At 34.6% G+C, this 57,671-nt stretch carries 45 protein-coding genes, 2 tRNA genes and 2 rRNA genes (2 of these 49 cut by a window edge); 25 read left to right on the top strand and 24 right to left on the bottom strand.

Annotated features, from left to right (window positions below; translation table 11 throughout):
* Positions 1-1,433, top strand: a 23S ribosomal RNA gene (locus SCB73_RS11975) (it extends 1,449 nt beyond the left edge of the window).
* A 179-nt stretch (positions 1,434-1,612) separates the two neighbouring features.
* Positions 1,613-1,722 (top strand): 5S ribosomal RNA (gene rrf, locus SCB73_RS11980).
* 291 nt (positions 1,723-2,013) lie between these two features.
* On the opposite strand, the gene SCB73_RS11985 is transcribed toward rrf, so the two are convergent.
* Positions 2,014-3,033 (bottom strand): proline iminopeptidase-family hydrolase, encoded by a 1,020-nt coding sequence (locus SCB73_RS11985; RefSeq protein ID WP_320566466.1) that lies wholly within the window; start codon positions 3,031-3,033, stop codon positions 2,014-2,016.
* A 271-nt stretch (positions 3,034-3,304) separates the two neighbouring features.
* On the opposite strand from SCB73_RS11985, the gene dcm reads away from it, so the two are divergent.
* On the top strand, positions 3,305-4,267 hold the full coding sequence (gene dcm, locus SCB73_RS11990) for a DNA (cytosine-5-)-methyltransferase (RefSeq protein ID WP_320566467.1): 963 nt from the start codon (positions 3,305-3,307) through the stop codon (positions 4,265-4,267).
* A gap of 13 nt (positions 4,268-4,280) precedes the next feature.
* Here the strand turns inward: dcm and SCB73_RS11995 are convergent, their stop codons facing one another.
* Entirely contained in the window at positions 4,281-5,042 is a 762-nt protein-coding gene (locus tag SCB73_RS11995; RefSeq protein WP_320566468.1) for a hypothetical protein, read from the bottom strand.
* Complete coding sequence (locus tag SCB73_RS12000; protein WP_320566469.1) at positions 5,039-5,953, bottom strand: hypothetical protein; 915 nt, start codon at positions 5,951-5,953, stop codon at positions 5,039-5,041. The genes SCB73_RS11995 and SCB73_RS12000 overlap by 4 nt, the downstream gene beginning before the upstream one ends.
* Before the next feature lie 230 nt (positions 5,954-6,183).
* Between SCB73_RS12000 and SCB73_RS12005 the strand changes: the two genes are divergently transcribed.
* Positions 6,184-6,849 carry an IS6 family transposase gene (locus tag SCB73_RS12005; protein WP_320566470.1) on the top strand — a complete coding sequence of 222 codons (666 nt, stop codon included), beginning with the start codon at positions 6,184-6,186 and terminating at the stop codon, positions 6,847-6,849.
* A gap of 204 nt (positions 6,850-7,053) precedes the next feature.
* Here SCB73_RS12005 and SCB73_RS12010 read toward each other — a convergent pair.
* Positions 7,054-7,138 (bottom strand) — tRNA-Ser (locus SCB73_RS12010).
* Between the two features lie 844 nt (positions 7,139-7,982).
* On the opposite strand from SCB73_RS12010, the gene SCB73_RS12015 reads away from it, so the two are divergent.
* The 12 genes from SCB73_RS12015 (at position 7,983) to SCB73_RS12070 (ending at position 25,060) form a co-directional block, all read left to right on the top strand.
* Positions 7,983-8,960, top strand: a complete 978-nt coding sequence (locus SCB73_RS12015) for a fasciclin domain-containing protein (RefSeq protein ID WP_320566471.1) — start codon at positions 7,983-7,985, stop codon at positions 8,958-8,960.
* Positions 8,961-9,209: 249 nt separating this feature from the next.
* The gene (locus SCB73_RS12020; RefSeq protein ID WP_320566473.1) at positions 9,210-9,893 is read left to right on the top strand and encodes an SDR family NAD(P)-dependent oxidoreductase; all 684 of its coding nucleotides are present in this window, start codon (positions 9,210-9,212) and stop codon (positions 9,891-9,893) included.
* An 11-nt stretch (positions 9,894-9,904) separates the two neighbouring features.
* Positions 9,905-11,320 carry an SDR family oxidoreductase gene (locus SCB73_RS12025; RefSeq protein ID WP_320566474.1) on the top strand — a complete coding sequence of 472 codons (1,416 nt, stop codon included), beginning with the start codon at positions 9,905-9,907 and terminating at the stop codon, positions 11,318-11,320.
* 663 nt (positions 11,321-11,983) lie between these two features.
* Positions 11,984-13,765: a GEVED domain-containing protein gene (locus SCB73_RS12030; protein ID WP_320566475.1), complete on the top strand. Its 1,782-nt coding sequence runs from the start codon at positions 11,984-11,986 to the stop codon at positions 13,763-13,765.
* Positions 13,766-14,408: 643 nt separating this feature from the next.
* The gene (locus tag SCB73_RS12035; RefSeq protein ID WP_320566476.1) at positions 14,409-17,408 is read left to right on the top strand and encodes a SusC/RagA family TonB-linked outer membrane protein; all 3,000 of its coding nucleotides are present in this window, start codon (positions 14,409-14,411) and stop codon (positions 17,406-17,408) included.
* A gap of 11 nt (positions 17,409-17,419) precedes the next feature.
* Positions 17,420-18,769: a RagB/SusD family nutrient uptake outer membrane protein gene (locus SCB73_RS12040; RefSeq protein WP_320566477.1), complete on the top strand. Its 1,350-nt coding sequence runs from the start codon at positions 17,420-17,422 to the stop codon at positions 18,767-18,769.
* A gap of 100 nt (positions 18,770-18,869) precedes the next feature.
* Complete coding sequence (locus tag SCB73_RS12045) at positions 18,870-19,820, top strand: isoaspartyl peptidase/L-asparaginase family protein (protein WP_320566478.1); 951 nt, start codon at positions 18,870-18,872, stop codon at positions 19,818-19,820.
* A gap of 59 nt (positions 19,821-19,879) precedes the next feature.
* Positions 19,880-21,268, top strand: a complete 1,389-nt coding sequence (locus tag SCB73_RS12050) for a YfcC family protein (RefSeq protein ID WP_320566479.1) — start codon at positions 19,880-19,882, stop codon at positions 21,266-21,268.
* A gap of 11 nt (positions 21,269-21,279) precedes the next feature.
* A complete protein-coding gene (locus tag SCB73_RS12055) occupies positions 21,280-22,332 on the top strand; it encodes a cyanophycinase (protein ID WP_320566480.1) in 1,053 nt (350 codons plus the stop codon).
* Positions 22,333-22,408: 76 nt separating this feature from the next.
* Positions 22,409-23,323, top strand: coding sequence for a dimethylarginine dimethylaminohydrolase family protein (locus SCB73_RS12060; RefSeq protein WP_320570089.1), 915 nt, complete (start codon positions 22,409-22,411; stop codon positions 23,321-23,323).
* 79 nt (positions 23,324-23,402) lie between these two features.
* Complete coding sequence (ctlX, locus tag SCB73_RS12065) at positions 23,403-24,347, top strand: citrulline utilization hydrolase CtlX (RefSeq protein ID WP_320566481.1); 945 nt, start codon at positions 23,403-23,405, stop codon at positions 24,345-24,347.
* Positions 24,348-24,394: 47 nt separating this feature from the next.
* Entirely contained in the window at positions 24,395-25,060 is a 666-nt protein-coding gene (locus SCB73_RS12070; protein ID WP_320566482.1) for an IS6 family transposase, read from the top strand.
* A 575-nt stretch (positions 25,061-25,635) separates the two neighbouring features.
* Here SCB73_RS12070 and SCB73_RS12075 read toward each other — a convergent pair.
* The 18 genes from SCB73_RS12075 to SCB73_RS12160 all read right to left on the bottom strand — a co-directional run bounded on the left by SCB73_RS12075 (position 25,636) and on the right by SCB73_RS12160 (position 42,541).
* Positions 25,636-25,720: transfer RNA gene (locus SCB73_RS12075), tRNA-Ser, on the bottom strand.
* A 151-nt stretch (positions 25,721-25,871) separates the two neighbouring features.
* Positions 25,872-26,270 carry an acyl-CoA thioesterase gene (locus SCB73_RS12080; RefSeq protein WP_320566483.1) on the bottom strand — a complete coding sequence of 133 codons (399 nt, stop codon included), beginning with the start codon at positions 26,268-26,270 and terminating at the stop codon, positions 25,872-25,874.
* 3 nt (positions 26,271-26,273) lie between these two features.
* Positions 26,274-27,404, bottom strand: a complete 1,131-nt coding sequence (gene ribB / locus SCB73_RS12085) for a 3,4-dihydroxy-2-butanone-4-phosphate synthase (protein WP_413927817.1) — start codon at positions 27,402-27,404, stop codon at positions 26,274-26,276.
* A gap of 2 nt (positions 27,405-27,406) precedes the next feature.
* Positions 27,407-28,861, bottom strand: coding sequence for an LptF/LptG family permease (locus SCB73_RS12090; RefSeq protein ID WP_320566484.1), 1,455 nt, complete (start codon positions 28,859-28,861; stop codon positions 27,407-27,409).
* A gap of 7 nt (positions 28,862-28,868) precedes the next feature.
* Complete coding sequence (gene lolA1, locus SCB73_RS12095; protein ID WP_465221498.1) at positions 28,869-29,516, bottom strand: outer membrane lipoprotein periplasmic chaperone LolA1; 648 nt, start codon at positions 29,514-29,516, stop codon at positions 28,869-28,871.
* Positions 29,517-29,568: 52 nt separating this feature from the next.
* Positions 29,569-32,025 carry a DNA translocase FtsK gene (locus SCB73_RS12100; RefSeq protein ID WP_320566486.1) on the bottom strand — a complete coding sequence of 819 codons (2,457 nt, stop codon included), beginning with the start codon at positions 32,023-32,025 and terminating at the stop codon, positions 29,569-29,571.
* Between the two features lie 15 nt (positions 32,026-32,040).
* Positions 32,041-32,415, bottom strand: coding sequence for a diacylglycerol kinase family protein (locus SCB73_RS12105; protein ID WP_111423903.1), 375 nt, complete (start codon positions 32,413-32,415; stop codon positions 32,041-32,043).
* Between the two features lie 13 nt (positions 32,416-32,428).
* Positions 32,429-32,926: a thiol peroxidase gene (tpx, locus tag SCB73_RS12110; RefSeq protein ID WP_320566487.1), complete on the bottom strand. Its 498-nt coding sequence runs from the start codon at positions 32,924-32,926 to the stop codon at positions 32,429-32,431.
* 379 nt (positions 32,927-33,305) lie between these two features.
* Positions 33,306-33,563, bottom strand: a complete 258-nt coding sequence (locus tag SCB73_RS12115; protein ID WP_008462029.1) for a DUF6952 family protein — start codon at positions 33,561-33,563, stop codon at positions 33,306-33,308.
* Between the two features lie 66 nt (positions 33,564-33,629).
* Positions 33,630-33,938: a thioredoxin family protein gene (locus SCB73_RS12120; protein ID WP_008462030.1), complete on the bottom strand. Its 309-nt coding sequence runs from the start codon at positions 33,936-33,938 to the stop codon at positions 33,630-33,632.
* Positions 33,939-34,162: 224 nt separating this feature from the next.
* Positions 34,163-34,801 carry a peroxiredoxin gene (locus tag SCB73_RS12125; protein WP_012024184.1) on the bottom strand — a complete coding sequence of 213 codons (639 nt, stop codon included), beginning with the start codon at positions 34,799-34,801 and terminating at the stop codon, positions 34,163-34,165.
* Positions 34,802-34,924: 123 nt separating this feature from the next.
* Positions 34,925-36,538, bottom strand: a complete 1,614-nt coding sequence (locus tag SCB73_RS12130) for a glycoside hydrolase family 3 protein (RefSeq protein WP_320566488.1) — start codon at positions 36,536-36,538, stop codon at positions 34,925-34,927.
* A gap of 2 nt (positions 36,539-36,540) precedes the next feature.
* The gene (locus SCB73_RS12135; protein WP_320566489.1) at positions 36,541-36,990 is read right to left on the bottom strand and encodes a GNAT family N-acetyltransferase; all 450 of its coding nucleotides are present in this window, start codon (positions 36,988-36,990) and stop codon (positions 36,541-36,543) included.
* Between the two features lie 17 nt (positions 36,991-37,007).
* Entirely contained in the window at positions 37,008-37,886 is an 879-nt protein-coding gene (locus SCB73_RS12140; protein WP_320566490.1) for an XAC2610-related protein, read from the bottom strand.
* A gap of 30 nt (positions 37,887-37,916) precedes the next feature.
* Positions 37,917-38,258, bottom strand: a complete 342-nt coding sequence (locus tag SCB73_RS12145; protein WP_320566491.1) for a hypothetical protein — start codon at positions 38,256-38,258, stop codon at positions 37,917-37,919.
* 21 nt (positions 38,259-38,279) lie between these two features.
* A complete protein-coding gene (locus SCB73_RS12150) occupies positions 38,280-39,551 on the bottom strand; it encodes an MFS transporter (RefSeq protein WP_320566492.1) in 1,272 nt (423 codons plus the stop codon).
* Positions 39,538-41,112, bottom strand: a complete 1,575-nt coding sequence (locus SCB73_RS12155; RefSeq protein ID WP_320566493.1) for a glycoside hydrolase family 10-like protein — start codon at positions 41,110-41,112, stop codon at positions 39,538-39,540. The genes SCB73_RS12150 and SCB73_RS12155 overlap by 14 nt, the downstream gene beginning before the upstream one ends.
* Positions 41,113-41,332: 220 nt before the next feature.
* Positions 41,333-42,541 carry an anhydro-N-acetylmuramic acid kinase gene (locus SCB73_RS12160; protein WP_320566494.1) on the bottom strand — a complete coding sequence of 403 codons (1,209 nt, stop codon included), beginning with the start codon at positions 42,539-42,541 and terminating at the stop codon, positions 41,333-41,335.
* 154 nt (positions 42,542-42,695) lie between these two features.
* On the opposite strand from SCB73_RS12160, the gene SCB73_RS12165 reads away from it, so the two are divergent.
* From SCB73_RS12165 to SCB73_RS12180, 4 genes are all read left to right on the top strand, one after another.
* Positions 42,696-43,883: a hypothetical protein gene (locus SCB73_RS12165; RefSeq protein ID WP_320566495.1), complete on the top strand. Its 1,188-nt coding sequence runs from the start codon at positions 42,696-42,698 to the stop codon at positions 43,881-43,883.
* A gap of 9 nt (positions 43,884-43,892) precedes the next feature.
* Positions 43,893-45,320: a hypothetical protein gene (locus tag SCB73_RS12170; protein ID WP_320566496.1), complete on the top strand. Its 1,428-nt coding sequence runs from the start codon at positions 43,893-43,895 to the stop codon at positions 45,318-45,320.
* Positions 45,321-45,994: 674 nt separating this feature from the next.
* A complete protein-coding gene (locus SCB73_RS12175) occupies positions 45,995-46,285 on the top strand; it encodes a hypothetical protein (protein ID WP_320566497.1) in 291 nt (96 codons plus the stop codon).
* Positions 46,286-46,410: 125 nt separating this feature from the next.
* A complete protein-coding gene (locus SCB73_RS12180) occupies positions 46,411-49,317 on the top strand; it encodes an FAD-binding and (Fe-S)-binding domain-containing protein (protein ID WP_320566498.1) in 2,907 nt (968 codons plus the stop codon).
* Positions 49,318-49,542: 225 nt separating this feature from the next.
* Here the strand turns inward: SCB73_RS12180 and SCB73_RS12185 are convergent, their stop codons facing one another.
* Positions 49,543-50,700, bottom strand: coding sequence for a Gfo/Idh/MocA family protein (locus tag SCB73_RS12185; RefSeq protein WP_320566499.1), 1,158 nt, complete (start codon positions 50,698-50,700; stop codon positions 49,543-49,545).
* Between the two features lie 397 nt (positions 50,701-51,097).
* Between SCB73_RS12185 and SCB73_RS12190 the strand changes: the two genes are divergently transcribed.
* On the top strand, positions 51,098-53,032 hold the full coding sequence (locus SCB73_RS12190) for an amino acid permease (protein WP_320566500.1): 1,935 nt from the start codon (positions 51,098-51,100) through the stop codon (positions 53,030-53,032).
* A 146-nt stretch (positions 53,033-53,178) separates the two neighbouring features.
* Entirely contained in the window at positions 53,179-54,270 is a 1,092-nt protein-coding gene (locus tag SCB73_RS12195) for a DUF695 domain-containing protein (RefSeq protein ID WP_320566501.1), read from the top strand.
* A gap of 149 nt (positions 54,271-54,419) precedes the next feature.
* Here the strand turns inward: SCB73_RS12195 and SCB73_RS12200 are convergent, their stop codons facing one another.
* Positions 54,420-55,664 (bottom strand): aminotransferase class I/II-fold pyridoxal phosphate-dependent enzyme, encoded by a 1,245-nt coding sequence (locus tag SCB73_RS12200; protein ID WP_320566502.1) that lies wholly within the window; start codon positions 55,662-55,664, stop codon positions 54,420-54,422.
* A gap of 358 nt (positions 55,665-56,022) precedes the next feature.
* Between SCB73_RS12200 and SCB73_RS12205 the strand changes: the two genes are divergently transcribed.
* From SCB73_RS12205 to lpdA, 3 genes are all read left to right on the top strand, one after another.
* On the top strand, positions 56,023-56,481 hold the full coding sequence (locus SCB73_RS12205; protein ID WP_053471104.1) for an Lrp/AsnC family transcriptional regulator: 459 nt from the start codon (positions 56,023-56,025) through the stop codon (positions 56,479-56,481).
* Positions 56,482-56,628: 147 nt separating this feature from the next.
* On the top strand, positions 56,629-56,874 hold the full coding sequence (locus SCB73_RS12210; RefSeq protein ID WP_320566503.1) for a hypothetical protein: 246 nt from the start codon (positions 56,629-56,631) through the stop codon (positions 56,872-56,874).
* Between the two features lie 635 nt (positions 56,875-57,509).
* Positions 57,510-57,671 carry the 5' portion of a dihydrolipoyl dehydrogenase gene (gene lpdA, locus SCB73_RS12215; RefSeq protein WP_320566504.1) on the top strand. 1,242 nt of this gene lie beyond the right edge of the window, so the window shows 162 of its 1,404 coding nt (coding positions 1-162); its start codon is at positions 57,510-57,512; its stop codon lies beyond the right edge, outside the window.

Consider the following 57,671-nt stretch of genomic DNA (forward strand, 5'->3'; position numbering starts at 1 on the left):
GGTGACGGAGTGATGAAAGCGCCGCGGACTGACGGAATAGTTCGTTGAAGTACCTAGCTATAGGCTCTCTAGGCAAATCCGGAGAGCTTGGTGAAATACGATAGTACTCGGAGTCTTCGGACAAAGAGATAGCGCGCCTAAGGGCTTCCAAGAAAAACCTCTAAACTTCAGGCAATAAGTACCAGTACCGCAAACCGACACAGGTAGTTGAGGAGAGAATCCTAAGGTGCTCGAGAGATTCATGGCTAAGGAATTAGGCAAAATAGACCTGTAACTTCGGGAGAAAGGTCGCCCCGAGCAATCGGGGCCGCAGTGAAGAGGTCCAGGCGACTGTTTATCAAAAACACAGGGCTCTGCAAAATCGCAAGATGACGTATAGGGCCTGACACCTGCCCGGTGCTGGAAGGTTAAGAGGAGATGTTATCTTCGGAGAAGCATTGAATTGAAGCCCCAGTAAACGGCGGCCGTAACTATAACGGTCCTAAGGTAGCGAAATTCCTTGTCGGGTAAGTTCCGACCTGCACGAATGGTGTAACGATCTGGACACTGTCTCAGCCATGAGCTCGGTGAAATTGTAGTAACGGTGAAGATGCCGTTTACCCGCAGTGGGACGAAAAGACCCTGTGCACCTTTACTATAGCTTAGTATTGACCTTGGATAAATGATGTGTAGGATAGGTTGGAGACTATGAAGCGGCGTCGCCAGGCGTTGTGGAGTCATTGTTGAAATACAACCCTTTGTTTATCTGAGGCCTAACCCCGCGTTGCGGGGGACATTGCTTGGTGGGTAGTTTGACTGGGGTGGTCGCCTCCAAAAGAGTAACGGAGGCTTCTAAAGGTTCCCTCAGCACGCTTGGTAACCGTGCGCAGAGTGCAATGGCATAAGGGAGCTTGACTGAGAGACATACAGGTCGATCAGGTACGAAAGTAGAGCATAGTGATCCGGTGGTTCCGCATGGAAGGGCCATCGCTCAAAGGATAAAAGGTACGCCGGGGATAACAGGCTGATCTCCCCCAAGAGCTCATATCGACGGGGGGGTTTGGCACCTCGATGTCGGCTCGTCACATCCTGGGGCTGGAGAAGGTCCCAAGGGTTGGGCTGTTCGCCCATTAAAGTGGCACGCGAGCTGGGTTCAGAACGTCGTGAGACAGTTCGGTCTCTATCTACTGCGGGCGTTAGAAATTTGAGTGGATCTGATTCTAGTACGAGAGGACCGAATTGGACCAACCTCTAGTGTATCTGTTGTCCCGCCAGGGGCACCGCAGAGTAGCTACGTTGGGAAGGGATAAGCGCTGAAAGCATATAAGCGCGAAACCCACCACAAGATGAGATTTCTTTTAAGGATCGTGGAAGATGACCACGTTGATAGGCTACAGATGTAAAGGCAGCAATGTCACAGTCGAGTAGTACTAATAATCCGTAAGCTTATGTACACACTTTTCCCGATCCGCCCAGGCGGATCGGGAGGAAACTTTCTATAACAGAGCTTGTCTGTTTCTTTATCTCAGTATGTTAAAATATTTGCCCGTCGCGGGCAGTGAATAGTAAAGAGCAAGTAGTGATTAGCTTAAAAACTAATTACTAATCGCTAAGGACTAGTCACTAAAAACCTTAAGGTGGTTATTGCGGCGGGGCTCACCTCTTCCCATCCCGAACAGAGAAGTTAAGCCCGCCTGCGCAGATGGTACTGCATCATTGTGGGAGAGTATGTCGTCGCCTTTCTTTTGAGAATCCTTCCCGATTTGTCGGGAAGGATTTTTTGTTTTTAGCCAGTTTTTGAAAACCTAAACGCTGGTTCTGTTGCATCTCATCGTCTGAAATCGTTGGTCATTTTCTGGATTTAAGCGCTTTTTGGTTCTTCTGAAAACCGGAATCCTCTTGTTTGTCTCAAAACGCGTTAGGGATCGAAGCGGCATCCTTTTGTTTTTTTCTTCAAAAAACAAAAGATACAGCGAATCCCGAAGCTTCGGGACGGCCCGGAGGGAAACGCTATGATACTTGTTCTTTAGATGATTAGATTTTTTTCAAATCTACATTATGAATAAATTCAATAACGCCATTCATATAGACTTGTTGATCATCCCACATTGCAAGATGGCTTCCATTTGGACAGTACAAATAATGTCCATTTTTTACTAATTTACTCTGTTCTTCCATTGCTTTTGGATCCATTGTGTCATATTTAGCGCCAATCATGAGGGTTGGAATTTCTATTTCGTGCAAACGATTTTTAACATCCCATTTTGCTAATCGACCGCTTATTCCAAATTCACTCGGACCTTGCATAATAGTGTAAATTTCATTATTTATGTGTTTTCCGGATCTGTTTAAGCCGTCAGGCCATTCTTTTAATCGACATAAATGCTCGTGGTAGAAATTTGGAATTAAAAGTTCCATATATCTCGGATTACTGAAATCTTTTTTAGCTTCTAATGCACGTATTTCGGCTAATATTTCGGGTTTCATTTGCTTCGCTAAAACCTCTTCAGCATATTTTTTGTATTCTGGGGCGCTGGCAACCATATTTGAAACTAATAAAGCTTTCATATTTTTTTGATATTTTAAAGCATATTCTGTTGCGAGAATTCCACCCCATGAATTGCCTAAAATATAAAAATTGCTATTGTCTGCGCCAATTGCTTTTCTAACTTGTTCAACTTCTTCAACAAATCGTTCGGTAGTCCATAAACTGCTATCTTTTGGTTGGTCGCTATAATATGAACCAAGTTGATCATATTCGTAAAACTCAAATCCTTCGCGTTGAAAAAAAGTTTCAAAGCATTCCATATACTCGTGGGTCATTGCTGGACCTCCGTGTAATAAAAGTATTTTAATTTTTGGATTGTTTCCAAAACGCTTTGTCCAGACTTTGAACTCTCCAACTGGTGTTTTTATCGGAATCATTTTTACTCCTGCACTTTCTATTACGTTGTTTTTTTCGTAGGTAAAATAATTTTTTAAACTTGAAGATTGATCTTCTTTTTTACATGAAAAAGCCAGAATTATAACCGTAAGAAGTAGAATATAACGCATGTTTTTAAGTTTTAAAGTTATTTTTTCAAAATTTACTTTAACTAAATTACGAATTAAAAGTTTGTCTTTTAAAATTTGTTGATAATGTTTGTTTTGTTTTAAATTATTGATTTTTAATTGTTTATTGTATTTAGTTTTAAATGGAATAATTTAGGAGTAAAATTATTTTTTGAAATTTTAAAAGCAATATTTTATTCGATTTTGAATAACTATCTTTGTAAAAACGACGAAATGCAATTAAAGTCGCATAGTATAATTAGTGATATATAAAATGAGCAATAAATTTACTGTTGGAAGTCTATATGCCGGTATTGGAGGAATTTGTTTAGGATTTAAAAAATCTGGTTTTGATTTGCTTTGGGCAAATGAATATGATAAAAATGCCTGCATTACGTATAAGGAAAACTTTAAACATAATTTAATTGAAGGTGATGTATTGCAATTAGATGTTGACGGAATTCCAAAAATTGATGTACTTACAGCAGGTTTTCCATGTCAGCCATTTTCTGTAGCTGGTTATAGAAAAGGCTTTGACGACAATAGAGGAAATCATTTTTTTAGGATATTGGATTTTGTTGATACTATGAGACCAAAAGTGGTTTTTTTGGAAAACGTAAAAAATCTAGTAACACATGATCATGGAAATACTATGAAAGTGATCGAAAAATCGTTGCGTGACAGAAATTATTCTTTTCAATCTAAAGTTTTGAATACTAAAGATTACGGCAATATTCCGCATAATAGAGAACGTATTTTTATAGTTGCTTTTGATAAAACGGTAATTAAAAATCCAGAGGAAGTTTTTGAGTTTCCAAAAGAAGATAAATTGACAAAAACGATCAAAGACGTTATTATAAATGAAAAAGTCGAAGATGAATTTTATTATAATGAAGACCGTTATATGTATAAAATGCTTCAAGAGGAAATGACGTCGGATAAAACTGTTTATCAATTCAGAAGGCAATATGTAAGAGAAAATAAATCGAATGTTTGTCCGACATTGACTGCAAATATGGGAACAGGAGGGCACAATGTGCCTTTAATAAAAACCGATTTTGGATTTAGAAAATTGACTCCAAGAGAATGTTTAAGATTCCAAGGTTTTCCGGATGGGTTCAAAATTCCCAAGATAGCTAATTCTCATTTATACAAACAAGCAGGGAATTCTGTTAGTGTGCCTGTTATTGAAGCTGTTTCAAAAAATATAATGAAGGTTTTAAAGTCTGCTAAATAGCTTTATTTTAGGTCTAGAGTTTTTGGAGTATTGTGATGAGTTCTTCAATATTATTCATATTGCCACACTGAATGTAATAATTTTCGGCATCCATTTTTGTGTATTGGTTTAAAAAAGAATTTTGAGGCAATATATTTTTATTACTAATAGCCGTTTTTAAATCTTCGTTATTGCAATGTCCTGCAATGTCATATGTCCAGAGTGATGCGAAAATAAGTTCTTCAATTGCGTTTTTTGAAATCTCGTTAGTGTACATTAAATTTTTGGAGCGAAATATTTTTTTGATATCGGGATTGATGCGGACTAGAACAAAATAGTCGTATCTATTTGTTGATCCATTAATAAGATTCGGAATATATTTTCCATCTGTAGTCCAATCTTTTGTTTCAAGAAGCAAGAGATTGGATTGTGATGCGGCCGATTTTATATTGATTTTTTTGTTTTTAATTTCTAAATCAGAATCGTCCCAAATTCCTTCGCTATAAATTCCGAAATCGGGTTCGTTACATTCGATAGAATTTGCTTGAAAATGATTATAAAGTACTACTTCGGCTAATTTTCCTTGAAAAGTATTGCAGAATTTTTCGCCATTTTTTCGGCTGTATTGACCTCCGGTTCTCGTTGATCTGTGATGACCTTTTCCAAAACACATTGAATAGGCAAAATTTAAGACTTTTTCGATATCAGTTTTGTTTATTGCAATGCCATTAAATCGTTTTGGATTGTTTACAAAATAATAATCACCTTCTGGTTTCTTTTCATAGGTCAATTTCATATTTTTTTCGATTCTGCAACTTCAGCAATTATACTCCAATTTTCCTTATATTGTTTTAGGCTGTTTAAATTAATGCTTGTAATCTGGCTTTCATCTAGATGGTCGACATAACTCATTGGTATTAAATAACAAATTCCTACCTCTTTATCGACAGCAATATAAATATCGCAATCTGCGGAAGTGATTCTTTTTCCTTTATTTGTAATGTGAGTGTGATCAATGCCCTGCCCGCCACGATCCCGATCTTTAAAACTTATAGCATTACTACTGGAAACGCCTTTGATTTGAAGACGCAAAAGAACATTGTTGAAATCGACTACAGCGTCGTATCTGCTCGAACGGACGTCAACATTTGAACAATTGTATCCTGCTAAAATAGCTCGTGCCAAAAATAAGAACTGCGCGCTATCTCCTGCATTTGCAGTCATTACACCAGTGTTTATGTTTAAAAGATTTGTTGGAAATCCATTAGAAAAAATAAAATCGTATTGCTTTTCCAGTATTTTTTTGATTGAAGTTTTTACGTATCCAAAATGGTATTGATTTGCAACACTTTTTTGAATAAAATCAAGTGAGTTATTTATAAAATCGTCTTTGTTTATTTCGGTAATTACTTTCTTTTGTAAAACATCATCATAAAAAGATTGCAGATCTGATTTTGCTATTAAATACTGATTAGCAATTTCGACTATTTTGGTTTTGACAAAATTCTTTTCAGCAAATTCTTTAATAAGTTGATTATTAAAGTTATTATCGTTTAATCTTGTAATGAAATATCCTTTTAAGAATGTTTTTAAGTTGGTTATTGAGCCAAATAATGCAATGCCATTTTTAGTCAGGCTAAGATTAAAATTGGCTTCATTTATTGCTTTTATGTTTGTTTCGATAAATTCTATCTGCTGTTCTATCATTGATTAAGTTTAAGCAATTAATTTCAATCTTGTTTTTCAAGTTAAAAACCAAGATAAAAAAACGTTTCAATTTACTTATAAAAAATGAAACGTGAATTGGAAGGACTAATTATTTGAATAGATGCAGATTTTATAATAAAAATAAATTTTTCAAGCATCTATATTGGGTTCTGTCGCATCTAAAGCTAAGTTTTATCTTTGCCTTTTTAAATTCTTAAACTCTTAAACTCATGAATACTAAAGGTCATTGCTATCCGAAGTCTATTATACTGCAGGCAGTATATTTTAAGCTTAGGTTTACATTAAGCTATCGGGATGTTGAAGAGATCATGAAAATGCGAGGAGTTTCTGTTGATCATGCTACTATTCAGCGCTGGGTTTATAAGTTTACACCTTTGCTTGAGTCAGAGATGAAGAAGAGAAAAGTCAGAGTAGGGGCGAGTTGGAGATTGGATGAAACCTATATCAAAGTAAAAGGTATTTGGTGTTATTTATATCAAGCGGTAGATAAATTAGGCAATACAGTAGACTTTCTTTTGACCAGAAAAAGACAGAGAATGGGTGCTCAGTCATTTCTAATTAAAGCAATTAGTAATAACTACAAGCCAAGAGTAATAAATATTGATAAAAGTGGATCTAATACTGCCGCTATCAAAGTCTATAACAAGCGTTCATTCTCAAAGGTTAAAATTCGGCAGTGTAAATATCTCAACAATATTGTAGAACAGGACCATCGATTTATAAAATGGAGGATACAAAATGGGTTAGGCTTTAAAAGCTTTGAATCGGCAAGACGAACATTGAGCGGAATTGAAGTTGTGCATATGCTGAGAAAGAATCAGATGATTGGACATGGTACAACTATGTTTAAATCATTCTGTAAATTGGCGGGCTAACTTTTAAATTACTTCAATTCTTATATTTGATTCTGGCATATGCGACAGAACCGCCACGAATGCGCCACGAAGATTTTGTCTGTTTTTGAAAATATTGAAAAGCGGTATAAAAGAAGAAACCCTGCAAATCGTTTGATTTGCAGGGTTTTCCGTGAATTTTGGCCTTTTTTGTAAACTTTGAAAAGTCTCTTTTTAAGCTCTCAGCGGAGGAAGAGGGATTCGAACCCCCGGACCTGTTACAGTCAACAGTTTTCAAGACTGCCGCATTCGACCGCTCTGCCATTCCTCCAGTATGTTGCAATCATTTGCTGATTGCGAGTGCAAATATAAGATGCTTTTTCGGTTCTCAAAACTTTTTTGCAACTATTTGCAAAGAAAATTATATGTTATAAAAAAAGAAACCCTCAACAAAGTTAAGGGTTTCAAGTTCAGCGGAGAAAGAGGGATTCGAACAAAACCGTCACATCCCGCTTTTATACTGCATTTCTAATATTTTCTTGTTATTTTGCCACGAATCTGCCACGAACTTTTTGTCCATTTTTTTATATATTGAAAAGTTCCGGAGCAGATTATCCGTTTAAATAATGTCGTAATTCTTGTTAATTCGATATCAAAAATACGTTTTTTGTCGCAAGGGCAAAAAAAAAATGAAACCTTCTGAGTGATTTATTTGATAAGTGGTTGATGGATAATTACTATTGATTTTTGTTACAAAAATGTATCCCCCTCATCGAAAAATAAGTGGTTATCTTAAATTTTCTTCTAATGAGACTTTTTAAGGACGACTGCTTCATCAGTTTTAGATGCAAAAATCAGCAACCTAGTTTTTATAGTGTTTAACAGATGTCGAGGTACAAGTATTAATCTGAACAAAATAAAACAAAATAACGGCAAACAAACCTTTTTAAATCTTCTATTGAATAAGCTAAATTTGGTCAATTTGTAGGACGATATTTTTAAGAACACATTGACCCAGAGGCGGAAGCAAAGTTATCCTTGTTTAAACGTTTTTTAAGTTTAACTATATGATATTTCGTATCTTAAAATGTTAAATTTTTAATTTTGTTTAACCTTTTTTGATTTTAGTTAAACAAAATTTATTAACTTAGTGTTACAAATCAAAAAAAAGACTTATGAAAACTATCAAAATTAAATTAATGGCTTTTTTAGCCCTAATTGTTTTAGCAAGTACTTCATGTAGTAATGATGATGATAATTCATCTCAGCAGCCTCAGACTATAGTATCTATTGCTAAAACAAATTCGAATCTCAGTTCTTTGGTTGCCGCTTTAGATAAAGCAGGCCTTACAGCAACATTGAACTCTTCCGGTTCTTATACCGTTTTTGCACCAACTAATGCTGCATTCACTGCCTTTTTATCAGCCAAAGGCTATGCTAATCTTGATGCAGTTCCAGTGGCAGCATTAAAAGAAATATTACTCAATCATGTTTTAAGCACGAAAGTTAAATCATCCGAAATTGCAACAGGCTATGTCAAAACATTAGCAAAAGGTAGCGCCTCATCTTCCAATACGATTAGCATGTATCTTGAAAAAGGTAGTAGTGTTGATATAAACGGCGGTAAAAATAATGGTGGAGCAACGGTAGCAACAGCAGATATTGAAGCTTCAAATGGAGTTATTCATATCGTTGATGGTGTCATAGGACTTCCGACAATTGTAAATCATGCAATTGCCAATAAGAATTTTACAACATTAGTAGCGGCTTTGACTTACAATTCTGCATCAGGTTTTGCTGGAACATTATCAGGAACAACCAATTCTCCTTTTACAGTTTTTGCTCCTACCAATGCTGCTTTTGCTGCCTTTCTGACAGAAACTGGATTTTCCGGACTTGCTGCAATCCCAGCCAATGTTCTTGAAACTACGCTGAAGTATCATGTAGTTGTTGGAGCAAATGTACAATCATCCGCTTTAACAAATGGCCAGGTGGTGAGTACGTTTGCAGGACAAAATTTTACAGTAGGCTTAACCGGTGGTCCAAAAATTACAGATGCCAGTGGAAGAGTGAGTAGTATTATAGCAACGGATGTACAATGTTCCAATGGAATAATTCATGTAATTGATAAAGTATTGTTGCCAAAATTTTAAATGTATAAATAATGCTTTCACTGAAATATAGGTTCGTTCCTTAAGTTTTAGAAATTTAAAAGCGATTAAAAAATATTTTTAATCGCTTTTTTAGACTTCATTATTTCCAGCGCAAAACCTAAATTGTGTGGTTTGTTATTGCACATTGATATTTTATTGCTATAAATCAGATTGTTTTTAAACCAACAGAATTTCTTGAGCGAACTTAAAATACAATCTATTATGAGTTTAATTTTTAGATGGAAAATTATGGAAAAGATATTAGTAATTGGAGGCAGCAAAGGAATTGGAAGCGCTATAGTTGAGCAACAAATACAAAATAAGACAGTTTACAACATCAGCAGGAGCGTTCCTGAAATTTCGCACCCAAATTTGATTCATTATAGTGCCGATGTATTAATGGATACTCTTCCCGAAATAGAAAGCATTGATTCTCTAATTTATTGTCCTGGCTCTATAAATCTGAAACCTATTTTGAGTTTGAGTATTGATGATTTTAGACATGATTTTGAAATCAATGTTATTGGCGCTGTAAAAGCTATACAGCAGTATCTGCCGGCTTTAAAAAAAGGTAAAAATCCGTCCATTGTTCTTTTTAGTACAGTTGCAGTAAAACTAGGAATGCCTTTTCACTCCAGTATTGCGACTGCAAAAGGCGGAGTAGAAGGCCTTGTTAAATCGTTAGGAGCAGAACTGGCACCTACAATCCGAATTAATGCCATTGCACCAACGATTACCGAAACGTCATTATCAGCGTCAATATTAAGAAATGATCGCATGAAAGAAAATATGATGGAACGTCATCCGCTCAAAAATTACCTAAAACCTCAGGAAGTGGCACAAATGGCAGATTATCTGATATCTAAAGCAGCAGGATCAATTTCTGGCCAGATTTTTCAAATGGATTATGGTTTGGTCAGTTTTAAAATATAAACTACAAAAGCATGAAAATTTTATTAACTGGCACAACAGGATATATTGGCAAAAGGCTATTGCCTTTACTGCTTGATCAGGGACATGAAGTAATCTGCTGTGTGCGGGATAAGAACAGATTTTATTATCCTGAGAAAGCTTCTCCAAATATTCAGCTTATTGAAGTTGACTTTCTAAACAAGGAGAGTGTTGAGAATATTCCTAATGATATAGATGCAGCTTATTATCTTATTCATTCGATGTCTGCTGCTGATAACTATGATGAACTGGAAAGAATTTCGGCAAATAATTTCAAAGAAAAAATAAACAAGACAAACGCTCGGCAAGTTATTTATTTAAGCGGAATAGTCAATGACAAATCATTATCCAAACATTTATCCTCGAGAAAGGCAGTAGAGGAAATTTTAAAAAGCGCAAAAACACCGACCACCACGTTCAGAGCTGGAATTATTGTAGGTTCCGGCAGTGCCTCATTTGAAATTATACGGGATTTGGTTCATAAACTACCAGTAATGATTACACCAAAATGGCTCAATACCAAATGCCAGCCCATTGCGATTAGCGATGTTTTAGATTTTTTGATAAAAGCATTGTTAAATACTAAAACCTATAACCAGAGTTTTGATATTGGCGGTCCTGATATTCTGACCTACAAGGAAATGTTACTTCAATTTGCCGAGGAAAAAAAACTCAAAAGATATATTTATACACTTCCGGTAATGACACCAAAATTATCATCGTATTGGCTCTATTTTATTACTTCTACGTCTTTCAAACTGGCTTCGGCATTAGTAAGCAGCATGAAAGTGGAAGTCGTTTGCAACGACAATAGGATTAATGAATTATTGAATGTAAAACCGATTAGCTACAAACAGGCTTTGCAAAAGGCGCTTGTGAAGATTGATGAAGATTCAGTAGCTTCGAGCTGGAAAGATTCACAAATCAGCGGACAGTTTAAAGGAAGTGTGTCCTACTATCTCAAAGTTCCTAAAAAGGACTGTTTTATTGACAGAAGAAAAAGAAAAATTATAAACAGGGATACAACTATTGCCAAAATTTGGTCTATAGGTGGAGAAACTGGCTGGTATTATGCAGACTGGTTATGGAGTCTGCGGGGTTTTATAGATAAGATTTTCGGAGGTGTGGGCGTCAGACGTGGAAGAACCAACAAACATGAGATTCATTCAGGAGATGCACTAGATTTTTGGCGTGTGGTTTACGCCGATAAAGAACAAGGAAAATTAATTCTCTATGCCGAGATGAAACTTCCAGGCGAAGCTTGGCTGGAGTTTAAAATTTTTAATAATACATTATATCAGGCAGCAACCTTTAGGCCAAAGGGAATATTGGGAAAATTATACTGGTATTCTGTTCTGCCTTTTCATGGATTTATTTTTAATGGTATGATCAATAAATTAATAGATTGATTTTCGGAAAACTTTGTTTTTTTTGAATAGATGTTTTTAAATACGCAATAAAATTTTGGTTTAGATGAATTATATTTAACTAAAAAGAATAATTAATGAATTAAATATAATGAAATCATAAGTTTTATTTTGTTGAATCATTTTTTTTTATAATTTTGATAAAATAAAAGTTATTATTTTGATTTCTAGGAAAATAGATAGAATTCTAAAAACTAAATCTCTTACTTTAAGAGGACTTCAACCTATTTTTAATTGTTGAAGAAAAATGGTATGAAACTTTGCCTTCTTCATAAAGTTTCTCATTTACCATTTAGTTGTTTTATTTTAATTTTCTTAATCACAAAAAAAATGAACTATTCTAATTTAGCATTCGTTTGTATTGATTGCAAATCGCTTTATTTAAAAGGTTTGCAACCAATATTCAATTGTTGAAAATAACTTTCTTCATAGTTTACAGCTTTCAGTATTTAATTCTTACTTAAAATTATACTGTAAGGCAATATTCCAATTATTAAATTTTAAAAGATTGAAATATAATTTTCAATAGTATTTAAAATTGCGTAATCGGTATTGTAATTTCTTTAAAGTATTTTACAGTAGTATGATTTGCAATTTTAGGGCTATTGTTAGTTTTTAAATTTAACAATAAACAAAAAACATACTATGAAAAATATTTACCACATCAATATAAAACATTTGAATATTTTATTATTTCTATTAGCAGTAAATTTTACATATTCACAAACTTACACAAACTGGATAACCGGCAGTGCTTCAGATGTCAACACCACAACCACTGGCGGTACATGTTTGATGGGAGGTGGCACAGACAATGACGATGCCATAAAATGGATGATTCAAAAATCAGGCGGTGGCGATTTTGTTGTCATTAGATCTGCTGGCACAGGAGCTTACAATGATTACATCTATGGATTGGGAACAGTAAACTCTGTAGAAACCATCCTAATAGATACCAGAGCAAAGGCAAGTATTGCAGAAATTGCCACAAAAATTAGAAATGCCGAAGCTTTATTTATTGCAGGCGGAGATCAGGCGACTTATGTTTCCTATTGGAAAGATACTCCGGTAGAAGATGCCATAAATTATCTTATCAATACAAAGAAAGTACCTGTTGGAGGAACCAGCGCCGGATGCGCCATTCAAGGGAAATACTATTATAGTGCCGCAAATGCAAGTGTTACCTCAGCGCAAGCTTTGGCTAATCCGTATAATTCAGATATGACGATCGGAGCAAATGATTTTTTAAACAACCCGATATTGGCTAACGTAATTACAGATACACATTATAATAATCCTGATCGTAGAGGAAGACAAACTGCTTTTATCGCCAGAATGTGGAAGGATTTAGGAGCGGGATTGAATGCTAAAGGAATCGGCGTTTATGAAAAAACGGCAGTTTGTATTGATGAAAATGGTATTGCTAAGGTTTTTGCTCCTGCGACAGCAAACTATGCTTATTTTTATCAGTTTGATACAACTTCGTTGCCAGAAACTGTAACTTCAGGCTCTGCTTTGACTTGGAACAATAACGGAAAGGGAGTAAAAATCATCAAAATTGAAGGAGATACTACAGGCTCTACTACGCTCAATTTAAACGATTGGACGACAGTTTCAGGATCTAAAGCAAGTTATGGCGTCATTAAAGTAGTTAATGGAACTTTGACAGAAACACTTGGAACGTCAGGTGGCGGAGGTGGTACGGTGACTTATTGTTCTTCTGCAGGCAGTGATGCTAGCAGGGAATGGATTAAAAAAGTGGCAATTGGCAGTATCAGTAATTTAAGCAATTCAAATGGAGGTTATGCTGATTTTTCTTCGCAAGTAACGACCATTTCTAAGGGCACGGCAACAACTTTGACATTAACGCCTGGATTTAGTGCAACTAGAAAATTATATTGGAAAGTATTTATAGATTTCAATAATAACGGAGTTTTCAGTGATTCAGGAGAAGAAGTGTATTCTGTTTTCAGCAGTGCAACTTTGACGCCTCAAATTACTATACCAACATCGGCAGTTAATGGAAACATACGAATGCGAATCATAGTAAGCTATAATTCTATTACATCTTCTTGTGGTACTTATACTTATGGAGAAACAGAGGATTATACATTAAATGTTTCTGGCGGAACTGCAAAATTTAAAGAAAGTAAAAACATAGAAGTGACTAATACTGAAGTAGTAGTTTACCCAAACCCGACGGTAGATATCCTTAAAATTGATTTTGGATTGGCAGAAAAAGAAAACATCCAAATTTCTATTTATGATCTGAATGCTTCACTTTTAAAAACAATATATGCAAAGAGAGAATTGGGTCAAAATAGTATAGATGTGAATGTTTCAGATCTGAAAGCGGGTCAATATCTACTTTCTATCAAAAGAGGCGACGAAATCGTAAAACGTTCTAAATTTATAATCTCAAAATAATTTTTTGTTTTAAGTATTTTCCAAATAATGGAGATCAATCTATTTTGCAATTTTTATTTGTAGTAGAGATACATATTTTAATATTAGGAAGCTATTGTCCAAATGACTTGGCTTCCTAATATTGAATATTTGCAAATTGTATTTGTTTTATTTGGTATAAATCTTAAAATTATAAAGAAAAATCAGCTTAAAAACTAAAAACATAAATAAAGTTTAATAAAAAGTCTGGTTTTTATTTTTTACTTCGATTTTTTTTCTATTTTTAACATCAAATAAAATCACTCTATTTTGATTGCAGGAAAAGCAAATACAATCACAAAAACAAAATCTCTTACCTTAAGAGGTCTTCAGCCAATCTTTAATTGTTGAAGAAAATTTGATATTTAAACACCGCTCTTGAGTGTGCCATATCATTATTGTATTTTTTTTATTTTCTCAACCAAACCAAACCAAATGAATTTTACCAATTTATTAAACCGTTATATTGATTGCAAATCACTTTATCTAAAAGGTCTGCAACCAATATTCAATTGTTAAAAAGTTTCCCTTCTCAGTTTACAGATTTTTATGCCCAAAACTCTTCATTTTCATGAATCGTTAAGGCATTTCTATTGTCAATTTTATTAAATTTTAAACTAAGAAAATGAAACTAAACAAAAAACTAAAACTAATTATTGTGCTGTTGTCATGCATTTCAACATACGCACAAAAAACTATAAAAGGGATTGTTACAGACAAGCAATCCAATATACCAATGGTAGGCGTCAATGTTATTGTTCCTAATTCAAAAGTGAGCACAGTTACTGACTTTGACGGAAAATTTCAGCTTCAGATACCTGAAAACAGCACTTCGATTGAACTTTCTTATATAGGATATCAAACCCAAAAAATAACTCTGGATGGGAAATCCAATTACACTATTTATATGACATCAGGCCAAGGCCAAAGTCTCGATGAAGTAGTGATTATTGGTTACGGAACGCAATCTAAAAAAGATGTAAGTTCCAGTATTCAATCCATAAAAACTAAAGATCTGCCTCAGGGAACCTCTTCAAGTTTTGAAAACAGTCTTCAGGGACAAACTCCTGGGGTGAATATAAGTTCATCATCTGCCACGCCGGGTAGCGCTGTTAGTGTTAATATTCGTGGGGTTTCATCTATTTCAGCAAGTAGCCAGCCTTTGTATATTATAGACGGAATTCCGGTAGTATCTAGAAATAATTCAGCATTGAATTCGAATATACAACCTGTAAATCCATTGGCAGATTTGAGTCCAAATGATATCGACTCTTTTACGATTTTAAAGGATGCCGCGGCAGCCGCAATATATGGATCAAGAGGTGCAAATGGAGTAATCTTAATTACTACAAAAAGAGGGAAAAGTGGAAAAAGTACTGTAGATGTCAATTACTACACCTCTTTTGCTCAAATTTCGAATTATCCAAAAATGGTAGACAGCGATAAGTTTAAAAGCTTTTTTAATACCGCTGCTGAATTTGATGGACTTGGTTCAGATTATTTTGATTGGATCGATACTTCAAAAGGAATTAATACCAATATTTACGACGAAATCTTCAGAGTTGGCGTAACACAAAATTTGGATCTTAGTGTTAAGGGCGGAAGCGAAAAAACAAGTTATTATTTAAGCGGAAATTATTATAATCAAGAAGGAATCCAAATCGGACAAGGCTTCAAGAGATTAAGCGCTCGTATGAATCTGGATCATAATATTAATGAAAAATTCAAAATAGGAAATACCTTTTTTATAACTCGAAGCAATCACCAGCGAACAATTGGAGAAAATGATGAATATGGAGTTGTGATCAATGCTCAGGGCTGGGATCCTACTGAACCCATTTACGATGCTAATGGAAAATATACAAATCCGTTTAAGTACAATACTTGGTGGCCGCTTGAAAATCCTGTTCAAATTGCCAACGAATATAAAAACACCTCTCAATCGACACGTTTACAAGGTTCAGCGTATGTGGAATGGAAAATTATTCCAGATTTGAAATTTAAGTCTGCCTTTTCGTTAGAGTATTCCAACTTGGTTGAGGATTCTTATGTTCCATCGGGCACAAATAAATCTAAAACAGGCGAGGGGATTTATGCAACTTATGAAGAAACCAACTGGCTCGTTGAAAATACGTTGAACTACACTAAACTCTTTGGCGAAAAACATAATTTCGGGGCCATTTTAGGTTGGACGATTCAAGAAAATGAAACTCGTTTCTCAGATCAGTCAGGTGTTGGATATGCTACCAACACAACCTCTAGTATTTCGGCAGCAAGTACTATTATTGCTAGTACTTCAGGCAGAAATCAATACGGTTTGCAATCCTTTTTTGGAAGAGCAAATTATGTTTACGATGACAAATATATAGCATCATTTACATTGAGAGCTGATGGTTCGTCTCGTTTTGGAGAGAACAATCAATACGGTTATTTTCCTTCAGGATCAGTGGCTTGGAGAATCAATAAAGAGAAATTCTTTAAAATTGAAACCATTTCTGATCTTAAAGTAAGAGCTAGTTATGGACTTACAGGAAATCAAGAAATTGGTTCAAACTGGAGAGGAACTTATACTTTGAATGCTAATTATAATGGAGTTCCAGGAATAGCACCAAATCGATTAGAGAATCCTGACTTGGGCTGGGAAAAAACAAAACAATTAGACATAGGTTTAGATTTAGGATTGTTTAAAAACCGAATCAATTTGACAGCTGATTATTTCAACAAACAAACCGATGATCTTTTATTGCAGGCAAAAGTTTCAGGACTTACAGGTTTTAACTCCGTTTATCAAAATGTTGGCGCTATAGAAAACAAAGGATTCGAATTTGGAATTAATGCAGCTGTTTTTGACGGAAATTTTAAATGGAATACAGGAGTAAATTTAACGTTGCTTGATAATAAGATTAAAAAATTAATCAATGATGGAGAAGAAGTAGGAAGAAATCATATTCTTAAAGAAGGAGAAGAGGTAAGTACTTTGTATTTAATTAAATTTTTGGGTGTAGATCCGCAAACTGGAGATGCAAAATTTGATGACGTAAATAAGGATGGAATTATTGATTTCTCTGACAGACAGATTGTTGGTGGTGCATTGCCAACTTATTTTGGAGGATGGAGCAACAATTTCACATACAAAGGATTTACTTTAACAGCAAACTTCGTATTCTCTGGAGGAAACAAAATATTCAATCAAAGCCGACATGTTTATGATAACTACGGTTACACAAAAAGCGGTATTCCATATTCTAACATAAGTGAAAGAGTATATGATAATTATTGGAGAACGCCAGGGCAAATTACTGATGTGCCAAGACCTTCTACTAAAGATGGGCAAATGCAGCGTTTCAGCACGCAGTTTTTGGAAGATGGTGATTACATAAGATTGAAAACGTTAAGTCTTGCTTACAAACTGCCTTCAAATGTGATTCATAAAATTGGTTTGAATAGTCTTTCTCTTTATATACAAGCCCAAAATTTATTTACTATAACAGATTATTTAGGTTTCGATCCTGAGGTTTCGACGAATACTTCAAGCCAAGAAGATTTGAATATTCTGCAAGGGGAAGATTTTGGAACATTAGGCCAGGCGCGCACCATTACATTAGGATTAAGTACAACATTTTAAAAATTGAAATCATGAAAAATCAAAAGATATATATATTCTTGTCTATGTTGCTTGCCTTTACAGTTTTAGGATGTGACGATGTATTGGACACTAAATTGGATGATGAAATTCCGGCGGCAACTGCCATAACGGATAATATTTCATTAAAGGCGGCCGCAGTTGGACTATATGATGTGATGCAAAGCGGTACTTACTATGGAGGCGAATTCATATTAGCTCAGGAATTAACAAGCGGTAATGCTGATGCTACCGGTTTTCAGGAACGTTTCAGGCAGTTAGACAATGCTATTGTTCCGCCATCAAATGCTTATATTCAAAGCAATTGGGTTAATGCTTACTCACTTGTGAATGCCAGTAATTTGATTTTGCTTAAAATGGAAGAACTTCAGCTAAAAGATGATAATTCTAAAGGAACCGCACTTTTTTGCAGAGCATTAGGGCATTTTGATGCTTTGCGCCAATTTGGACAATTTACAGATCAAAATTCAAAATACGGTATTCCAATTTCAACTAAATATTTGGATGCAAAATCGGCGCTTGAAGTATCAAGATCAACTGTTGCTCAATCCTATCAGCAGATTATATCCGATTTAAAAGATGCCATAGCAATCTTAAAATATGACAGTGCTAGATTTTTTATTACAAAAGCAGCTGCCGAAGCCTTGCTTGCAAGAGTTTATTTGTATCAAGGCGATTATGACAACGCTATATTGTATGCCAGTAAAGTAATCAGCAATACAGCTTATAAATTAAATGCAAAATACAATGATATTTATGATGTTGAAGGTTCGGCCGAAGCTGTATTTGAATTGCAGTTTTTAGGAATTGACGGCAATAGTTTGACTGAATATTTATCAGTTTCACCTCCTGAGGTTTCGGCCAACTACACTAATTTTTTCAAAGCCATGGATGCTGACAACGATCCTAGAAGCTATAAATATTATGATTCAGGAAAGCAAGTTTATTGCGATAAGTACGGAACCCGTGACAGCGAAATAGAGGGAAATGCGATTATCATCAAGCTTTCAGAGGTCTATCTGATTCGTGCAGAGGCGTTGGCAAAAAAGAATCCGCAAAATTTAAGTTTGGCTTTGGCCGATTTAAACGTGGTGCGTCAAAGAGCCTTGCCTACAAAACCTTACACTTTGGCGTCTGTTCCAAATCTAGATGCTTTTGTTAGCATTTTGATTGAGGAAAATAAAAGGGAATTAGGTTTTGAAGGGCATCAGTGGTTTACTTTAGTGAGATTAGGCAAAGCAACCTCAATTTTAAATATTCCTGCTTTCAGGACAACTTATCCTATTCCGCAAAATGAAATTACTATTGCACGTGGAAAATTAGAACAAAATCCAGGATATTAAAAATCCCCATAAGAAGCTGCTAATGCGGAATTCATCAATAAAAAAATGTATTTCGTTTAGCAGCCTTCTTTAAAAATCAAAAAAAAAAAGAAAAAAAGAAATGACAAATAAAACGCCATTTGCACTTTGTATACATGGAGGTGCGGGTGTAATAACTCCCGAAAATCTATCAGAAGCCGATAAAAAATTAATAAAAGATGATTTGATTCTTGCCCTAAATGCCGGAGAAGAAATTTTAGCACAAGGCGGAAATGCCATTGATGCCGTTGCAGCTGCAGTAGTAGCTTTGGAGAACAGCATTCATTTTAATGCAGGAAAAGGAGCAGTTTATTCCCGAGAAGGCAAACATTTGCTCGAAGCCTCAATAATGGATGGCGCTACTTTAGAGGCAGGAGCAGTTGCAAATAGCATGAAAATCAAAAACCCTGTTTTATTTGCCAAAAGTTTATTAGAAAATAAAGATATCATCATGATATCTGGTGAAGCGGCCGATAATTTGGCAGAGCAAACTAATCATGAATTAGTTGAAAACGATTACTTTGATACCAATTTTAGAAAAGAACAATTTTTGGAAGCCAAAAAAGTTTCTGAAACAGCAACTTTTCTTGACCACACCAATTTGAAGATGGGGACTGTTGGCGCTGTAGCTATTGACAGAACTGGAAATATAGCGGCGGCAACTTCAACTGGAGGAATGACCAATAAATTGGATGGGCGTATTGGTGACTCTGCCATTATTGGAGCTGGGACTTATGCCAATAATAAGACTTGCGGTGTATCCTGTACAGGTGTTGGAGAATATTTTATCAGGGCTACCGTTGCTTCAATGGTATCGAATTTAATGGAATTTGGAAACATGTCCCTAGTTCAAGCAACCGAAATAACGATCAAAGGCCATTTGACAAAATTAGGCGGGGAAGGAGGGCTTATAGCAATTGATAAGGATGGAAATATTAATTTTTCCTATAATTCCCAAGGAATGTACCGCGGTTTTGTAAATGAAAAAAAGAAAGAGAAAAAGATATTTATCTGGGATGATGAAGAGCTATAATCAGGCACTTCTAACGTAAATTGCGACTCCCAGTGAAGAAAAATTTAAATGCATAAAAAATGAAATTAATCCAAAAATTCCCGGACACAATCACTATTATTTTAGTGATTACAATTCTTTTTATTGGTTTAACTTGGGTAATTCCTGCTGGAGAGTTTGACAGGTCTGTAGTAAACAATACAGAGAAGATCATAGCAGGTTCCTACAAGCACGTAGAAGCGGCTCCACAAGGAATTAAAGCTTTTTTAGAAGCTCCGATAAAAGGTTTTATTTCGGCATCACAAATTATTGCTTTTGTGTTTTTGGTTGGAGGTGCTTTTTCGATTATCAATTTGACTGGCGCTATAAATGCTGGACTTTTTAATGTGATTGAGTTTAGCCAAAAGAAGCCAAAACATAAAATATTCATTGTTCCTTTTCTGATTATTCTATTCTCTTTTGCCGGAGCTACTTTTGGAATGAGCGAGGAGATTTTAATCTTTATTTTGATTACTGTCCCAATGGCAAAAGCAATGGGTTATGATGCCATTGTTGGTGCCGCTATTCCAATTGTTGGTACAGGTGTAGGTTTTGGAGGAGCTTTCAGCAACCCGTTTACCATTGGTATTGCGCAAGGCATTGCCCAAATCCCAATTTTTAGCGGCATGGAATATAGGATTTTTGTCTGGTTTGTTTTGACAACATGTGCTTGTGCTGTAATTACACATTATGCCATAAAAATTGAAAAAAATCCTCAGAAGAGTTTGTTGTTTGGTATTGCTGATGAAAAAGAGAAAAGCAGTGTTGAAGCATCAGATTTTAAATTGGACGGAAGAAGGAAGATAATTTTGTACGCCCTTTTTGCTTCAATCCTTATATTGATTTATGGAGTAAGCAATTATGATTGGTACATAAACGAAATTTCGGCTCTATTTTTGGCTTTAGCCATTTTTGTTTCTATTATTTATAGAATGTCGATGTCAAAAGCCATCGATGCTTTTGTGTTGGGAGCCAAAGATATGATGACTGCAGCCTTGGTGATTGGTCTGGCCAAAGGACTTTTGATTATTGCGCAGGAAGGCAGAATTATTGACACAATACTGAATTCCATTGTTGCCATAACACAAAATACGCCGACGGCTGTTTCTGCTGAATGCATCTTTTTTTTCCAATCCTTTTTAAACTTTTTTATTCCTTCAGGATCAGGCCAAGCTTCTTTAACAATGCCCATAATTATCCCAATTTGTGATGCGTCAGAAATAAGCAGACAAATGGCAGTACTTACTTTTCAGTTGGGCGATGGTTTTACAAATCTGATAATTCCGACAAGTGGCGTTACAATGGGAGCGCTTTCTTTGGCTAAAATTCCGTACAGCAAATGGTTTAAATGGATGTTGCCTAGAATGTTGGTATTTTTAATAGCATCAATGCTTTTGATTCTTCCTCCGTTGTATTTGTTTAATTGGTAAATCGGACAAAAATGAAAACGCTAACAATAAGTTTTTTGTTGATTTTAAGCGCTTGTTCTTCTGAAAACAAACCAGAAAATCCAGTTCCGCAAACGCCGGAAGTCAAAAATTACCAATCTTATTTTACAGGAAACAAAGTTGATAAAACCACGACTCCCCAAGGCGGAATTTGCTTGATGGGTGGAGCGACCGAAAATGATGAGGCAATGAAATGGTTTTTGCAAAGAGCGGATGGAGGAGATGTTTTGGTATTAAGAACTTCGGGTTCTGATGGATATAATTCTTATTTATATACTTCTCTTGGTGTTACGGTTAATTCTGTTGAAACGATTGTTTTTAAAAATGCCAAAGCAAATTCTGATAAGTATATATTGGATAAAATAAATAATGCGGAAGCGATTTGGTTTGCCGGTGGCGATCAATGGGAATATATTTCTTATTGGAGAAACAGTCCGATTTCTGAAGCAATTAATAAAGCTATCACTAAGAGAAAGGTGGTTGTAGGAGGAACCAGCGCTGGTATGGCTATTCAGGGCGGTTTTTATTTTTCGGCTCAAAATGGCACTGTAACTTCTCAAGAAGCCTTAATGAATCCGTTTGACACTAAAATAACAGTATCAAATGATTCCTTTTTAGATAATGCAATCCTAAAAGATGTAATAACCGATACGCATTATGACAATCCCAATAGAAAAGGAAGGCATGTGACTTTTTTAGCCCGAATTGTAAATGATTATAAAGTGCAGGCAAAAGGAATTGCTTGCGAGGAATATACTGCTGTATGCATAGACGAAAAAGGAATCGCAAGAGTTTTTGGCAATTACCCTTCAAAAGATGATGTGGCCTACTTTATAGCGCCAAATGCCGAAATTCCAGACAACAAACCAGAAACCTGCAAACTAAATACTCTATTAGAGTGGAATCGAAATGGAGCCGCTCTGACTGTTTATGAAGTCAAAGGGACCAGTACAGGAGCCAATACATTTGATTTAAATAATTGGAAGGATGGAAAAGGAGGTACATGGAAAAAATGGTTTGTAGAAAGTGGTAAACTGAAAGAATAAGAAGTGGTTTGTTTTGGATAAAACATAAAAAAAATTAAAGATGAACTATTTTTATCTTCAAAAATATGATAAATTCATATTGAAATTAAACGTAAAAAACGAATCCTCAAGACTCCGGGCTGTAATTTTGGGATCAGCCGTTCATAATGGGCCAACTCCAACTTTAGAGGAAGCTTATGACCCTAAGTCATTGGAACACATCAAAGCAGGAACATACCCGATAGAAAAAGACATGATTTCTGAGATGAAAGCTTTTAATGATGTTTTTAGAAAATATGATGTAAAAGTATATCGCCCAGAAAGGATTGAGAACTATAATCAGATTTTTGCCAGAGATATCGGCTTCGTAATTGATGATGTGTTTGTGAAATCGAATATACTGCCTGACCGTGAACGCGAATTAGATGCAATTCAGTATATCATCGATCAAATTGATCCGCAAAAAGTTGTTCGTCCGCCAGAAGAAGTCCACATTGAAGGGGGCGATGTTATGCTTTGGAACGACCATATTTTTATTGGAACTTACAAAGGAAGCGATTATAAAGATTACATCACAGCCAGAACCAATATGCAGGGTGTCAATTTCATAAAAGAGCTGTTCCCAAATAAAATTGTGAAAGAATTTGACCTTGTCAAATCAAAGCTAGAAGCCAGAGACAATGCTTTGCATTTGGATTGCTGTTTTCAGCCAGTTGGAGAAAATAAAGGGATCATTTATAAAAGAGGTTTCCGTGAAGAAGCTGATTATTTGTATTTGGTTAATCTTTTCGGAAAAGAAAACTTGTTTCATATCGAAAGAGAAGAAATGTATCATATGTTTTCGAACGTGTTTTCGATTGATAAAAATGTTGTGGTTTCAGAGAAAAACTTCACTCGATTGAATAACTGGCTTCGTGAAAATGGCTTTATAGTTGAAGAGATTCCGTATGCCGAAATTGCAAAACAAGAAGGGTTATTAAGATGTTCAACTCTTCCGTTAATAAGAGATTAAGAATAATTTCAAGTTTCAGGTTTCACGTTCTGTAAAAACTTGAAACTTGAAACCTGAAACATCACAAAAAAAACAAAAAATGAAACAGACAACAAACTCAATACTGATGATTCGTCCTGTTGCATTCAGAATGAATGAACAGACTGCAGTAAACAATTATTACCAGAAAGTATTAGACGGGTTATTGCCAAGTACCGTAAATGCAAAAGCACAAGAGGAATTTGATGCCTTTGTAGAAAAATTAAGATCAGTAGGAGTTGATGTTACAGTTATCGAAGACAGTGTAGAAACCGACACTCCAGACAGCATTTTTCCCAACAACTGGGTTTCATTCCATGAAAATGGCGATGTAGTGCTGTATCCAATGTTTGCAGAAAACCGTCGTTTGGAACGTCGTGATGATATTTTGGATATTTTGGAAGAAAAAGGCTTTGGGATTTCTAACATTGTTTATTATACTTCTGCCGAAGAAGAAGGCTTTTTTTTAGAAGGAACAGGAAGCCTGCTTTTGGATCGTAGCAATTCTAAAGCCTATTGCGCGTTGTCGCCTCGCGCTGATAAGGAGTTGGTTGTTAAATTCTGTAAGGATTTTGATTATGCGCCCGTAATTTTCGAAGCTTTTCAGACTGTCGGTGGAGAGCGCAAATTGATTTATCATACCAATGTAATGATGTGCCTAGGCGAAACTTTTGCAGTTATCTGTGCAGATTGCATTGATGATACAAAAGAGCGCAAAATGGTTCTGGATAATTTGAAAGATGATAAAAAGGAAATTATATTGATCACAGAAGATCAGGTAAATAATTTTGCCGGAAATATGTTGGAAGTCAGAGGGGCAAATGATAAAAGATATATCGTTATGAGTGCTTCGGCACATCAAAGTCTCACTCCAATGCAAATTTCGCAAATAGAAAAACATGCCAAAATTTTGAGTTCAAGTTTAGATACAATCGAAGCTTGCGGAGGCGGAAGTGCCAGATGTATGATGGCTGAGATTTTCCTGCCAAGGTTCTGTCGCATCTAAAGCTAAGTTTTATCTTTGCCTTTTTAAATTCTTAAACTCTTAAACTCATGAATACTAAAGGTCATTGCTATCCGAAATCTATTATACTGCAGGCAGTATATTTTAAGCTTAGGTTTACATTAAGCTATCGGGATGTTGAAGAGATCATGAAAATGCGAGGAGTTTCTGTTGATCATGCTACTATTCAGCGCTGGGTTTATAAGTTTACACCTTTGCTTGAGTCAGAGATGAAGAAGAGAAAAGTCAGAGTAGGGGCGAGTTGGAGATTGGATGAAACCTATATCAAAGTAAAAGGTATTTGGTGTTATTTATATCAAGCGGTAGATAAATTAGGCAATACAGTAGACTTTCTTTTGACCAGAAAAAGACAGAGAATGAGTGCTCAGTCATTTCTAATTAAAGCAATTAGTAATAACTACAAGCCAAGAGTAATAAATATTGATAAAAGTGGATCTAATACTGCCGCTATCAAAGTCTATAACAAGCGTTCATTCTCAAAGGTTAAAATTCGGCAGTGTAAATATCTCAACAATATTGTAGAACAGGACCATCGATTTATAAAATGGAGGATACAAAATGGGTTAGGCTTTAAAAGTTTTGAATCGGCAAGACGAACATTGAGCGGAATTGAAGTTGTGCATATGCTGAGAAAGAATCAGATGATTGGACATGGTACAACTATGTTTAAATCATTCTGTAAATTGGCGGGCTAACTTTTAAATTACTTCAATTCTTATATTTGATTCTGGCATATGCGACAGAACCGTTATTTTATATAAACACACCTGACACCAATTTTGATTTTTTTTTAAAGAACTAATAGATTGGTAAAAATAATTGCGAATGGCAATTTATTAAAATTACCAAAAACATAAGATAATTTTAATCTTTTGAGACTTAGTTTTAATTAAACTATTGCAATCGTTTTTTAATTAATTCTTCATCAGCAGAAGAAAAATCTAAAAGTTTCGAACCTAAACTCGCCAGACCTCATTTTTGTTGGATTTCTAGTTTGCAAGATAACCATGTGCCACGATTCTGCCACAAAACTTAGAATGGTGAAATATCTTTAAAAACCGCCTTATCTTTTTGTGGCAAAAAAGGTATCCACTCCATTCCGAGTGTGCCACGAATGTGCCGCAAAGATTTTGTTCGATTATATAAATATTGAAAAGTGGTATAAAAGAAAAAACCCTGCAAATCGTTGGATTTGCAGGGTTTATCGCTCTTTTTAGGCATTTTTGAAAACTTTGTAAAGATTGCTATCCTTTAGTTTTTAAGCCTTCAGCGGAGAAAGAGGGATTCGAACCCCCGGACCTGTTACAGTCAACAGTTTTCAAGACTGCCGCATTCGACCGCTCTGCCATTTCTCCAGTATGTCGCTCTCATTGCCTGATTGCGGGTGCAAATATAAGACGGTTTTTTGGTTATCAAAACTTTTTTTGGAATTATTTTTAAACTTTTTTGAAATAATTTCCAAGTGTCTAATTATCAATATTTCCTAAAATTGGATTTTTGAAAAAATTATTCCAAATGATTTAAAATAGGTACCGATTTTTTGTTTTCGTCAACTGCAACAAATGAAAAAGTTCCTGAAACTACCGTTTCGCGAAGTTCAGAATACATTTGCTCCATAAAAATATCAACGTGAATTTTACAGCTTGTATTTCCAACGCTAATAACTTTTGCTACCAATTCGATCAAAGTTCCGGCCGGAATTGCTTTTTTAAAATCGATTTGACCAGTCGAAATCGTTACCACTTTCTTTCGGCTAAAACGCGTCGCACAAATAAAAGCAACTTCGTCCATTAGGTGAAGCGCTGTTCCTCCAAACAAAGTGTCATAATGATTAGTAGTACTTGGAAAAACAGCCTTAAAAATTCGTGTTTCAGATTTTATGATTCTTTCTTCAATTGTCCCCATAAATTAGTAGTTTACGTACTCTGTGATTTCAAGGCCGTAGCCAATCATCCCAACACGTTTTGTTTGCTGTGTATTTGAAACTAATCTAATTTTTGAAATATCAATATCGTGAAGAATTTGAGCTCCAATTCCGTAGTCTTTGCTGTCAATAATCACTTTTGGGGCTTTTAATGTTCCTTGTGATTGCAATGCTTTAAGTTCAGAAATTCTGTTTAATAAATTAACAGCAGTCATGTCTTGATTAATGAAAATAATAGCGCCTTTGCCATTTTCATTAATAACTTTAAACATATCGTCTAATTGCTGTTCTGCATTGTTTGTCAAAGTACCAAGCAAATCATTATTAACTTGTGAAGAGTGGATTCTAGTTAAGATTGGTTCTCCTAAATTCCAAGTTCCCTTAGTCAACGCAATATGAATTTGCTTGTTGGTTGTCTGTTCGTAAGCTCTTAATCTGAATGTTCCAAAACGAGTTTCAATATCAAAATCCTCTTTTTTAACAATCAAGCTGTCGTGTTGCATTCGATACGCAACCAAATCTTCAATTGAAACTAATTTTAAGTTGAATTTTTTCGCTACTTCAATAAGTTGAGGTAAACGAGACATTGTTCCGTCTTCATTTAAAATTTCGCAGATAACACCGGCAGGCTTGAATCCAGCCAATCTTGCAAAATCAATTGCGGCTTCAGTATGTCCAGTTCTTCTTAAAACACCACCCTGTTTAGCAATCAACGGGAAAATATGTCCGGGACGTGCTAAATCATGAGGTTTTGTATTTGGGTCAACCAAAGATTCAACCGTTTTTGATCTGTCAGCTGCAGAAATTCCTGTTGTAACTCCATGGCCTTTTAAATCGACAGAAACCGTAAAAGCAGTTTCCATATGATCTGTGTTATTAGTTACCATGGCACGTAAATCAAGTTCTTTACAACGACTTTCAGTAAGCGGTGTACAAATTAATCCGCGTCCGTGAGTAGCCATAAAGTTGATCATTTCAGGTGTCACTTTTTCGGCTGCTGCCAAAAAATCACCCTCGTTTTCACGATCTTCATCATCGACTACAATGATTACTTTACCTTGACGAATATCTTCAATAGCTTCTTCAATGGTATTTAGTTGTATTTTTGCTGACATAATTATTGTTTGTTTTGAGCGGGAAAAAATCGCTCAGAAATTTTCTGAAATGCTTGAGAAATTGGCGTTGTGATTGCATCAAAATTTATTAATCCGTTGTCGTTTGTTGCGCGATAGGTCAATAAAATTGCCAAAGGTGATAATATGAAAGATGACATCCATGATCCCATAAAAGGAGTCATGCCGCCTTCTTGTGAAAGTCTTTTTCCGAAAGTATTGATAAAGTGGAAAGTGATAAAAATCAAAACCGCAAATACGATAGGCAACCCCAATCCTCCTTTACGAATGATTGCGCCAAGAGGAGCTCCAATAAAAAACATTAAAAAGCATGCAAAAGCAATGACAAATTTCTCATACAATGCAGTTAAATGTTTATTTATCTCACGTTGCTTGTCTTTTAAATCTTTTTGAGTTGCTTCGATTGAATAGATATTACTGGATACATTGCTGTTGGCCATTTTTAAGATATCTACCTTTTGTTTCGTGTTGTATAATGACAAAAGATCATTAGGCATTTGCTTTTTCTTGATAGTGGTTTTTGTCGGGATTGGAATTTTTTTTATTCCCACTCGTTGATTGATATTTTCTGAAAAAGAAATTATTTCATTATCAAGATTTTTGCTCAAAGAATCCAAAGTATAACGCAATTCGCTGACATTCAGCATTCCGTTTGTGCTGTTTACACTTTCTTTATCGTCGTCAACTTTATTTAGTTCAGACAAATCGATATTGATGATTTGCTTTTTAAAAGAGGCTTTTACAAATGGTATTTTGGCGCGATCTTCGTATTTTTTTGGCGTAACGTCTTGGTAATAATAACCGTCATTCAAAACCAGTTTTAAAATGCTAGATTTTTCATTACTGATTAATTTACCATGTTTGGCTTTTATGACAGTTTTGTTTTCACCAATATTGTTATTCTTTTCGTGAATTGTAACTCCTGTTAAGATGTTTCCGTTTTCGCCTGATTTTTTATTTACTTTGATATTATAAAACCCGACATCATTGAATTGTCCTTCGGCAATTGCCATAGCAGGTTTGGCTTGAGCAATGTTTTTTCGGAAATTAACGAATTTATATTCTGCATACGGAATTACATTATTAGCAAACCAAAAAGCGACTATACTTAAAACAAAGATGAATGCAATTAAAATACGCATCGCTCTTTGTAGTGAGATTCCAGAAGATTTCATCGCGGCAAACTCATAGTTCTCGGCTAAATTTCCGAAAGTCATAATCGAAGCCAGCAAAACCGATAGGGGTAAAACTAACGGAATAATCCTTGGCATTGAGAACAAAAGGAATTTTACAATCAAAATTAAATCCAAGTCTTTACCAGCAAGTTCTGAGATAAAAAGCCAGACTGTTTGAAGTATGAATATAAAAAAAAGGATTACGAATACCGTAGTAAACGTAATCAGAAATGTTTTTAGTAAGTATTTGTCTAAAATTTTCAACCCGTAATTAATCTAATTTGTTGATGTAGTATTTTGGATATTTGCTCGCTACAAAGGTAAATTGATTTTTTGATAAAGGCTGATTGGTTTTAAAAGAATTAACGGTTAAAGTTGTTTTTGTTCCGTTTTTTCCAGTTTCAATCAAGTTATAAATGTGTTTTGTTTGGACGTCAATACCTAAAAGAATTTCTTTTCTTTGGTCTTTTCCAGACGTAGGAACTAATTTAATGTACTGGATTTTTCTTCCTTTTACATTTTGAACAATATCCATATTGTACTTGTATCCAGAATTAAAGAACGTAAGCATTTTTGAAGGCGTAATAGCATTATCATCCTTTTCGTTTACTTTGGAAACAGTAACTTCTTCGTCCTCAGGATTAATAGTGTATGTTTTTTGTCCATCGAATATTTTAGTAACACCCATGAAATTCAAAACATATTGATTTCCTTTCATTGTTACATTTCCTTTACTGTCTTGGTTAATGTTTTCTTTGGCATTATTCAAAGAATATTTAAAGTCAATAACAATATTGTCGTAACTTTTTATTTTCGTTGTTACTTCGTTCAATAAATCTTTGGCTTTTTTATCCTGAGCCTGAATAGAAGTGAAGCTCAAAAGCAATATTGCTGCAAGTTGAAAACACTTTTTAGTCATGCTAGTGATAGAATTGTTTCTGATTTCCTGAATTTTCGTTTTCATGATGGGGTTAATTTTGTTCATTATTAAAAAATTGATCAAGAGCACTTAAGTCTAGAATGTTCACGCTTCGCGCTTTACTGCCTTCAAAAGGCCCAACAATTCCAGCAGCTTCCAATTGATCGATCAATCGTCCGGCTCTGTTGTAACCCAATTTTAATTTTCTTTGCAGTAATGAGGCAGAACCTTGCTGTGCATTGACAATAATCTCTGCAGCTTCTCTAAACAAGGAGTCTCTTTCGGAAATATCTATATCAAGATTGATGCCAGTTTCTTCTCCAATAAATTCTGGAAGCAGATATGCCGTGGCATACGCTTTTTGTCCACCAATAAAATCCGTAATTTTTTCGACCTCGGGGGTATCAATAAATGCGCATTGAACACGAACAACATCATTTCCATTTGTGTATAATAAATCGCCTCGTCCAATTAATTGATCTGCACCTTGAGTGTCCAAAATAGTTCTTGAGTCAATTTTTGAAGTTACTCTAAAGGCAATTCTGGCAGGGAAATTGGCTTTAATTAAACCTGTAATTACGTTCACAGAAGGTCTTTGAGTAGCAATAATCAAGTGGATACCAATTGCACGCGCAAGTTGAGCCAAACGCGCAATAGGGATTTCGACTTCTTTTCCTGCTGTCATAATTAAATCGGCAAACTCATCGACAACCAAAACGATGTAAGGTAAAAATCTATGGCCCGCTTCTGGATTTAATTTTCTTGATCTGAATTTTTCGTTGTATTCTTTAATATTACGAACCATCGCATCTTTTAATAAAGAATAACGGTTGTCCATTTCAGTACAAAGCGAATTTAAAGTATTTACAACTTTTGCGTTATCTGTAATAATAGCATCTTCCGTGTCAGGAAGTTTGGCTAAATAGTGTCTTTCAATTTTGTTGAAAAGAGTAAGCTCCACTTTTTTCGGGTCAACCAAAACAAATTTTACTTCCGCTGGATGTTTCTTGTATAAAAGTGAAGTCAAAACTGCATTCAATCCAACCGATTTTCCTTGTCCGGTAGCACCCGCCATCAATAAGTGAGGCATTTTGGCTAAATCGACAACAAAAGTTTCGTTTGAAATTGTTTTTCCTAAAGCGATTGGAAGTTCCATTTCGGCTTCTTGGAATTTCGCTGCTCCAATAACGCTTTTCATCGAAACCATAGTTGGATTTTTGTTTGGAACCTCGATACCAATTGTTCCTTTCCCAGGAATTGGCGCAATAATACGAATTCCTAAAGCCGAAAGTGACAAGGCAATATCATCTTCTAAACTCTTAATTTTAGAAATTCTGATTCCGGCTTCCGGTACAATTTCATATAAAGTTACCGACGGACCAACGGTCGCTTTAATTTGAGCGATTTCAATTTTGTAGTTACGAAGTGTATCTACAATCTTGTTTTTATTTTCTTCTAGTTCTTCTTGATTGATCGTAATTCCTCCTGTCGAATATTCTTTTAATAAATCGATCGTTGGGAATTTATAATTGGAAAGATCCAAAGTTGGATCAAATAATCCAAAATCAGCAACTAGACGAGAAGCCAGATTTTCTTCAATAATATCTTCTTCCTCCGCTTTTTCGATAACAAATGCTTCGTCATGCGTTGGGATAACTTGCGGAGTTGGAGGCGCAACAGGTTTTAAAACTGGACTTAGATCAATTTCAGATGAATGCGAAATGGTTGGTTTTAAAGCTTCTTTATTGATTTCGAATTGAGAATCAACTGTTTTTAGATGAATATGGTCTAATTCAGAATCTTCTTCCTCAATTGCAAATTCTTCTAAATTATAAGCGCTTTCAGGTTGTTGCGGTTGTTGTGGCTGAATTGGTTTTATCGATTCTAATTCGGAATTGAATTCCTTTTTGGTCGAATCAAAATACGATTGAATTTTTTCAGGTGATACTTTTATTTTGAAAATCAAATAAACAATCAATCCGAAAAGCAAGGTCAGTAAAGTACCTGTTTTTCCGATATAATCCTGAAGGAAAAGATTTAGTTCATAGCCAATAGTTCCTCCTAATTCTGGTGCCGACGTCGCGAAAAAACCAAAAAGAATAGAAACGACAATCAAGGCAAATAAATCCCAAAACCAAGTGTTTTTTAGCTTTTTGGTCGAAAGCTCCAATGCTAAAAATAATCCGGTTAAGAAAAATAGACGTACAAAAATGAAAGAGGCGATTCCGAAACCTCGATAAACAATAAGATCAGCAAGATAAGCTCCGAATTTTCCGAGCCAGTTTTGAACCATTTCGTCGCGATTTCCAAGACTGTCAACTGCGCTTTGGTCTGTTTGCCATTGTCCGTTAACGTAAAATGAAATAAACGCTACCAATAATGCGATTGAAAAAAGTATCAAAAGGCATCCCAAAACAAACTTTTGTTGTTTGGATAGTTTCCAAGACCTTATGCTTTCACCTTTTGATTCGGTTTTTTTGTCTGCAGTTTCTTTTTTTGTTTTTGCCATTCTTGCGTTCCTTGCCTATATGAATTTTGGGATATAAATAATTAAGCCAATCGCTATTGCTGTCATTGCGGCAAAAAATACCGCTCCGGCAGCAATATCTTTAATAAATCCGATTCGTCTGCTATAATCCGGATGAATAAAATCAGCAATTTTTTCAACTGCTGTATTTAATCCTTCAATAGCTAAAACTAAACCAATGGCTAAGGTTTGACATAGCCATTCGGTTTGTGAAATATGAAAATAGAACCCAGCGATAGTCATGATAATTCCCAGAGAGAATTGAACCATAATGCTGTGTTCTGTCTTAATCAATTTTACAGCTCCGTTGAAAGCATAAGTCATGCTTTTTAACCGACCTGTAACAAATGTATTATCTTTTTGAAACTCCATTTATAGGAAAATATTATAGTGCTGCTAGAGCGGCTTCGTAATTTGGTTCGTTTGCAATTTCTGCTACTTGTTCTGTGTGAAGAACTTTTCCGTCAGCATCAACCACAATAATTGCTCTTGAGTGTAAACCTGCTAATGGTCCGTCAACAATCTCTAATCCGTTTGCTTTACCAAAAGCACCAGTTTGAAAATCTGATAAGTTTACAACATTTTCTAAACCTTCAGCGCCACAGAAACGTTTTTGAGCGAAAGGCAAATCTCTAGAAATACATAAAACAGTAGTGTTTTCTAATCCGCTTGCACTTGCATTGAATTTTCTAACAGATGTTGCGCAAGTTCCGGTATCGACACTTGGGAAGATGTTTAAAACTAATTTTTTACCAGCGAAAGTGCTTAATGAAGCAACTGATAAATCGTTTTGTACTAATTTGAAGTCAGCTAGTTGCGATCCAACCGCTGGCAATTCGCCTGATGTATGAACTGGATTTCCTCCTAATGTGATAGATGCCATGATTTTTGTTTAAAATTAATGAGGCTCAAAAGTAAGGATTAATATTTGAATCTAAAAGTATTTGTTAAGGGTTTAAGGAGAGATTAAGGATGGTCTTTGGATAGTCCCTGATTCCCGAATTTGTCGAATTATTTTAGATTTATTATGCTTGTCAGGCTGAGCGGAGTCGAAGCCCGAGTACGTATTTGCGCAATATAAATAGTTAATCTTTGTAGAATTACTTTGCGTGGGCTTCGACTCCGCTCAGCCTGACAAAGATGGCGTCAACAGAGAGATTGAAAACTGCCACTGAGACTATGAACTAAAAAAAAGCGTCCCTAAATTAGAAACGCTTTCTCAGTCATGTTTTTTTATTTTTTATTTGAAAAAGAGGCTCGATTTATTTATCGATTGAACCCAAAACACGTTTCATAAACGTATTTAGAGCTTCTTTTTTGTCGGTTCCCTGAGCAACTAATTTTTGTACTTCAAGGGCGCCGTACATATTTGAAATCAATTCACCGATTACGTCTAATTCTTCGTCTTTAAGAGAAGGAATTTCCGTCATCGCTTCTAGAACTTCGATCGTTTCAATGATATAATCCTGATCGTTTTCTTCGATGAATTGCGTTAAATGCTTAATTACTGGTAATTTCATAATTTTTTGTTTAAGCGTTAAATCGTTTTTTTGTTTAATCGATTAAACGAATAAACAAATAACCAATTAAACAATAGCGTTTACTAAGTCAATTAATACTTCTTGTTTGTTAGTTTGCGTTTCGCCAACTAATTGTCCGTTTACGAAAGTTGCAAATGTTGGCAAGTTGCTCACATTAGCTAATTTTCTTGACTCAGGAGAATTTTCTGCATCAACCAAAACAAAAGTGATAGCTTCATTTTCTGTTGCTAATTTTTTGAATTTTGGTTTCATAATACGGCAATTTCCACACCATGAAGCTGAATATTGTACTACTACTTTTTCGTTTTTAGCAACTAAATCTGCTAACGTATCTTCGTTTAAGTCGATTAACATAAGTTTTATTTTTAAGACACTAAGTTGCTAAGGTTCTAAGATGCTAAGTTTGCTCTTGAACCTAAAAACTTTGTGTGGATTTATTTGATAGATTTTTAAGTCGTTGAGATTCTAAGATTTAAGTTTGATCTTAGAATCTCTTGACTTTTATTGTAGATTGTATTTAAGATTCATAAGTTAAGTTAAAAAAACTTAGCAACTTAGAACCTTAGTATCTTAGCGGCTTAATTAGCGCTTAAGTATTCAGCTGTACTGATTCTATCAGCAGACATTGCTTCTTTACCAGCTTCCCAGTTTGCTGGACAAACTTCACCTTTAGTTTGAATGTGAGTGTAAGCGTCAACCATTCTTAAGTATTCGTTTACGTTACGTCCTAATGGCATATCGTTTACGCTTTCGTGGAAGATTTTTCCAGTTTCGTCAATAAGGTAAGTAGCTCTGTAAGTTACGTTTGAACCTTCGATGATAACTGAATCTGTATCTTCGCTGTAGCTTGTAGATTCGATATCAAGAATACCTAATATGTTAGCTAAATTACGGTTTGTATCAGCTAAGATTGGGTAAGTAACACCTTCGATTCCACCATTGTTTTTTGGAGTATTTAACCAAGCAAAGTGAACCTCGTTTGTGTCGCAAGAAGCACCAATTACGATAGTATTTCTTTTTTCGAATTCTGGTAATGCAGCTTGAAAGGCGTGTAATTCAGTTGGACATACAAAAGTAAAATCTTTTGGGTACCAAAATAAAAGTACTTTTTTATTGTTGTTTACTGCTTCTTCAAAAATGTTGATTTTTAAATTGTCACCCATTTCTGAGATAGCATCTACTGCAATACTTGGGAATTTTTTTCCTACTAAAGACATAATATTCGTTTTACGTTAAAAATTTATTTGGTGCAAAAGTAGGGCATAAGTAGAGCTACATACAATAAGATGTGATTATAAAAATTTATAAGTTGATAAATTTTGACTATTTAAGGTTTTAACTTATTGGATATCAATATTTACTGGAAGAATTCCGTTTGAAGAAATTTTATCTAAAAATTGAATTCCTGCAGTTTTCTGAAATTCCTCAAAATCCTGATACGCCTGAATTAATCCTGAAGCCTTTTTAAGATTCGGAATTATTGGTAAAACGTATGGATTTCCGAAAACATAAACAATACATTTTTTGGATTGAAGTAAATCAGAAAGTAAGTCTAAAACTTCATTGTCAATTTCGAAATTGTTCATTGGCTTTGCCTTTGGAACAAATAATGAAATGATAATAGTTTCAAAATTTTCTAATTCTTTTTTGACGGATGAAATATTCGAAACATCTAAGTTTTCAAAAGCAAATTCCGGAGAAGTCAATTTTGAATTTAAAGTTTTAAAGAAAGGGTTTTCGGTATTTTTATATAAACTCAGTTTAGCAAGTTTGTTGTTTTTTTGCGCTTCAAAAGCCAATTCTGCACTCGAATTATCAATGATTTTAGTAATTGAATTTTGAGCAACTTCCAGATTTAATTCTGATGTTTTTTTGAAATCTAATTCGCCCGAAGCAGAAGTGTTTCCAGAAAGAATCCCCGCTTTTTCTTTCGCTTTCATGATTCGGTTAAAGCTTTCTTCGATGCGTTCTGGTGATGCATTTTTTAGAATTTCTTTAATTCCCTCTGGAACATTTTCAGCGAAGCACAAAACATCGTTCCCAGCGTTGAAAGCTTCCCATTCTAAATGCCCCTTGGTTTCATAAAGTTTAGAAACGCTGTGCATGTTTAAAGCATCAGAAATCACTAAACCGTCGTAACCTAATTTATCTCGTAAAAGATCTTGAATTACCGCTTTTGATAATGTTGCCGAAGTATCTTTTCCGTTATTTAGACTCGGAACAGCCAAATGCCCAATCATAATTGAATCGACATTATTTTCGATTCCTTTAATGAATGGATATAATTCGTTTTCCAATAATTCTTCTAAAGTTTCTTTTAAAACAGGCAATCCTAAATGCGAATCGACATTGGTATTTCCGTGTCCAGGAAAGTGTTTCAAACATCCTAAAACACCAACTTCCGACATTCCTTTTAAATATTCGACAGCAAAATCGGCTACTTTTTCTTTGTTTTCACCAAATGAACGATACCCAATAACTGGATTATTAGGATTATTGTTGATATCCGCCAAAGGCGATAAATTATACTGAATTCCGGCTGCTTTTAAATCCAATCCGATTTGTTTTCCAACTTCATAAACCAAACTTGATTTATTTTCTGGCAAAGCACCAAGTGTGATTGCGTACGGATATTGCGGTGTTTTTTCAATTCGCATTGCCAATCCCCATTCTGCATCAATACTGATTAAAAGTGGAGTAGAAGCGGCTTTTTGATAACGAACAATTAAAGCTTTGATTTTTTCGTAACTGTCGTCATTAAAAACAACTTTTTTCTTGCTTTCATAATTGGTTGCAGCGCTCGCACGGCTGTGAAAAAAGGTCAGTCCGCCAATATTGTGTTCTTTAATAAGGCGCTCCGTTTCTTGAATGTTTTCCTCGGTATCGTTGATGAATACTGCTGGAAAGAAAAATTGCCCTATTTTTTGTCGTAATGCTTCTGCTGTAATTTTCATTATTATAAAGTCTTTTTCATGCAAACACTATTATCCATTTTTTCGTAAGGCGGATAATTGGGAATTATGGTATAATTTAATTTTTGATATAAGTTAATGGCTTCCGGCTGGTTTTTTCCGGTTTCCAAAATAGTATAGGTATAACCAACTTCTTTGGCCCAGATTTCTAATTCGGCTAAAACTTTAGAAGCAATTCCTATATTGCGAAAATCAGGATGAACGTACATTCGTTTGATTTCGGTCTTGTCGCTTTCTTTTTCGCGAAAAGCGCCACAACCAACAGGAATGTCATTTTCGTAATAAACAATCGCATGTTTAATTTTATCAGTTTTATTAAACTGATTATAAAAAGCGTGATCGACTCCGTCTCTAATCGCTAAATCTTTGTCCAATAAAGCAACGAGATTTATAAAGTCGATATCGTCTGAATTGGTTCGTTTTAGGTTAATCATATCTTGACTTTTTTTGTTTAAGGAACATTTCCTGTAAACCAATCAAAACCTTCAATTTTTTTATATTCAACAGGTATTGAATTTAGTTTTTTTATGTGTCTTTTATTTTTGCTGTAAGCATTCTTTTTTGAAATAATTATTTTTCCAGTTTTTTTGCCATCTTTATCAATGTCGTAATAAACATATTCTAAAGTATCAACAGCTTCTCCTTTCCATTTATATTTATACATTTCAGTTTCGCCAGGATGTCCATATGTAACTCCTCTAATCATTTTCTCTTCCGGAGAGAAAGTCGGATTAATAAATTCAAAATCTTTTGAGAATTCCTTTCGATCGTTTCTCAGCAAGTAAACATTGCTAAATGCTTTTAAACAACATCCAGAAGAGCCATACCAATTAACAACAAAATCTTTCAATCCATCTCCATTAATGTCTCTAATTGTGTCATTTACATAGGTCATTGTCCACTCTTTATGAGAAAGAACTTTTTTGAATTTGTTACCTTCTTTTGAATATATATCAATATACACATTACCAGGACTTAACCTTCGAATAATAAGATGAGGACTGTTTTTTGTAAAAAAGTCATCTATATTTAATTCGACTTGAATATCATTTTCGTTGTCAAGCCTAACGTTGTATTTCTTTTCAAGCTTTTTTTGATTAACTTCCTTAATAACAATTTTCAAAGCGTCAGATAAAACACCATCTAATTTTATGCTGTCTATTTTTTCCTGTTTTTCAATTTCAGCTCTTTTCTCTAAACGTTCTTTTTCTCTTTGCTCATAAGTTTTTACAACAGGCTGTTTTTTATTCAACGGTTTCTTTTCGTTAGTTTGTCCACAAGATAGCAGTAACATCATAATAAATTTTGTTATGTAAATCTTTGTTTTCATTCTTTTGCTAAAGATTTTTAAATTGTTGTTTTATTTCAATTTAGCTTTCTTTTGCTTCGCCAATTGTTTTTTTGTTTCAATAGCTTTTTCCAATCGGTTTTTGAAACGGAAAAGTTTTGGAAGTCCTTCCAATCTGTCTACAAGAGTAATTTCTTCGTAAACCAAAATGGCTTTTTCTAAAACTCTGATTTCGTTTTCAAGATCAAGCTGGTTTTTGTAAATCGTAGCTAATCGATCGTAAGGATGATTTCCTTTAAAGGCTTCCTTGACATTTTCCTCATACAATTCAATAGCTTTTTCAAGATTTCCGGTTTTTTCGAACTCAGCTCCTTTTAAGTTGCGTTCGGCCTGCAAGTTTTCATTAATTTCCATAGGTAAAAGTTTGATTTGGGGTTAAACTTCTTCTGATTTCTTCCCAAAATCTTTTGGGAAAATTAAAAAACGTGATAAAATAAGACCTGGAATTGTTGCTATAAGAACCCAAATAAAGAAGTTGCCATAGCCTAAATACTTCCAAATATAACCGCTCAACATTCCTGGAAGCATCATTCCTAATGCCATAAATCCGGTTGCAAGTGCATAATGTGCTGTTTTTGATTCTCCTTCAGCAACGTGAATTAGGTACATCATGAAAGCTGTAAAACCAAAACCGTAACCAAATTGTTCTAAAATAACAACGATATAAATGTAATAAATTGATGTTGGGTGAAAAAATGCCAATAAAATAAATCCAATAATAGGTAAATGCATAGCTAAAAACATTGGAAACATCCATTTAGTAAGACCATGTTTTGAAATAGCAATTCCACCCAAAATTCCGCCGATTGTCAAAGCAGCAACTCCAAAAGTCCCATAAATGATTCCAACAGCTTCTGTATCTAATCCCATTCCTCCTAATTCTTTTCCATCCAATAAAAATGGAGTCAACATTTTGAGCAATTGTGATTCCCCTAATCTAAATAATAAAATAAAAGACAGGATCAATCCGATTTGTTTCTTCTTGAAGAAGCTGATAAATATTGTTCCGAAGTTTTGATGAGCAGTTTCTTTATTGCTTTCTACAGCATTGATTTCATTTTTTGGCGTAAAAATAAAATTGTAAGTAGAAATAAATGTCATCAATAAACCAACACAAATCATTGTATAAGACCAGGCTTTTGTATTGTCGCCATATTTATGTTCCAAATATCCAGCAAAAAGTACCACCAAGCCGTTTCCTGCAAGCATCGAAAGTCTGTAGAAAGTACTTCTGATTCCGATAAAAAAAGATTGTTTATCTTCTGGCAAAACCAATAAATAGAAACCGTCAGTTGCAATATCATTTGAAGCTGAAGCAAAAGCAGCAACCCAGAATATGGCTAACGACATCATGAAAAAACCGTTTGTAGGAATTGTTAATCCTACCAATAAAAAGGCAATCGAAATGATTAATTGCATCCACAAAAACCATTTTCTTTTAGTTCCAATTAATTCGATAAGCGGACTCCAAAGCGGTTTTACTACCCAAGGAAGATATAATAAACTGGTGTAAACTCCGATGTCTTCATTTGAAATTCCGAGATTTTTGTACATAATTACCGAAACCGAAATAATTATGGCATACGGCAGTCCAGATGCGAAATTAAGAAGCGGAATCCAGAACCAAGGTTTGTTATCTGTTTTCATTAGGTTGATTTGGTGTATAGTTTTTAAATGGCTTTTTTAAGTCAATAGCAGTTGGTGTGCTTTCGTTAGCGTAATAATCAATAAAACTTACGGCGCAGGCTTTGAAAAGGTTCAGTTTTCCGCCAGCAATTGAAAAAGTGATTTTTCCGTCAACTTCTTTTACGGTAACTTTTTCAACAATTTTTGTAGCGTCGTTAATGTCGATTTTAGAAATGTTATCGCCACCGTAAACCACCATATAACGCACTTTGGTATTCAGCGGACTTTTTATTGTAAACGTATATTTTATGCTGTCTTTTGCATATTCAAGAACTTGTGGCGTATCAATAATAACATGTTTCAAATTTGGAACCGGAGCAGGAAGCGCCGGATATTTGTATTGATTTTCTTCCAGATGACGAGCTACATCTAAGTTTTTATCCATAAACCATTTAGAGCTGAAATAAGCACTTCCGGAAACGTTTTTAAAGGTTCTTAGAAAATCAATTTGCGTTGGGATTTCTGTAATGAAATTCCAGCTTTTATCGCCGTCGCCTCTAATTTTATAAGTCGCATGACCAATATAAATCGCAGTATTTGGATTAGCGTTTTCTGACCACCATTTTACTAGTTTTGAATAAGATGCTCTCGTATTGTTCATGCTCCAATACAATTGAGGCAAGATGTAATCGATCCATTTTTGATCCATCCAAAGCATCGGATCAGCATATAAATCGTCGTAATTTGATGTTGATTGTGTTTCAGAACCTCTAGGATCTTGCGTTTTATTTCGCCAAACCCCAAACGGACTAATTCCGAATTGTACCCAAGGTTTGCTGGCTTTTATGGTTGTAGATATTGTGTGAACAAAGTTGCTCACATTCGCACGGCGCCAATCAGAAAGACTTAAACCTGCACCGTATTTTTTGTATGAAGCCGTGTCGTTAAAGACTTTTCCGGGAACAGCATAAGGATAAAAATAATCATCAAAGTGAATCGCATCAATATCATATTTATCAACTACTTCTTTTACGACTTTAGTCAAATGTTCTTGAACTTCAGGCAAAGCTGGATTGTAGTAGTATTTTCCGCCATATTCGATCATCCATTCCGGATGTTTGAAAAGATCGTGTCCAGGGCTTAAAAGATTTTTATTCAAATCGAAAGTCGCGCGATACGGATTCAGCCAAGCGTGAAATTCAAAGCCGCGGTTATGCGCCTGCTCAATCATCCATGCCAATGCATCATAATAAGGATTTGGAGCCAAACCTTCTTTTCCTGTCAAGAATCGCGACCAAGGGGCAAATTCAGAAGGATAAATAGCGTCGCCAACACTTCGAACCTGAACGATTACAGCGTTATAATTCAGTTTCTTATACGTTTCTAAAATCTCAAGATAATCGGCTTTTTCTTTTTCAACGTTGTCTGTGCTTGTTTTTGGCCAGTCAATATTCACAACAGTTGCAATCCACACACCTCTGAATTCGTTTTTAGGATGCATTGAATTTTCCTGTGAAGCGGATTTCCATCCAAAGAAAAATAAAAATATGATAGAGTATAGTAAGTGCTGATTTTTATGCATTTCAATCTTTTATTAACAAAAACCAAAAATAGTTTCTTTTGCCACGAATTACACGAATTTTCACTAATTATTTTTTAAAGGAATAATTAAAAACAAAAAAAAGTGCAATTTGCGCAAGTAATGTTGTTTTTTTAGCCACGAATTACACTAATTTTCACAATTTTTTTTATACAGTCCGAAAAAATTAGTGAAAATTAGTGTAATTCGTGGCAAACTTAATTTAATCAGGAAAAGAAATCTTTCCCATTGTTATCGATGGAATTCCTTTTTTTGAACCAAAATTATAATTTCCTCCAGCAATCGTTTCATTCGCCAAAACAGCAAACAAAACCGCTTCTTTTGCATCGCTCGAAATTCCGAGAACGTCGCTTTTTTCAAATTTAAAAGGCAATAATTCCTGTAACCAACTTACCAACAACGGATTTCGTGCGCCACCGCCGGACATATAAACGGTAAACTCTTCGATTGGAGTTTTAGTGTTTTCTACTACAAACAGAACCGCTTCGGCAATTGTCTCGGCACTAAGGCGCGTTAAAGTGGCCAGCAAATCTGGTGCCGAAATGTTTTCTAATCCTAATTTTACCAAAGCCGAGTTCACAAATTCGTGGTTGAATAATTCCTGGCCAATGGTTTTAGGAAAGCTTTGTTTGAAAAAAGCGTCACTTTTTAATTCGATTAAAAGTTCTTGGTTTACAACGCCACTTTTAGCGATTTCGGCATCTTTGTCGAAGCTTTTTTCAGGGAAAAACTGTTTGGTGAAAATATCGATTAAAGTATTTGCCGTTCCGGTATCGGTTACAAAAACTTCCTCGGCGTTTTGAGAAGCGGGTAAATAAGTAAAATTTGCAATGCCACCCATGTTGAGCATGATTCGGTTTTCGCCTTTTTTGCTGCACAACAAATAATCGCCATAAACGGCCAAAGGCGCACCTTCGCCACCGCCTGCAACGTGTTTTTGTCTGAAATCAGATAAAGTGATAATTCCGGTTTTTACCGCAATATGATCACCATCTCCAATTTGCAAAGTCGCATTTGGAAATTTTTCCTGCTGATGCAAAAACTTTGGCGCATGCAAAACCGTTTGTCCGTGCGAAGCAATCAAATCGACTTCGCTTGCGGGAATATTCCATTTTGAAAGACAATCGTTGATCATCCCTGCGTGTAAATCGGCAATCCATTCGTTTAATAAAACCAAATGCTGAAAATCGATTGTCTTTTTAGCAAACACCTTTCTGATTTCTGTTTTAATATCTTCGCTATAATCGATAGTTTCAAAGTGTTCGATTTTAACAGCCGTATTTTCGCCTTCGCCAGAAACTTCACAAAGCGCCAAGTCAAGTCCGTCTAGTGAAGTTCCTGACATTAAGCCTATTATTTTTCGCGTTTCTTTTTGAGCTATTTTGTAGAGGGCGGTTATGTTTTTATTCATTTTGATGGAATGCTTTCTTTGATAATGCTAAAATGAGATTATTTTGGATATAAATCCAAAGATAAAGAATAAAAGTTTTTAAGTTGAAATACGGAAAACCGTAATTTATATTGGTATAATTTTATTTTTTTTACAAAAAAAATGAAACTAACCTATGAAAAAAAATTACCTACTACTGCTTTTTTTAATTTCTTTGTCGGGCCTAAACGCACAAAGTATTTCAACGGAATCTGTTGAGTATCTACTTTTAAAGGAACCTAAAATTATAATTGATGCAAATTCCCGTCAGTATTCTGTAACAGTTACTTCGCCTTATAATTTGACAAGTGATCAGGTTTATGCGCAATCCAAAGTCGATTTTCAGAATGAATTAGACAATTTTGACAAAAAAGTTGCTGCAAGTGAAAATGAATTCAAACAAAAATTAGCAGATTATGATGCCGACGTTGCAAAAGCAAACGCAAAATACAAATCAGAATCTGAGGAGTTTAAAAAACTAACGTTGCTAGAACGTCTAACGCTTCAGGACAAAGGGCAAAATCCAAAACTTGTCCTTCCAAACAGACCTATTTATGTTGCTCCTTCTAAACCAGTTTACCGCGAACCAAATTTGCAGGATTATGTTATTATAGATAATAATGTTTTAGCGTCTCAAATAAACATTGACGGATTTACTAAAGACGGAAATTATCTGACTATTAATTTAGATATAAAGGCCGTAAATTTTCAGGACAATTCAGGTCAGACTTACGCCAACCAGCCAACTACTTTGATTGTTAAGCAAAACGGACAGGAGAAAATCAATAAAACATTCTTTCAGGAGTATAAATACATCAGTTCATCTCCTACTAATAATATTAATAAACCTCGTGAAGAACAGCAACATCTGAAAAAAGTAATTGCTTTTATTAACGATTATCTGGGTGAGAATTTTGCTTTTAAAAATGTAAAATACAGTGTCAAGCTTCAGAGCGTTAAAAACAAGGGGCAATATGATGATTTAGAAAAAGCAGGTATTTATGTTACAACAAATTTGAAAAAAATGAATCCTGCAAATCCGCAAATCAATGCAGCAGCATTAACAGGAATGCAAAAAGGAATTGATATCTGGAAAGAAACGCTTACTAAAGTTAATTTTAAAGATACAAAAGCAGACTTTAATGCTAAAATCGCAAAGTTTGTTTATTTCAATTTGATGAATCTGAACTTAGCTTTAGATAAAAAAGCAGATGCTGAAAAAGTGCTTAATGAAATGCAGGAAAATCTGATTTACATGGATCTAAATTCAAGAGAAGAATCAGAGTTAAAAGCAATCGAAAAGCAAATTTATAAAACTACTTAATAGCAAAACATGAAATCAAAAATAACAAGCTTTCTTTTTTTATTAGTTAGCTTAACAGCAGTTAGTCAGACACAAAAAGAAATTGGGACCAAATTTGACTACGATGAGAGAGAAAAAGATTTAAAAGTTGTTTTGGTTGACAACTATAATCATTATATGTCTTCGGCAATTAATGTCGATGCATCAATGCAGTCTGTCAACAAAATTATTATTAGAAAATTTGATCAAAAAAACCAATTGGTAGAAACGTTTACTGAAGAATTTCCATATAAAGATGTTTTTACATTGCATAATTATCTAGGAAGTTTTGAATTGCAAAATGAAAAATTGGTAGTTTTGGTTGAATGCTATTCTAATAAAACGAAGAAGATAGAAGTTTTTCAGGTTACATTTGATAAAAAAACAGGTTTATTTGATAAAAAGGTAATCGCAGAATATACATTTGAAAGTCTTTCAAAATCTGGGGCAACTTATGCAATGGTTTCGCAAAACAAAAACTATATAGGAGTTGTTCACAGTAAATTTGCTAATAAGAAAATTGCAGAAGAAAACCAATGTGTTTTAATTGACGGTAAAACTGGAGATTTGCTTTGGAAGAAAGATGTTCCGTTTCCTTTATTATCATTTACTGAAAGTATTGTTTTAAGCGATACTGGAAAATTTGTCTTTGTAAGAACAACTCAAGAAACTGGTTCTCAAAATGTGTTGGCTATTGCAGACGGAAATACCGTAGAAAATAAAGATTTTGGAAAAGAAGATATTAAGATTAAAAAACCGCTTGTTTTTTCAGTTGGTACAAATGAGTATTTGATTGCGTTTGACAATTATGCTCATGGAATAAATCGTGGAGAATTTGGTAAAGTTCTTTTTTATGATTTAACTGCTGGAGTGGTTTTGAAAAATAATATAGCTGGAAGTTTAAGCGATATAAAAGATGTATCCAAAGTTAATTTTAATACTTTGTCTATTCAAAATGACGAAATTTATTTATTTGTAGATGCAGATTTTAAAAGCGGAACAAAACCAGATCCAACTTTTCCAAACTCTACTTTCAAAGTGGCAGAATATTCAAATGGCTACCCAAGTTTGCTAATATTCGACCTGAAAGGAAATTTAACAAAAACAGAAGATTTTAATGTAATGCCATTTAAAGAACCTTCTAAATCACTAAGTGTATTAAATGTTAAAGGAAATTATTTCTTGAATACTTATTGGAGAATTAATAACTCAAATGGTTTCTATGGAGGAATTTACAGGCTTAATAATGGAGCTGTTGATCGCAATGGTAAAATGTGTAGTTTTAATGAGCCAAATGAAGAAGGAATTGTAATGGCAAAATTTTCAAATTATTTGCCAGATGCTAAAAGGTTAATTATAGCAAAATCTTATGGCGCTAATAAAATGGCTTTTATGAATGTTTTGAATATTCAATTGTAAAAGAGTCTGATACTATAATTTCTAATGAAAAAAGGTGCTTATAATTTAAGCGCCTTTTTTTTGTACAACTAGACAAGACTCTATAGCGCAGATTGCAACTCCGCGTTAACGTCATGATATTGTTGTTGTAAATCAAATAAATTCAAATTATATTTGATTTAATTATGATAGAAAAAATCCTAACAAAAACATGAAGTCAACATTTGCCTACATTTTCCATTTTTTATATTGGGTTTGGTTTATCTATTTTTTCTTTTATACTACTCAAGAAATAATAACATTGAAACACATTGTAGTAGGAGAGGGCATAATTTTTATGGTAGTATCGACTTTTGTATTATTTTTTGTGGGGTTGTTTCTGTATGTATTTACACTTTCTTTAGAAATTTCAAATGGAATAAATAAACGTTTACAATCTTTTTCTCTGGTGGTTTGTGTAGTTTTAGTCGTTCTATTTTTTCTTGCTTTTAGAGGAAATAGCTCACTGCGCGCATGATATTCAGGATATTTCAAAATCTTGTTATACCCGCTAATTTTTTTTAACTTTGATTAAATGAATTACTCAAAATAGAAAATCGCACACTCATGTTGTCCGTTAGACTTATTCGGGAAATTGCCCATAACGGATTTTCAAACAGAAGGCAAAAATGTTAGAGTTCATATATCATTAAGACATGAGTTACGAAAAAATCAAAGAAGAATTTATTAAAAGTGCGGAAGCGTATATAAACGCAAAGCGCCAGCCATTTGAAAAATTATCAGGAATGGAACTAGTAGATGCAAAATCTCATTATCTGGATGATTTTCAAGAATACATTATGCACCTGAACTTTACATTAAATGCATTGCTTGAAGAGCATTCGATATCTTTTCAAACCCTTGAAGAGGCAAATGCTTTTCAAGCTTATATAAAACCGACTTTTGGTAATCTTTCTAAAAAGTTTACAGAAGGACTTATGGATTAAATTCCAAAAAAGAAAAACCCAAATTCCAATTTCAAAACAATCCCAAAGAAAACCTTTGAACCTTTGTCACTATGTCACTTTGAACCTTAAAAAAATAACTATTTTTGTATTTCAAAAGAAAGCAAATGTCAATACTTAAGGATTTAGAGCAATTAGCCGGCGAACTCGAGGGCACACTTTTATACGATGATCTTCATAAAACACTTTATTCGACAGATGCATCGGTGTACCGGATTCGGCCAAATGCGGTGGCTTTGCCTAAATCTACAGCAGATATCAGCAAATTAATTCGTTTTGCGGCGAAGCATAATATTTCGATTACGCCAAGAACCGCCGGAACGTCACTTGCCGGACAAGCTGTTGGCGACGGACTTGTAGTTGATGTTTCGAAACATTTTACCAAAATACTAGGATATAATGCCGATAAAAAAACGGTGACGGTTCAGCCTGGCGTTATTCGCGATGAACTGAATTTATTTTTGAAACCTTACGGCGTTTTCTTTGCGCCAATTACATCAACGTCAAATCGTGCCATGATTGGCGGAATGGTAGGAAATAATTCTTCAGGAACAACTTCAATTCGTTATGGTGTTACGCGTGATAAAATTGCCGAGGTTAAAGCGATTTTAAGCGACGGAACCGAAGTAGCTTTTGGCGAATTGACTTCGGCAGAATTTATCGAGAAAACCAAAGGCGATTCTTTAGAAAATAAAATCTACAAAAGCGTTTATGATGAACTTTCAGTTAAAGAAAATCAGGAAGAAATTATAAAAGAGTTTCCGAAACCGGAAATTCACAGACGAAATACGGGTTACGCAGTTGATATTTTGCTAAAATCTGAATTATTTGGCGGAACTGAACCAACTATCAATCTCGGAAAACTGCTTTGTGGAAGTGAAGGAACTTTGGCCTTTACAACCGAAGTAACTTTAAAAGTAGACGATTTACCGCCACCTCACAGCATTATGGTTGTGGCGCATTATCATACAATTCAGGAATCTTTAGAATCGGTTGTTGTCGCAATGAAACATCATTTATACACTTGCGAAATGATCGACGATACGATTTTGGATTGTACCAAAACGAATCGTGAACATATTAAAAACCGTTTCTTTTTGGTTGGAGAACCAAAAGCAATTATGTTGTTTGAAGTCGCATCATATACTTTGGAAGATGCCGAAAAACAAGCCGACGCTTTAATTGCTGATTTGGAAAAAAATAATTTTGGTTATGCGCTCGTAAAAATTTACGGAAACGATATTGACAAAGCCAATGAATTGAGAAAAGCAGGTCTCGGGCTTTTAGGAAGTATTGTAGGTGATGATAAAGCAGCCGATTCTATTGAAGATACAGCGGTAGAATTGAGTGATTTGCCAGCTTATATTGCAGAATTTTCGGCGATGATGTTGCGCCACGGACAAGAAGCGATTTATTACGCACATGCCGGAGCAGGAGAATTGCATTTGCGTCCGGTTTTGAACTTGAAGAAAACATCAGACTTAAAATTATTCAGAACCATTGCGACGGAAGTAGCGCATTTGGTAAAAAAATATAGAGGTTCTTTAAGCGGCGAACACGGTGACGGAATTGTGCGTGGCGAGTTTATTCCGTTTATGATTGGTGACAAGAATTATGAATTGCTGAAAAGATTAAAACTGGCATTTGATCCAAATTCGGTTCTAAATATCGGGAAGATTGTCAACGCCTTGAAGATGGACGAAAACCATCGTGTGGTTTCGGGTAGAGTAGAGCCGGATATTAAAACATTTCAGGATTTCTCAGACAGTTTAGGGATTTTGCGCGCAGCTGAAAAATGCAACGGTTCTGGCGATTGCCGAAAAATGCCATCGGCAGGAGGAGCAATGTGTCCGAGTTATCGTGCGACCAGAAATGAGAAAGAAACGACTCGTGCGAGAGCGAATGCATTACGAGAATATTTGACGTATTCTGAAAAAGAAAACAAATTTGACCAAAAAGAATTATATGAAGTTTTTGAGTTGTGCGTAAGTTGCAAAGCTTGCGCGAGTGAATGTCCGAGTAACGTAGATGTTGCAACTTTAAAAGCAGAATTTTTATACCAGTACCAAAAAGCAAATGGATTTTCTACACGAAATAAGATTTTTGCCAACAACGCTAAACTGAACAAAATGGGAAGCAAATTCCCATCAATCACAAATTTTATTTCGAATCAGTTTTTGGTTAAAAAAACAATGGGAATTGCGCCGGAAAGACAAGTTCCGTTATTGGCGAAAAAGACTTTTAGAAAATGGTATGAAAACAACAAACCTAAAAATGCTGATTTTCCAAACGGACGATTGTATTTGTTTGTTGATGAATTTACCAATTATTACGACGTCAATATCGGAATTGATGCTTTCGAATTATTGACGAAATTAGGTTACGAAGTTTTAATCGTAAATCACGAAGAAAGCGGCAGAACATATTTATCAAAAGGATTTTTGGAAGAAGCCAAAAAGATAACGGATATCAATGTCAATATTTTCAAAGATTTGATTTCTGCGAAAGCACCATTAATAGGAATTGAACCTTCGGCAATTTTGACTTTTAGAGATGAATATTTGCGATTAGCATCGGATAAGGAAAATGCTGAACGTATTTCGCAAAATGCTTTTACAATCGAAGAATTCTTCAAAAAAGAAATCATTGATGGAAAAATAACTTCGAATTCATTTTCTGAAGAAACGAAAGAAATCAAAATTCACGGACATTGCCATCAAAAATCGTTGAGTTCTGTCGAAGCGACTTTTGCCATGCTGAATCTTCCTAAAAATAACACAGTTACGATTTATAATTCAGGCTGTTGCGGCATGGCGGGTTCTTTTGGTTATGAAAAAGAACATTATAAAGTAAGTATGCAAATGGGAGAAGATACCTTATTCCCAAAAGTGAGAAACACTGCCGAAAATGTAAAAATCGCTGCTGCAGGAACAAGTTGTCGCCATCAAATTTATGACGGAACAAAACGTGAAGCGCAACATCCGGTTAGTATTTTGAGGAATTGCTTGAAGTAGGTTTTCGAACCGCAAAGTTCGCAAATATTAAAAGAGTTTTGCCACAGATTAAAAAGATTAAAATGATTTCTTTTCTCATTTTTTGTTATTTCGACGAAGGAGAAATCTCCACAAGTAACTCCGCAATGTGATTCCAATCTTTGTAGAGCTTCTCACGAAGATTTCTCCTTCGTCGAAATGACAGCTTTACTAAATAAAATCTTTTTAATCTGTAGCAAAAAAAGATTAAAGTTTAATCTTCTTCCCTGTTTCAGCAGCTTTATAGATCGCATTTATAATTCTAACATCTTTAATTCCTTCTTCACCCGTAATATGATTTGGGAGTTTTTGGTTTGCTAAAATCACTTTGCAAATTTCATCCATTTGGGTTTGCTGTTGGTTTATAACCGGGAAATTAAACGGTTTTCCATCTGATCTTTTGCCTATAAAAGGCCCATAACTTACAGCAGGACTCATTTCAAAGAAACCTTCATCGGCAGCAGCATAAAATCGGTCAATTCCGAAGCCATACGAACTACTACAGTTAGCCATGGCGCCACTCGGAAATTCCATTTGCCAAGTAATATTTTCTTCAACCTGTGCAAATCTGTTTTTGTTGTCTATATGTCCAAATTGTGCAGTGACGGCAATCGGTTCTTCGCCTAAAACATAACGGGAAACCTGTATGCAATAAACACCTAAATTGATTAAAGCACCACCACCTGCCCATTTTTTAGTAAGCCTCCATTCATTGCGTGCGCTTAAATCGACTGGTTTATTAATGTCACGAATATCATAGGTGCTATAACCTAGACCAGTTTCAATATAACGAACCTGCCCTAAAACTTTTTCTTGTCCCAATCGTTTTATTTCTAAATGATTCGGTTCGTAGTGCAAGCGATAACCCATTGCCAATTGTACGTTGTTATCGTTGCAGGCTTTAATCATTTCTTCGCAATCTTCAATAGTAATAGCCATTGGTTTTTCGACAATAACATGTTTTCCTGCTTTTGCAGCGCGTACAGTAAATTCTTTATGCAACGCATTTGGAGTTACAACATAAACCAAATCAATGTCTTTGTTTTTTATGATTGAATCGAAGTTTTCGTAGTTATAAATGTTCTTTTCGGGAATATTATATTTCTTTTTCCATATTTCTGCTTTAGAAGGCGTTCCCGTAACGATTCCGGTTAGCTGGCAATATTCAGAAACCTGAAGTCCTTCAGCCAATAATGACGCATAGTTTCCGAGGCCACACAAAGCAATATTTAATTTTTTTCCAGTGTAAGGTTTATGAACTTTTTCGGTTTCGGTGATAAAAGAAGGAAGTGTCGTCATGACAACCGAAGCTCCAACACCAAGCCCAAATTTATTTACAAAAGAACGTCTCGTAATTTTTTCCATAAAATGATTCTTTAAAAATTAAATACTTGTAATTAGTAAGCCCATTTTGGGAAATGTTACATTTGTATTTGAAATAGATTTAACCGTAAAGACTTTTTTGTTTCTCGCAGATTTGGCAGATTGAGCAAATTGATTTTCTAGATTTACTATTAAAAATCTGTGTAAATCTTTTTAGCATAATTAAAATCTGTATTATCTGCTTTCCCGATAGCTATCGGGAGCGTGAGAAATATTTTTAGACAAAGATTTAAAAAAAAAAATCGTGAATTCGTGGCGAAAAAAAACACCAGAAAAACAAAATGGTTTTATATATTTGAAATCAGGATAATTTTTGCATTATTTGCAAAATAAAACCAGAACGACTGAATTAAATTAATTAATAATAGCAAAAACATATATGGCATTTTCAAGTTTATTCCGAAAGAAAACGGTGCAGGATATTCTGAAGCAAGTTGCAAAGAATGAAGCAGATGGACATGAGGCATTGGGGAAACACCTTACAACCAAAGATTTAACTGCTTTTGGAATTGCAGCAATTGTGGGAGCAGGTATTTTCAGTACAATCGGAAAAGCAAGTGCAGATGGTGGACCAGCTGTTATTTTCTTGTTTTTGTTTACAGCTTTGGCTTGTAGTTTTGCCGCTTTTGCTTACGCCGAATTTGCTTCAATGGTTCCGGTTTCAGGAAGTGCTTATACGTATTCTTATGTTGCTTTTGGAGAAATAATTGCCTGGATAATTGGTTGGGCTTTAATCATGGAATATGCCGTCGGGAATATTACCGTGGCGATATCGTGGAGTGACTATTTTACCGGACTGCTCCAGAGTGGCGGAATTCATCTTCCACAATGGATTCAGATGGATTATTTAACTGCTTCAAATGGATTTAATGATGCAGAAGCTTTAATGCGAGGCGGAAAATCTTTCGAAAATTTAAGTACGGCTTTGCAGCAAGCTCATACAGCTTGGACAACAGCACCAACAATAGAATCTTTTCATTTTGTTACTGATTTGCCAGCTTTATTCATTATTATTCTGATTACTGCTTTGGTTTACAGAGGAATGAAAGAATCTCGTAATGCAAGTAATTTAATGGTTGTGGTAAAACTTTGCGTAGTACTTTTAGTAATTGCAGTTGGTGTATTTTATGTAGACACTGCAAACTGGGATCCGTTTGCGCCAAATGGAGTTGGAGGGGTTTTAAAAGGGGTTTCAGCGGTTTTCTTCGCTTATATTGGTTTTGACGCTATTTCAACAACTGCCGAAGAATGTAAAAACCCGCAGCGTGATTTGCCACGCGGTATGATGTGGGCGATTATAATTTGTACGCTTTTATATATTGCTATTGCTTTGGTTTTAACCGGAATGGTAAAATACCACGAGTTAAATGTTGGAGATCCTCTTGCATTTGTTTTCGATAAATTGGACTTGAAATGGATGTCGGGAATAATTGCAGTTAGTGCAGTTGTGGCAATGGCGAGCGTTTTATTGGTTTTCCAAATGGGACAGCCTCGTATCTGGATGAGTATGAGCCGTGATGGTTTATTGCCAAAGAAATTCTCTACCGTTCACCCAAAATTCAAAACACCATCTTTTGCTACAATTGTAACCGGTTTTGTCGTAGCGATTCCGGCTTTATTTCTGAATCTTACAATGGTAACAGATTTGTGCAGTATTGGGACTTTATTTGCCTTTGTATTAGTTTGTGCTGGAGTTTTGGTATTGCAGAACAAACCCGAAATTCCAAGAGGAAAATTCAAAACACCTTATATAAATTCAAAATTTATTCTGCCGGTTTTAATGATTGCCGGATTGTATTATGCTTTTGCATTCAACAATAAGGCTACAATGGCATTTATCAATAACGAGCCACAGATTTACGATGCAACTTCGATTGTAACTTCTTTAGATAAATCAGAATCTGAAAAAGTTTTCAAATATTTAGAAAGTATTGAAGTAAACAATAAAACAGCCGAAACTTCAGATTTAGAACATTTATTAGGACAATACCAAGACGACGATGTAAAATATGCTGAAGTTGTAAAAGGATTACCTATTGCAGATTCTGCTAAATATGAATCAGGTTTTAGTTTATTTAAACACAAAATTCCAATGTGGATTTTCTTATTTGTTTTAATTGGATTAGCGGTTTGGGCATTCAGAAAAAATCTGTCTTTGATTCCGCTTTTAGGATTAATTTGCTGTTTGTATATGATGGCCGAATTAAGCGTTTGGAACTGGATTTATTTTACAGTTTGGTTGATAATCGGGCTTCTGATTTATTTTGGCTACAGCCGAAAAAACAGTAAACTGAATACTCAAGTTGTGAGTTAGAAGTAAAAAGTTATTTACGAAAAGCCGTTCTGAGAATAATTTCAGAACGGCTTTTTTATTTTATTTTTTTATAAAAATATTCTCATTTTTTAAAAGCTTTTTTTTAGGTTTGTTTTTGGTAAGTTTAAATTTAATTTTTTTAACACATGAGTTTTCTTAGTAAAATATTGGGTAAAAAAGAATCGCCAATAAGTTCATATAGTGATTTCTGGAATTGGTTTTTAAAATATGAAAAAGAGTTTTTCAAAGTTGTCCAAAAAGGAGACAATATAAACGAAGGTTTCTTTAAAAAGTTAAGTCCAAAACTGGATGAAATTCATGAGGAAATTTATTTTTTGACAGGAATGTTTGATAAAAATACTGCGGAATTGATTTTAACACCTGACGGTGCAATTAGAAATATTTTTTTAGTAGAAGAACTTGTTAATGCAGCTCCTAAAATTAATGGCTGGAAGTTTACGTCGCTTAAACCTTCATGTGATATTAAAGACGTAAGCATTACTATGGGGGGATTTAAGTTTAATAGTGATAATTTAAAGTTTTATCCTAATTTACATAAAGATTATCCAGATGAAATTGATTTAACGATTGTCTACGACGATTTTGTTGAAGATAAAAAGTCAATACAAACTAATGGTATTTACATTTTTCTAGATAACTTTTTAGGAGAATTACATTCAATAACTTTAATCGATAGTTTAAAAATAGTTAGTAAAAACGATATTTCCGAGGAATTAATTCCTATTGAAAAATTAAAAGATTATTTAATCTGGAGAGAAAAAGAATTCGTAGAAAAATATGAAGGAGTAAGACATGATACGGAAAATGATAATTATTCTAGTCTAGAAGCAAAAACAAAAGATGGAGATGTTGTTTTAGCTATAGTTAATAGTGATATTTTAGACTGGGATAAAAAAGCTTCTCATCCGTGGGTTTTAAGTATTGAAATTTCTTTTGATGGAAGTAATAATAATGGAATGCCAAATAATGAAGATTATCAATTATTGAACGATATTGAAGATGAAATTATGCTTGATCTTAGAGATTTAGATGGTTATTTGAATGTGGGAAGAGAGACAAGCGCTGGTAAACGAGAAATCCATTTTGCTTGTAAAGAATTTAGGAAACCGCCGAAAGTTTTGAATGTCATAATTAAGAAGTATGATCAGTTTGAGATAACTTACGAAATATATAAAGACAAATATTGGCAATCTTTCAAACATCTTGAGCATAATTAAAAAAAGCCGTTCTGAAAATTAATTCAGAACGGCTTTTTTATATAAAATTCACTTAAATTTTCTCGCGCAGATTCTGCAAATTTAGCAGATTGTTTTTATAGATTTCTACAATAATCAGCATAATCAGTCAAATCTGCGAGAGAGAAATCTTAGCGAACCTCTGCGTAAACTTCTTTGCGAATCTCTGTGGAATTTAAAATCCCAAGCTCAATCATACATTCCTTCATCATCATATAAGTACGATCAATATCATTGTCCAAGCCAATAGAAAAACGAATCAAACCATCGGTTAATCCCATTTCTTTCTGTTCTTCAAGCGGAATTTCGCTAGAAGTTGAGGTTCCCGGTGCACTGAAAAGCGTTTTGTAAAAACCTAAACTAACTGCCAGATAACCAAGATTTCTTTCTTGCATTAATTCCATTAATTCATTAGCTTTTTCCAAACTTCCAACGTCAATTGTCAACATACCTCCAAAACCATATTCAGGATTGATCATCGTTTTGTACAATTCATGGCTTGGGTGGCTTTTCAATCCTGGATAAACCGTTTTTAAACCGTCTTTTTCAAACATATCAGCCAGAAAATGCGCATTATGACTGTGCTGTTTAATTCGGATATGAAGTGTTCTAAGGTTTTTCATCACACTTGCAGAACGCAAACTATCCATCGTTGGTCCCAAAAGCATACTTGCTCCCGAATTTACATTTTTCAGCGAATTGATAAATTCTTTAGAAGCGCAAGTCACGCCACCAACCGTATCACTGCTTCCGTTAATGTATTTTGTCAAACTGTGAATCACAATGTCAGCACCTAATTTTGCTGGAGAAACCGATAAAGGCGAAAACGTATTATCGACAACCAGTTTTAAATTATGCTTTTTAGCAATTTGTGCCAAACCAGCAATATTTGCCACTTCAAGAAGAGGGTTGCTAACTGTTTCGCAGTATAAAACCTTGGTTTTTGGCGTAATTGCCGCTTCTACAGCATTCAGTTTTGTGATGTCAACAAAGCTAGTTTCAATCCCAAATCTTGGAGTGAAATTTTTCAAGAAAGCATAAGTTCCTCCATAAATCGTTCGACTCGAAACGATATGGTCGCCAGCACTGCACAATTGCAATAGGGTAGGTGTAATCGCTCCCATTCCCGAAGCTGAAACGTTTGCTGTTTCTGTTCCTTCCATTGCTGCCAAAGCTTGATCTAAATATAAATTACTTGGAGATGAATGGCGCGAGTACAAATAACAGCCTTCCATATTGCCCTCAAAAGTATCAAACATGGTTTTAGCCGAAAGAAAAGTATAAGTAGAAGAGTCAGAAATCGACGGGTTCACGCCACCAAATTCTCCAAAATATTGCAAATCCTGAATTTTATCTGCTGGGTTGAAGTTTTTCATATAGATAGTTTTTGTTTGTTTTGTTTCAAGTTTCAGATTTCAAGTTATTTGAACCTAGTGTTAATTTTTAGGAGCTATTTCCTGCTATCCGTTTCAATCTTTTGTGCCGAACCCCGGCACAAAAGGATTTCCACTTCTATCAGGGCTAGCTAGGAATCTCGATTTCAAAAGAAATTCTATTCAAAGTAAGATCTATTTAGAAAAATAATCAACTGTAGAATAAACAATTAGATTTTAAAACTACAAAAATGTATTTAATGGGATTTTTAATCTAAATTTGAAGCGAAAAACAATGTAAATTAGATTTTCTTTCCGATGTAAATAAGCTATCAACAATCAACCACAAACTATCAGCGAAATGACTTTAGACGAAATCGATAAAAAACTCTTGGTTTTACTGCAAACCGACAGTAAAAAGACTAACAAAGAATTGTCTTTAAAACTGAATTTATCTGTAACCGCAGTTTACGAACGAATTAAAAAGCTAGAACGCGAAGGCATTATAAAAAACTATGCAGCATTAGTTGATAAATCTAAAATTGAAAAAGGATTTGTGGTTTTTTGCCATTTAAAATTGATTCAGCACACAAAAGAATTCTTAACCAAATTCGAAAGTGAAGTAATCAAACTAAATGAAGTTTTAGAATGCCACCACGTAAGTGGCGATTATGATTATATTTTGAAAGTTCTGGTAAAAGATATGGAAGCGTACAGAGAGTTTTTAGTAACTAAATTAACTTCGTTACAGCATATAGGCAGTACGCAAAGCATGTTTATGATTAGCGAGGTGAAGAATTCGACGGTGATTTCGTTCTAAGCTACTAAGCTACTAAGATTCTGAGATTCTAAGTTTTTCTGTAGAGACGCACTGCAGTGCGTCTAACATTGCGTTAATGCATAAACGGAAAACATTAACAAAAATCAAAGCTAAAAAAACTTAAATTTGAGTTTAAATACAAACAAAATGGAAACAAAGGAATTAAGACGTAAGCTCATAAAAGATTTTGGAAAATTCATTGATGACGATTCAAAACTAGAAATTTTGGAAAGTGTTTTTGATGCCATTAAGCACGACGAAAAAGAGTCAATCGTTCCAGATTCACATTACAATAAAGTTGCTGAAGAAAGAGAAAAATATTTGTCTGGAGAAATACAGGCAAATACTTGGGAAGAAGCAGAACAACGATTGAATGCTAAATATGGTTTTTAAAATCAAAATTTTACCATTAGCAGAAAAAGAAATAAATGAATCTATTGAATTCTACGAAAGTCGAAGCAAAGGTTTAGGAAAGCAATTTTTAAGGTATTTAAAATCTTATCTTAAGGTTTTGAAGACAAATCCAGAATTATTTGAAATTAAAAAATAGCCAGGTTATAGAGAAATGACTTTGGTTAAATTTCCATTTGTTATCATATATGAGATTATTGGTACTGAAATAATTATTTACTCGGTATTTCTTACTTCGAGAAAACCAGAAAGAAAACCTTAAGTAAGTTGCTTAGATTCTAAGTTTTTTAATCTCGCAAAAACGCAAAGACGCTAAGTCGCAAAGTATTTATTAGTTGCCTCCAGCTTCAACTGGAGGATTTATATTTAGATAGAAAAGGGCTTTAGCCAAATCTACTACAGTTTGGCTAAAGCCTTTTTAGTGTTGACAATATTTACCATCCAGCTAAAGCTGGACGCTATTGATTCAATATTATTTGTAAAAAAAACTTTGTGCCTTAGAGCCTTCGTGGCAGAAAACCCGCGCCCAAAATTTCACGCAAAAAACATTGAAAATTAAACTTCAAACAGAACTTTATTGCTTAATTTTGTAACCGCTAAAATAAAAACAAAATACTATGAGTTCATTTGACGTAGTCATTATAGGTTCAGGTCCTGGAGGATATGTATCAGCAATTCGTTGCGCACAATTAGGTTTCAAAACTGCAATTGTAGAAAAATATAATTCATTAGGCGGAACTTGCCTTAACGTAGGTTGTATTCCTTCAAAAGCATTATTA

It is taken from the genome of Flavobacterium sp. KACC 22761, from assembly GCF_034058155.1.
In the GTDB taxonomy this organism is placed as follows: domain Bacteria; phylum Bacteroidota; class Bacteroidia; order Flavobacteriales; family Flavobacteriaceae; genus Flavobacterium.

Excerpts from the sequence above, each read along its gene's own strand:
- SCB73_RS12105 (WP_111423903.1), bottom strand. The coding sequence starts at position 32,415 with ATGGAGTTTCAAAAAGATAATACATTTGTTACAGGTCGGTTAAAAAGC.
- SCB73_RS12150 (WP_320566492.1), bottom strand. The coding sequence starts at position 39,551 with ATGAAAACAGATAACAAACCTTGGTTCTGGATTCCGCTTCTTAATTTC.
- SCB73_RS12025 (WP_320566474.1), top strand. The coding sequence starts at position 9,905 with ATGAAAATTTTATTAACTGGCACAACAGGATATATTGGCAAAAGGCTA.
- SCB73_RS12190 (WP_320566500.1), top strand. The coding sequence starts at position 51,098 with ATGGCATTTTCAAGTTTATTCCGAAAGAAAACGGTGCAGGATATTCTG.
- SCB73_RS12000 (WP_320566469.1), bottom strand. The coding sequence starts at position 5,953 with ATGATAGAACAGCAGATAGAATTTATCGAAACAAACATAAAAGCAATA.
- SCB73_RS11995 (WP_320566468.1), bottom strand. The coding sequence starts at position 5,042 with ATGAAATTGACCTATGAAAAGAAACCAGAAGGTGATTATTATTTTGTA.
- ctlX (WP_320566481.1), top strand. The coding sequence starts at position 23,403 with ATGAAACAGACAACAAACTCAATACTGATGATTCGTCCTGTTGCATTC.
- SCB73_RS12205 (WP_053471104.1), top strand. The coding sequence starts at position 56,023 with ATGACTTTAGACGAAATCGATAAAAAACTCTTGGTTTTACTGCAAACC.
- lolA1 (WP_465221498.1), bottom strand. The coding sequence starts at position 29,516 with ATGACTAAAAAGTGTTTTCAACTTGCAGCAATATTGCTTTTGAGCTTC.
- SCB73_RS12055 (WP_320566480.1), top strand. The coding sequence starts at position 21,280 with ATGAAAACGCTAACAATAAGTTTTTTGTTGATTTTAAGCGCTTGTTCT.
- SCB73_RS12020 (WP_320566473.1), top strand. The coding sequence starts at position 9,210 with ATGGAAAAGATATTAGTAATTGGAGGCAGCAAAGGAATTGGAAGCGCT.
- SCB73_RS12200 (WP_320566502.1), bottom strand. The coding sequence starts at position 55,664 with ATGAAAAACTTCAACCCAGCAGATAAAATTCAGGATTTGCAATATTTT.
- SCB73_RS11985 (WP_320566466.1), bottom strand. The coding sequence starts at position 3,033 with ATGCGTTATATTCTACTTCTTACGGTTATAATTCTGGCTTTTTCATGT.
- SCB73_RS12040 (WP_320566477.1), top strand. The coding sequence starts at position 17,420 with ATGAAAAATCAAAAGATATATATATTCTTGTCTATGTTGCTTGCCTTT.
- dcm (WP_320566467.1), top strand. The coding sequence starts at position 3,305 with ATGAGCAATAAATTTACTGTTGGAAGTCTATATGCCGGTATTGGAGGA.
- SCB73_RS12135 (WP_320566489.1), bottom strand. The coding sequence starts at position 36,990 with ATGATTAACCTAAAACGAACCAATTCAGACGATATCGACTTTATAAAT.
- SCB73_RS12185 (WP_320566499.1), bottom strand. The coding sequence starts at position 50,700 with ATGGAAAAAATTACGAGACGTTCTTTTGTAAATAAATTTGGGCTTGGT.
- SCB73_RS12050 (WP_320566479.1), top strand. The coding sequence starts at position 19,880 with ATGAAATTAATCCAAAAATTCCCGGACACAATCACTATTATTTTAGTG.
- tpx (WP_320566487.1), bottom strand. The coding sequence starts at position 32,926 with ATGGCATCTATCACATTAGGAGGAAATCCAGTTCATACATCAGGCGAA.
- SCB73_RS12180 (WP_320566498.1), top strand. The coding sequence starts at position 46,411 with ATGTCAATACTTAAGGATTTAGAGCAATTAGCCGGCGAACTCGAGGGC.
- SCB73_RS12120 (WP_008462030.1), bottom strand. The coding sequence starts at position 33,938 with ATGTTAATCGACTTAAACGAAGATACGTTAGCAGATTTAGTTGCTAAA.
- SCB73_RS12115 (WP_008462029.1), bottom strand. The coding sequence starts at position 33,563 with ATGAAATTACCAGTAATTAAGCATTTAACGCAATTCATCGAAGAAAAC.
- SCB73_RS12070 (WP_320566482.1), top strand. The coding sequence starts at position 24,395 with ATGAATACTAAAGGTCATTGCTATCCGAAATCTATTATACTGCAGGCA.
- SCB73_RS12005 (WP_320566470.1), top strand. The coding sequence starts at position 6,184 with ATGAATACTAAAGGTCATTGCTATCCGAAGTCTATTATACTGCAGGCA.
- ribB (WP_413927817.1), bottom strand. The coding sequence starts at position 27,404 with ATGTCAGCAAAAATACAACTAAATACCATTGAAGAAGCTATTGAAGAT.
- SCB73_RS12165 (WP_320566495.1), top strand. The coding sequence starts at position 42,696 with ATGAAAAAAAATTACCTACTACTGCTTTTTTTAATTTCTTTGTCGGGC.
- SCB73_RS12125 (WP_012024184.1), bottom strand. The coding sequence starts at position 34,801 with ATGTCTTTAGTAGGAAAAAAATTCCCAAGTATTGCAGTAGATGCTATC.
- SCB73_RS12030 (WP_320566475.1), top strand. The coding sequence starts at position 11,984 with ATGAAAAATATTTACCACATCAATATAAAACATTTGAATATTTTATTA.
- SCB73_RS12100 (WP_320566486.1), bottom strand. The coding sequence starts at position 32,025 with ATGGCAAAAACAAAAAAAGAAACTGCAGACAAAAAAACCGAATCAAAA.
- SCB73_RS12140 (WP_320566490.1), bottom strand. The coding sequence starts at position 37,886 with ATGAAAACAAAGATTTACATAACAAAATTTATTATGATGTTACTGCTA.
- SCB73_RS12170 (WP_320566496.1), top strand. The coding sequence starts at position 43,893 with ATGAAATCAAAAATAACAAGCTTTCTTTTTTTATTAGTTAGCTTAACA.
- SCB73_RS12155 (WP_320566493.1), bottom strand. The coding sequence starts at position 41,112 with ATGCATAAAAATCAGCACTTACTATACTCTATCATATTTTTATTTTTC.
- SCB73_RS12080 (WP_320566483.1), bottom strand. The coding sequence starts at position 26,270 with ATGGGGACAATTGAAGAAAGAATCATAAAATCTGAAACACGAATTTTT.
- SCB73_RS12210 (WP_320566503.1), top strand. The coding sequence starts at position 56,629 with ATGGAAACAAAGGAATTAAGACGTAAGCTCATAAAAGATTTTGGAAAA.
- SCB73_RS12160 (WP_320566494.1), bottom strand. The coding sequence starts at position 42,541 with ATGAATAAAAACATAACCGCCCTCTACAAAATAGCTCAAAAAGAAACG.
- SCB73_RS12015 (WP_320566471.1), top strand. The coding sequence starts at position 7,983 with ATGAAAACTATCAAAATTAAATTAATGGCTTTTTTAGCCCTAATTGTT.
- SCB73_RS12130 (WP_320566488.1), bottom strand. The coding sequence starts at position 36,538 with ATGAAAATTACAGCAGAAGCATTACGACAAAAAATAGGGCAATTTTTC.
- SCB73_RS12175 (WP_320566497.1), top strand. The coding sequence starts at position 45,995 with ATGAGTTACGAAAAAATCAAAGAAGAATTTATTAAAAGTGCGGAAGCG.
- SCB73_RS12045 (WP_320566478.1), top strand. The coding sequence starts at position 18,870 with ATGACAAATAAAACGCCATTTGCACTTTGTATACATGGAGGTGCGGGT.
- SCB73_RS12145 (WP_320566491.1), bottom strand. The coding sequence starts at position 38,258 with ATGGAAATTAATGAAAACTTGCAGGCCGAACGCAACTTAAAAGGAGCT.
- SCB73_RS12035 (WP_320566476.1), top strand. The coding sequence starts at position 14,409 with ATGAAACTAAACAAAAAACTAAAACTAATTATTGTGCTGTTGTCATGC.
- SCB73_RS12195 (WP_320566501.1), top strand. The coding sequence starts at position 53,179 with ATGAGTTTTCTTAGTAAAATATTGGGTAAAAAAGAATCGCCAATAAGT.